This window comes from Paenibacillus sp. AD87 (assembly GCF_001659845.1).
Taxonomy (GTDB): Bacteria; Bacillota; Bacilli; order Paenibacillales; family Paenibacillaceae; genus Paenibacillus; species Paenibacillus marchantiae.
Map to the genome: position 1 here is coordinate 494,363 of NZ_LXQN01000007.1, position 57,671 is coordinate 552,033.

The 57,671-nt window shown below is 46.8% G+C and carries 43 protein-coding genes and 1 pseudogene (1 of these 44 cut by a window edge); 37 read left to right on the plus strand and 7 right to left on the minus strand.

Annotation, left to right across the window (positions count from 1 at the left end; all coding sequences use genetic code 11):
- A protein-coding gene (locus tag gpAD87_RS02370) for an ABC transporter substrate-binding protein (protein ID WP_064635948.1) crosses the window boundary here: on the minus strand, positions 1 to 562 show its 5' portion. Its footprint begins 506 nt before the window's first position; 562 of the gene's 1,068 nt are visible here — the first part of the coding sequence; its start codon is at positions 560 to 562; its stop codon lies off the left edge, out of view.
- Between the two features lie 87 nt (positions 563 to 649).
- Positions 650 to 2,218 carry a helix-turn-helix domain-containing protein gene (locus gpAD87_RS02375; RefSeq protein ID WP_064635949.1) on the minus strand — a complete coding sequence of 523 codons (1,569 nt, stop codon included), beginning with the start codon at positions 2,216 to 2,218 and terminating at the stop codon, positions 650 to 652.
- A gap of 421 nt (positions 2,219 to 2,639) precedes the next feature.
- On the opposite strand from gpAD87_RS02375, the gene gpAD87_RS02380 reads away from it, so the two are divergent.
- Positions 2,640 to 3,764 (plus strand): MFS transporter, encoded by a 1,125-nt coding sequence (locus tag gpAD87_RS02380; RefSeq protein ID WP_082935244.1) that lies wholly within the window; start codon positions 2,640 to 2,642, stop codon positions 3,762 to 3,764.
- A gap of 12 nt (positions 3,765 to 3,776) precedes the next feature.
- Here the strand turns inward: gpAD87_RS02380 and gpAD87_RS02385 are convergent, their stop codons facing one another.
- Positions 3,777 to 4,217, minus strand: a complete 441-nt coding sequence (locus tag gpAD87_RS02385; protein ID WP_064635951.1) for an Lrp/AsnC family transcriptional regulator — start codon at positions 4,215 to 4,217, stop codon at positions 3,777 to 3,779.
- A 185-nt stretch (positions 4,218 to 4,402) separates the two neighbouring features.
- On the opposite strand from gpAD87_RS02385, the gene gpAD87_RS02390 reads away from it, so the two are divergent.
- Positions 4,403 to 5,563, plus strand: coding sequence for a serine hydrolase domain-containing protein (locus gpAD87_RS02390; protein ID WP_231952411.1), 1,161 nt, complete (start codon positions 4,403 to 4,405; stop codon positions 5,561 to 5,563).
- A 91-nt stretch (positions 5,564 to 5,654) separates the two neighbouring features.
- Positions 5,655 to 5,828, plus strand: a complete 174-nt coding sequence (locus tag gpAD87_RS31700) for a hypothetical protein (RefSeq protein WP_157258401.1) — start codon at positions 5,655 to 5,657, stop codon at positions 5,826 to 5,828.
- A 182-nt stretch (positions 5,829 to 6,010) separates the two neighbouring features.
- On the opposite strand, the gene gpAD87_RS02395 is transcribed toward gpAD87_RS31700, so the two are convergent.
- A complete protein-coding gene (locus tag gpAD87_RS02395) occupies positions 6,011 to 6,898 on the minus strand; it encodes a TetR/AcrR family transcriptional regulator (protein ID WP_064635953.1) in 888 nt (295 codons plus the stop codon).
- 148 nt (positions 6,899 to 7,046) lie between these two features.
- Here gpAD87_RS02395 and gpAD87_RS02400 point away from each other — a divergent pair, with 148 nt between their 5' ends.
- From gpAD87_RS02400 to gpAD87_RS02450, 11 genes and pseudogenes are all read left to right on the plus strand, one after another.
- The gene (locus gpAD87_RS02400) at positions 7,047 to 7,775 is read left to right on the plus strand and encodes an MBL fold metallo-hydrolase (protein ID WP_064635954.1); all 729 of its coding nucleotides are present in this window, start codon (positions 7,047 to 7,049) and stop codon (positions 7,773 to 7,775) included.
- Positions 7,775 to 8,899: an AbrB family transcriptional regulator gene (locus gpAD87_RS02405; protein ID WP_064635955.1), complete on the plus strand. Its 1,125-nt coding sequence runs from the start codon at positions 7,775 to 7,777 to the stop codon at positions 8,897 to 8,899. The genes gpAD87_RS02400 and gpAD87_RS02405 overlap by 1 nt, the downstream gene beginning before the upstream one ends.
- Positions 8,900 to 9,193: 294 nt before the next feature.
- A complete protein-coding gene (locus gpAD87_RS02410) occupies positions 9,194 to 9,604 on the plus strand; it encodes a MerR family transcriptional regulator (RefSeq protein WP_231952412.1) in 411 nt (136 codons plus the stop codon).
- A gap of 140 nt (positions 9,605 to 9,744) precedes the next feature.
- Entirely contained in the window at positions 9,745 to 10,845 is a 1,101-nt protein-coding gene (locus gpAD87_RS02415) for an MBL fold metallo-hydrolase (protein WP_064635957.1), read from the plus strand.
- Positions 10,846 to 10,922: 77 nt separating this feature from the next.
- Positions 10,923 to 11,732, plus strand: a complete 810-nt coding sequence (locus tag gpAD87_RS02420) for an SDR family NAD(P)-dependent oxidoreductase (protein WP_064635958.1) — start codon at positions 10,923 to 10,925, stop codon at positions 11,730 to 11,732.
- Between the two features lie 421 nt (positions 11,733 to 12,153).
- Positions 12,154 to 12,972, plus strand: coding sequence for a purine-nucleoside phosphorylase (locus tag gpAD87_RS02425; protein ID WP_063565293.1), 819 nt, complete (start codon positions 12,154 to 12,156; stop codon positions 12,970 to 12,972).
- 275 nt (positions 12,973 to 13,247) lie between these two features.
- Positions 13,248 to 13,487: pseudogene (locus tag gpAD87_RS02430) on the plus strand (GRAM domain-containing protein); the annotation flags it as partial.
- 401 nt (positions 13,488 to 13,888) lie between these two features.
- Positions 13,889 to 14,428 (plus strand): SMI1/KNR4 family protein, encoded by a 540-nt coding sequence (locus gpAD87_RS02435; RefSeq protein WP_064635959.1) that lies wholly within the window; start codon positions 13,889 to 13,891, stop codon positions 14,426 to 14,428.
- Between the two features lie 39 nt (positions 14,429 to 14,467).
- Positions 14,468 to 14,908, plus strand: coding sequence for a GNAT family N-acetyltransferase (locus gpAD87_RS02440; protein WP_064635960.1), 441 nt, complete (start codon positions 14,468 to 14,470; stop codon positions 14,906 to 14,908).
- A gap of 141 nt (positions 14,909 to 15,049) precedes the next feature.
- Positions 15,050 to 16,297: an MFS transporter gene (locus gpAD87_RS02445; RefSeq protein WP_064635961.1), complete on the plus strand. Its 1,248-nt coding sequence runs from the start codon at positions 15,050 to 15,052 to the stop codon at positions 16,295 to 16,297.
- Between the two features lie 76 nt (positions 16,298 to 16,373).
- On the plus strand, positions 16,374 to 17,696 hold the full coding sequence (locus gpAD87_RS02450; protein WP_064635962.1) for an LLM class flavin-dependent oxidoreductase: 1,323 nt from the start codon (positions 16,374 to 16,376) through the stop codon (positions 17,694 to 17,696).
- A 32-nt stretch (positions 17,697 to 17,728) separates the two neighbouring features.
- Here gpAD87_RS02450 and gpAD87_RS02455 read toward each other — a convergent pair whose 3' ends face one another.
- Both gpAD87_RS02455 and gpAD87_RS02460 read right to left on the minus strand, forming a co-directional pair.
- Positions 17,729 to 18,412, minus strand: coding sequence for a hypothetical protein (locus gpAD87_RS02455; protein ID WP_197521354.1), 684 nt, complete (start codon positions 18,410 to 18,412; stop codon positions 17,729 to 17,731).
- A 191-nt stretch (positions 18,413 to 18,603) separates the two neighbouring features.
- Positions 18,604 to 21,753: an alpha-mannosidase gene (locus gpAD87_RS02460; RefSeq protein WP_064635964.1), complete on the minus strand. Its 3,150-nt coding sequence runs from the start codon at positions 21,751 to 21,753 to the stop codon at positions 18,604 to 18,606.
- Positions 21,754 to 21,985: 232 nt separating this feature from the next.
- On the opposite strand from gpAD87_RS02460, the gene gpAD87_RS02465 reads away from it, so the two are divergent.
- The 20 genes from gpAD87_RS02465 (at position 21,986) to pstB (ending at position 50,311) form a co-directional block, all read left to right on the plus strand.
- Entirely contained in the window at positions 21,986 to 23,818 is a 1,833-nt protein-coding gene (locus gpAD87_RS02465) for a cache domain-containing sensor histidine kinase (RefSeq protein WP_064635965.1), read from the plus strand.
- A complete protein-coding gene (locus gpAD87_RS02470; RefSeq protein ID WP_064635966.1) occupies positions 23,815 to 25,374 on the plus strand; it encodes a response regulator transcription factor in 1,560 nt (519 codons plus the stop codon). Before gpAD87_RS02465 ends, gpAD87_RS02470 begins: the two co-directional genes overlap by 4 nt.
- 285 nt (positions 25,375 to 25,659) lie before the next feature.
- On the plus strand, positions 25,660 to 26,565 hold the full coding sequence (locus tag gpAD87_RS02475; RefSeq protein WP_205524889.1) for an ABC transporter permease: 906 nt from the start codon (positions 25,660 to 25,662) through the stop codon (positions 26,563 to 26,565).
- 22 nt (positions 26,566 to 26,587) lie between these two features.
- On the plus strand, positions 26,588 to 27,544 hold the full coding sequence (locus gpAD87_RS02480) for a carbohydrate ABC transporter permease (protein WP_064635967.1): 957 nt from the start codon (positions 26,588 to 26,590) through the stop codon (positions 27,542 to 27,544).
- Between the two features lie 58 nt (positions 27,545 to 27,602).
- Complete coding sequence (locus gpAD87_RS02485) at positions 27,603 to 29,111, plus strand: ABC transporter substrate-binding protein (RefSeq protein ID WP_064635968.1); 1,509 nt, start codon at positions 27,603 to 27,605, stop codon at positions 29,109 to 29,111.
- Between the two features lie 100 nt (positions 29,112 to 29,211).
- Positions 29,212 to 31,869 (plus strand): endo-beta-N-acetylglucosaminidase, encoded by a 2,658-nt coding sequence (locus gpAD87_RS02490; RefSeq protein ID WP_064635969.1) that lies wholly within the window; start codon positions 29,212 to 29,214, stop codon positions 31,867 to 31,869.
- Positions 31,870 to 32,197: 328 nt separating this feature from the next.
- A complete protein-coding gene (locus gpAD87_RS02495) occupies positions 32,198 to 33,205 on the plus strand; it encodes a zinc-dependent alcohol dehydrogenase (protein WP_064635970.1) in 1,008 nt (335 codons plus the stop codon).
- A 12-nt stretch (positions 33,206 to 33,217) separates the two neighbouring features.
- Positions 33,218 to 34,045 carry a sugar phosphate isomerase/epimerase family protein gene (locus gpAD87_RS02500; RefSeq protein ID WP_064635971.1) on the plus strand — a complete coding sequence of 276 codons (828 nt, stop codon included), beginning with the start codon at positions 33,218 to 33,220 and terminating at the stop codon, positions 34,043 to 34,045.
- Between the two features lie 50 nt (positions 34,046 to 34,095).
- Positions 34,096 to 34,965: an AraC family transcriptional regulator gene (locus gpAD87_RS02505; RefSeq protein ID WP_197521355.1), complete on the plus strand. Its 870-nt coding sequence runs from the start codon at positions 34,096 to 34,098 to the stop codon at positions 34,963 to 34,965.
- 70 nt (positions 34,966 to 35,035) lie between these two features.
- On the plus strand, positions 35,036 to 35,467 hold the full coding sequence (locus tag gpAD87_RS02510) for an RrF2 family transcriptional regulator (protein WP_064635973.1): 432 nt from the start codon (positions 35,036 to 35,038) through the stop codon (positions 35,465 to 35,467).
- A gap of 69 nt (positions 35,468 to 35,536) precedes the next feature.
- On the plus strand, positions 35,537 to 36,406 hold the full coding sequence (locus gpAD87_RS02515) for an aldo/keto reductase (RefSeq protein ID WP_064635974.1): 870 nt from the start codon (positions 35,537 to 35,539) through the stop codon (positions 36,404 to 36,406).
- A gap of 219 nt (positions 36,407 to 36,625) precedes the next feature.
- Positions 36,626 to 38,119 (plus strand): dockerin type I domain-containing protein, encoded by a 1,494-nt coding sequence (locus gpAD87_RS02520; protein WP_064635975.1) that lies wholly within the window; start codon positions 36,626 to 36,628, stop codon positions 38,117 to 38,119.
- A gap of 21 nt (positions 38,120 to 38,140) precedes the next feature.
- Positions 38,141 to 40,513 carry a cohesin domain-containing protein gene (locus gpAD87_RS02525; RefSeq protein WP_064635976.1) on the plus strand — a complete coding sequence of 791 codons (2,373 nt, stop codon included), beginning with the start codon at positions 38,141 to 38,143 and terminating at the stop codon, positions 40,511 to 40,513.
- Between the two features lie 237 nt (positions 40,514 to 40,750).
- Positions 40,751 to 43,741, plus strand: coding sequence for a histidine kinase (locus gpAD87_RS02530; protein WP_064635977.1), 2,991 nt, complete (start codon positions 40,751 to 40,753; stop codon positions 43,739 to 43,741).
- A 26-nt stretch (positions 43,742 to 43,767) separates the two neighbouring features.
- Positions 43,768 to 44,895 (plus strand): response regulator, encoded by a 1,128-nt coding sequence (locus gpAD87_RS02535; protein ID WP_064635979.1) that lies wholly within the window; start codon positions 43,768 to 43,770, stop codon positions 44,893 to 44,895.
- A 312-nt stretch (positions 44,896 to 45,207) separates the two neighbouring features.
- Positions 45,208 to 46,602, plus strand: coding sequence for a stalk domain-containing protein (locus tag gpAD87_RS02540; RefSeq protein ID WP_231952413.1), 1,395 nt, complete (start codon positions 45,208 to 45,210; stop codon positions 46,600 to 46,602).
- Between the two features lie 55 nt (positions 46,603 to 46,657).
- Positions 46,658 to 47,521 carry a phosphate ABC transporter substrate-binding protein gene (locus gpAD87_RS02545; protein WP_063565318.1) on the plus strand — a complete coding sequence of 288 codons (864 nt, stop codon included), beginning with the start codon at positions 46,658 to 46,660 and terminating at the stop codon, positions 47,519 to 47,521.
- Positions 47,522 to 47,628: 107 nt separating this feature from the next.
- Positions 47,629 to 48,597: a phosphate ABC transporter permease subunit PstC gene (pstC, locus tag gpAD87_RS02550; RefSeq protein ID WP_064635981.1), complete on the plus strand. Its 969-nt coding sequence runs from the start codon at positions 47,629 to 47,631 to the stop codon at positions 48,595 to 48,597.
- Entirely contained in the window at positions 48,594 to 49,502 is a 909-nt protein-coding gene (pstA, locus tag gpAD87_RS02555) for a phosphate ABC transporter permease PstA (RefSeq protein ID WP_064635983.1), read from the plus strand. The genes pstC and pstA overlap by 4 nt, the downstream gene beginning before the upstream one ends.
- A gap of 53 nt (positions 49,503 to 49,555) precedes the next feature.
- Positions 49,556 to 50,311, plus strand: a complete 756-nt coding sequence (gene pstB, locus gpAD87_RS02560) for a phosphate ABC transporter ATP-binding protein PstB (protein ID WP_197521356.1) — start codon at positions 49,556 to 49,558, stop codon at positions 50,309 to 50,311.
- A 64-nt stretch (positions 50,312 to 50,375) separates the two neighbouring features.
- On the opposite strand, the gene gpAD87_RS02565 is transcribed toward pstB, so the two are convergent.
- Positions 50,376 to 51,254, minus strand: a complete 879-nt coding sequence (locus gpAD87_RS02565; protein ID WP_064635985.1) for an SDR family NAD(P)-dependent oxidoreductase — start codon at positions 51,252 to 51,254, stop codon at positions 50,376 to 50,378.
- Positions 51,255 to 51,389: 135 nt separating this feature from the next.
- On the opposite strand from gpAD87_RS02565, the gene gpAD87_RS02570 reads away from it, so the two are divergent.
- From gpAD87_RS02570 to gpAD87_RS02580, 3 genes are all read left to right on the plus strand, one after another.
- Positions 51,390 to 51,851 (plus strand): MarR family winged helix-turn-helix transcriptional regulator, encoded by a 462-nt coding sequence (locus tag gpAD87_RS02570; RefSeq protein WP_064635987.1) that lies wholly within the window; start codon positions 51,390 to 51,392, stop codon positions 51,849 to 51,851.
- 79 nt (positions 51,852 to 51,930) lie between these two features.
- Positions 51,931 to 53,511, plus strand: coding sequence for a leucine-rich repeat domain-containing protein (locus tag gpAD87_RS02575; protein WP_064635989.1), 1,581 nt, complete (start codon positions 51,931 to 51,933; stop codon positions 53,509 to 53,511).
- Positions 53,512 to 54,099: 588 nt separating this feature from the next.
- Positions 54,100 to 57,621: an S-layer homology domain-containing protein gene (locus gpAD87_RS02580; RefSeq protein ID WP_157258403.1), complete on the plus strand. Its 3,522-nt coding sequence runs from the start codon at positions 54,100 to 54,102 to the stop codon at positions 57,619 to 57,621.
- Positions 57,622 to 57,671: the final 50 nt, after the last annotated feature.

Here is a 57,671-nt window from a genome sequence, read left to right on the forward strand (position 1 = left end):
ATACTTTGGCTGTATCCTTGAACCACTCAAGCGAATTGCTGAAGTAGCTGCTCATATAGACCGGTCCAATCGCACTTATCGCGTCGTATTCATCAACAAGTACTTCATTGGACAGAATGAGATCCGGCTCTGTGTCCAGAAGTGCTTCCTTGTTGAATTCATTGACGGAACCGAGCGGTACGACGCCTTCGAGCTTGTCCTTCAGATAGGCAGGCATCTCCTGGCCGACTTGGGTCACCATGGCGTATGGTTTCATGCCCAATGCCACGAGGTGATCGGCATACGCATAGGTCAAGCCAGCGATACGCTTGGGTTCGGCAGGAATATCAACAGGACCCTTAATACCCTCAACGGTACGTGTCTCCGTACTGGTTGCCTCACTATCCGACGATGAGGTGCCGTTGGTGCTCTCTGTTGACTCACTGGCTGTGGAAGTGGATTCACCCGTAGAAGCCTGTTTGGCCTTGGAGCACCCGGCAACCAGAATAAGCAGCAGCATTAGCATGATGCTTGCCTTCAAACTGGTTTTAAATCCTTCTTTGTTTCTTCTATCTGTATTCATATGTGCATGTTCCCCTTTACTGATTATCATTCTCAATTACTAGTATAGGAGAGAAGATTCCGTGCGTCGAGGCACAAAAGGAACCATTCACATGCACGATAGTGACCGAAGGCGCTCGGGAATTTCCCGTAATAACAGATCATGCGAGAAGGCATTATAGCTGCCGAGTACATAATTCATCTGATCCAAATAAACCCGCCCCCGCTTCACCGCTTCCCGCGCTTTCCACCAGGGTGAGTTCAACCATCTCTGCTGCTCGGCATCACTGACCGAAGGGTGGAACACCAGCATGATGTAATCGGCGTCCAGATCGTCCATTTTCCAATCCTCAGCAATATAATGGCTCTGCTGTTCATGGATCAGGGAAGGGGTGGACAATTGCAGATCCTGATACAGGACCGCACCCATATGGCGGTAGCCGGCAACAAAACAATCCTGACTTCGAACGAGTAATGACACGATTGAAGCAGAGCCGATCTGCTGACGAAGATGGGTTGCAGCCTGATGGGATTTCTCATCATATTCATCCAGCCAGCTGTAAGCTTGTTGATTTCGTCCGGTCGCCTCAGCAATTTCGAGGAACTGACTGCGCCAGTCCTGGGATTGAAAAGCAATCGTCTGTGTGGGTGCAATCTGGTGCAACTGCTGAACATGTGCATCGTCTGTATATTCACTGGTCAGAATCAGATCCGGTTCAGCCCGGAGCAATGTAGTTGAATCGGGCGCTTCCCCTTCATAGGCATTCATGAAAAGCGTATGATCCAGCAAAGAGGTTTCAGCTTTAAAAGAAGGTCCCGTTGCTGCGCAAGGCTCCAGTCCCAGTGCAAGCAGATGACCTGTATATTGATTATTCATGGCGGCCACCCTGATCTGGCGTGGATTCGAATGAATATAGACGGTGGGCGAGAGGCCTACGGTTTTTTTGAATATACGACTGAAGTATAAAGGGTTGTTATAACCCACTTGGGCGGCTACATCCTGTATGGAGCTTTGTTGCCTGGTGAGCAGCCGTTTGGCATGATGCATTCGAATGTCGGTCAGATATTCTTGCGGACTTTTGCCCACGTTTTTCTTGAAAAAACGGGAGTAGTACCCCTCGGAGAAACCTGCCCGTTCGGCAAGCTGTTGGCGTGTAATCGGCGTCTGATAGTTCTGCTCCATGTAACGCAGCGCGTCCAGTACAAGACTGGCCGAGTCATAATCGGAGGTGGCTTCAAGCCGTTCTCCTACATCTGCGACCCATTGCAGAAATTGTCCTTGGATACGAATCTGCTGCCAATGATTATGCTTCTGCCAGAGTATATGCAGTTCTTTGATTAACTCGCGTTCATGGGATTGCAGAATACCAACACGGTTATGCTCAAAAAGGGGAGGGAGAATAAGAGTCTCTTCGGAATCCTCTCTATTCAAGATTTGCCCCTCTATCTCCAACGCGATGATGCGTAATGGATCTGCGGAAGTCTGTCTAATATGCAGCTGCTTGCCATCCTGGAGAAAAATAAAATGCCCTGCCTTAAGATCGCGATGCTGACGATTCACGGTCAGACAGATCTCTCCATCCTCCAGCAGCAATAACAGTTGTCCTTCTGTATGTGTGAACGGGTTGCCGTTAGAGGGCAGCCTGGTGTGGTGCTCAATGGATATAAGATTGTACATTGGGATATCCCTCTCTATGAAGCCGATTTGAGTATGTGTTAAAAGGCATTAAAGTCAAAGCATATGAATTATCTTATCATTCTAGCGAGTAACAGAAATGCTATCAATCATCTTCGTCATCTTCGATGTTCCCTTCGTTGTTCTCCCATCCTCTTAAATGATCTAGTACGCGATGATAATTGCTTTAACAGCGTTTCCATTGAAATTCGAAGTGAAACACCGAAATTAAATGGATTATCCTTATAAAACGCTCGATCTGCCGTTGATTATGTATGCCAAATGTGGGTTCGATTTTATAAGCTTATTCTGTAGGCCAGAGGCTTCTGGATTATACAAAAATAAAGGATAAAGGAGAGTTTTTGTGAACGCGAACACAATCGCAAAAGAACGCCTCCCCTGGTCAGCTCTGCTCGCTTTGGCCATGGCTGGATTTATATGCATTCTTACAGAAAGCCTGCCGGCGGGGCTGCTGCCGCAAATAGCACAAGATCTGGAGATCGGGGAAGGTTTGGCTGGACAGCTCGTCACTTTGTATGCGGTGGGATCTCTTCTGGCGGCAATTCCCCTGACGACAGCAACTCGTGGATGGAGACGCAGGCCGCTGCTGCTATCATGCATCTTCGGTTTTCTGATTTTCAACACGATTACGGCCGTATCCTCGGTATATGGTTTGACCCTTGCTGCACGCTTCATGGCGGGCGTATCTGCTGGAGTGTTGTGGGGGATGACTGCAGGTTACGCACGCCGGATGGTTTCAGACTCGTTAAAGGGAAAAGCGATGGCTGTCTCTATGGTAGGCACACCGCTCGCGCTTGCATTGGGCGTTCCCTTGGGTACCTTTTTGGGCAATTACGTAGGATGGCGTCTTATTTTTGGAACAGTCTCATTATTGACGGTAGTGCTTGTATTGTGGGTGCTCTGGAAAGTACCTGACTATGAGGGGGAGCCTGCACGTCACCAGCTTGCACTTCATCGGATCTTTGTTATACCGGGGGTTCGTCCCATATTGTTTGTTGTTCTGACCTGGGTATTGGCCCATAACATTCTGTACACGTATATCTCACCTTATCTGGGCGAGACGATGCTGTCCGAACGGGTGGACCTCGTTCTGATGATCTTTGGAGTGACTTCGGTAATCGGTATATGGATTATTGGGATGTTGATTGACCGTTACATGAGATTATTGATTCTGGTTAGCCTTCTCCTATTTGCGTTGGCATCGCTGGCGATGGGGATCTTTATCCATCAACCGATGATGATCATTCTGGGAGTAGTGGCGTGGGGGCTTACATTTGGAGGGGCGGCTACGTTATTACAGACTGCAATTGCGCAGGCGGGAGGCCAAAGTGCCGATGTTGCCCAATCCATGCTGGTGACAGCATGGAACTTGGGGATCGGAGGGGGAGGGATCGTCGGAGCCATCCTGCTGGAGCAGACAGGCGCTCGTTTCCTACCTATTTCCCTGATCCTGTTGATCGTTATGGCCTTACTCGTCGCCTGGTTCGCCAGTAAACATGGTTTTCCAAGACAGGTTAAGGACCGATGATCGATTAAACATTTACACCGGATTCGTTCCTTCGATAAGATTTTTGGTTGCAATAGGTGAGGACATCGCGATGAGGGTGGTGTAGGTACCGTATTGATCGCATCGGTCTCCAAATGCTTCAAGACCAGCAATCGAATCCGTCATGATTTTCAACAGGTAATTATGTTCTCCGCTCACGCGATGACATTCTACCACTTCGGGTGACGAACGGCAGAAATCAAGAAAGGCATGACAATCCCGTGTGCGAAAAAGAAGATAGGAAGTACTCGACCTCCCTATTTTCTGCGGGGAAATGATAGTACGGTACTCTTCGATTACACCGCTTTCTTCTAGACGCTTCACGCGTTCCGTTACGGCGGGTTGAGATAAACCGACCAACTTGCCCAATTCCGTCATGGATAGCCTTGCCTGGTTTTGCAAATGAAAGAGGATATTAGTATCGATTTGGTCCATAAGATGGCCTCCTTTTAAATTATAGGAAATGTTTTGTAAATGCCTTTATATTCATCGCAGATTAAAGCAGATAACTTGGTTGTTTTATGTAATATGGATGAGATCATTTATATAATAAGCACACTTACTTTAAATAATCAAGCACGTGGCATATGGAGGGGAAGAGTGAGATGGGAGACAGAAATATGAAGTTTAATCCTGCATTTGTAGAAGAAGTGATTCACCGTACGTTGGCAGAAAAAAGAATTGTGGGTTCCGTTGTTCAGATTGCGTGGAAAGGGGAGATGGTCTATAACAGCGCGGATGGCCTCGCCGATCGGGAACAGAACAGACGCATGCAAGAAAATGCACTGTTCAGGTATGCTTCTGTAACCAAACCGATTGTATCCACCGCCGCCATGGTATTGATATCCCAAGGTAAATTAAAGCTGGATGACCCGGTTATGAAATGGCTGCCTGAATTCCGTCCCAAACAGCCAAATAGGGAAGTTGCCTCCATGACGGTTCATCATCTGATGACACATACGGCGGGTTTAACGTATCGTTTTTTTCAGGAAAACGGAGGAACGTACGAACTTGCCGGAGTATCAGATGGGATGGATATCGCTGATATTACGCTGGAAGAGAATTTGCAGAGGATTGCTTCTGCTCCACTTCTGTATGAGCCCGGGAAGATGTGGAGATATTCGATTGCAACAGATGTACTCGGTGCTGTTATTGAGAAAGTGACAGGGGTGTCACTGCGAGAGGCCGTACAAGTGCTCTTGACTCATCCACTGGGTATGAAGGATACGGATTTTGTCGCTGTGGATTCGAAGAGAATGACAGCTGCCTATGCGGACAGTTCCAACAGTTCGGGGCAGCCTCGTCGCTTGCGCGATAAGGACCATGTACCTTTTATTGAAGGAACGGCAGGCTTCCAACTCGCACCCGAAAGATACCTTGATCCATCGGCCTATCTTTCGGGTGGTGCGGGCATGATAGGAAGTGCAGGAGACTTTCTAGCATTGCTTGAAACACTGCGTCAAGGTGGAGGTTCGCTTCTTCCTAAAGCGCTGGTCGCCGAAATGACGACTAATCAGATTGGCGATCTGGAGATGCCTTATTGGCCAGGCAGAGGATTTGGCCTGGGATTCACAGTGCTGAAAGATCCGGTTGAGGCAGGTACTTTGGAATCTACTGGAACGTGGCGCATGGGTGGAACCTATGGTCACTCGTGGTTTGTTGATCCAACAAAAGAACTGAGCGTTGTCGCGTTTACCAATACAGCTCTGGAGGGCATGTCGGGCAGATTCACAACGGAACTTTGTGAGGCTGTCTATGAGGGGATTGAGCGAAAGAGATAAGTTGTATTATGGATTTATATGGAAAATTATGATAAGGTAGAGCAGCAGATTACAGTAAAATCTAAATTTGATTCCGAAATGAGATGAGAAGATGGATCGCATCCGCAATTACCTGTTTGTTTTCGCAGGAAATTTTCTAGCTGCCTATATGATCTTTCCTGAAAGAACCATTGGTAAATCCGTGATGTTTGCTGCACTGATGCTGTTGCTGAGCATGGGGATGGATTTCATGAAAAGCAAACGGAAAGCAAATCCAGTTCAGTAATTCCGCATCGATCATCGAAAAAGGTAAGCTGTCATCATGGATCGGTTCCGGTGGGGACTTGAAGTGATGCTGTGGTGAATTAATCTCGACAATAGTTAAAGAGGGAGTAAATATATTTATATAAAGAAAAGCAACTGATTAATTTCAGTTGCTTTTCTTTGTAATGAATCTTATTCTACTGACTAACGTTTCAGTACGAGACAAAGCTGTCGTACATAAGGTGCTAACTCGCTAACTGAATCCAAAAAGTTGATATATACCCGTAGAAGAGTACCATTAGGCTTGGGTTGTCCTAACTCTAACTTTAGCCATTCGATAACCTCAAGCAGTTCATTCTGAATGGGCTCTGGCCGTGGTAGCTCGCGGATTTTATCGGCAAAAAACTTCAGAAGATCATCTAGATTGTCCTGCCGGGTCTGGTCATCTGGTGGATTGATTTCGTTGAAAAAGGCACTTGATGCCTTGAGCACAGGTTGGGCTTTGCTTGCGATCAAATCTCCGATAACAACATCCAGCCGATCCACAATAAATCCAGCCAAATTAGCCATGGGAGCAGCAATCACCGCTTGAAAAGTGTGAGACAAATATTCTTTGACCATGCCGCGGAAGATAGCGACAACATCCCCGAGATATGGGAGAATAGGCTCGCCGTATGTTTCATAGAAGCAATCCTGATGTAAGGTTAGCAGAGAGGCACGTTTTTTTCTCCATTCGATTAGAAAGTTCTCATTACTTGTGACCGGCAGCTCTTTAAACTCACTGGTGAAAAAATAATTTTCAAGCATATATTGCAGCTGAAATTCGATCTTTTGGCGCAGTACTTCTTTTGGTGGAAGCCCCTCCAGCCGAAGTCTCCGATCAAGCTCCCTTGCCTCTTCGAACAGGATTCTGTGTACCTCGACAAATACCCCGGTAAATAAATCTTCCTTAGAGGAAAATACTTTATAGATGCTCGCCTTGGCCATGCTACAAGCTTCTGCGATGTCCTGCATGGAGGCTGAGAAATATCCTTTTTCTCTAAAAATGCGCATTGCTGTATCGACGATTAGTTGTCTTTTGAATTGTTCCATTTTAACCACCCCTTCACATTCTGACATGTCTTCTTATTGTGGTCAATAAAGGAAATTGACGAAAAAACTACAAAGTCATATAATGAACCTGTGAGTTTTTTTGATTTATTTCTAGGGAGGTGAGCCAGAGCATTCGCTTTGGCGCAATATGAAAATTAACGAACAGATTGAAATGCTAGTGCTTACTCTTAAGATGGGCGAGCATGATTTTGTTATTAACCCGGTGGCAATCCGTGACGAGCAATCTTATGTATTGGTGGATACCGGAATGCCTGGTTCTTACGGCCAAATCACGGAGCTTTTGATCCAAGCGGGAATTGACCCTGCGGCCTCTCATTCCATTATTTTAACCCATCAGGATATCGATCATGTAGGCAGCCTGCCGCAGTTCAAAGGCGAAGGTATAGAGGTGTATGCCCATGCGGATGACCAGCCTTATATCGATGGCCTAAAGCCGATGATTAAATTCAGCGGGGAACGCAAGGAAGGGCTGATTGCCTCACTTCCGCAGGATCTTGCTACTGCATTTGAAGCTACTTTTTCTGGAAAGGAAAAGAATGTGACCACGTTGCTGGCAGACGGAGAGAAACTGCCTTTCGGCGGCGGACTGACTGTAATCCATACACCAGGGCATACGCCAGGACATATCAGCTTGTATCATGAGCCTAGTAAGACACTCATTGCAGGTGATGCATTAAACGTTGAGGATGGTAAGTTGATCGGTCCTAATCCGACAGTTACGCCAGATATGCCACTCGCGCTGGAATCACTCCGCAAGCTGAAGGCTTATTCAATAGAGACTGTAATTTGCTACCATGGAGGCATTTTTAAAGGCGATGTTCAACAGGCCCTAGATAAAATAACGGAGAACCTGTAATGGATGGTACCGGCGAAGCCCGGGTTGCGTTGTGGAAAAAGAGTAAGTGGGTACGTTTTGTGATAACCTTTGCCATTGCTGTCCTTGGTGGATTTGTTTTTCAGCTGATCCATATGCCAATTCCCTGGCTACTCGGCTCGATGGTGTTCCTCGTGATCGGCTCCAGATTGTTTAAAGGAATCACCTTATACTGGCCTGGACAAGTCCGCGATACCGGAATGATTATCATCGGCTATACCCTAGGACTTTCGTTCACCTTGTCGACCTTAACGCAGATCGGACTTCAGTTGCCGACAATGATTCTGTTCACATCTCTGCTGTTGTTATGTGCCGGGGCCATTGCGTATTTAATTTCGAAATTATCCGGTATTCCTTTCCCAACGGTGCTCATGGGCAGCATTCCCGGAGGACTTAGCCAGATGATTACGTTGGCCGAAGAAGTGAAGGGTATTGATATCACTGTCGTCACCTTTTTGCAGGTATCCCGCCTGATGATGATTATTTTCTGTGTGCCGCTGCTGATCTTCAGCCCATTGTTTCATGTCAGTGGCAGCCATAGCGCCGTAGCTGCTGCTGCGAGCGGATCTGCTGGATATGCTGCGTTATTTCCGCATACTTTGGTCTTTGCCGCGGTATGCGTACTTAGTGCGTTCATCGCCAAGAAGATCAAGATGCCAACGGCCTTTCTGCTTGGACCAATGATTGGTACGATCCTGCTTAATTTGACCGGGTATGAGGGTCATGCGTTGCCACCCGTCGTACTCAGTCTTTCACAACTGATGATCGGGGGCTACATTGGGCTGCTGCTGGATCTGGAGAGTCTAAAGAACAAAGCAAAAATCGTTTTGCTCGCAATATTGAGTGGAGTGCTGCTGATTGGGGTCTCCATGGGACTTAGCTTGCTGCTGACACGAATGCATGACATCACAATCGTCACTGCATTTCTCAGCCTATCGCCAGGCGGTATGGACCAAATGGCCCTCATCGCTAAGGAAGTCAACGGCGACCTGTCGATTGTAACGTGCTATCAGCTCTTCCGAACCTTGTTTATCTTTTTTGCAGTGCCGCCGGTGTTAAAGCTGGCTTTCCGATCGTTGCTGAAAGGGAAAAAAGATACTATATAAAATGGACAAAAGAGAGAAATGGAGAGGTGAGCAGGAGCGAGGTTAAGAGGCGAGAAGGTGTGGGGAGAAAGAGTGGGGCGAGAGGATGAAGGTGTCTTAAGTATGGTTCACGGTGGCTTAAGGGTGTCTCAAAGGTGACTCAATCACCGCCCAACTACCTCCCAAGTGTAAATAGAGGCATTTATGTACCTTTATTATAAGGAATAAAGGGGCTGGCTTCGATTAAGGGCAATTTTTTGCTTATAATAAAGCTAGCTGTAACATCTTATGAACTGGACTTGGGGGAGAGTGAATTTGTTTACAATCAAGGAAGTATCTGAAAAATTAAATTGCCCTGCTCATACGATCCGATTTTACGATAAAGAAGGACTTTTACCCGATATTCGTAGGGATAATCACGGCAACCGCCTTTTTGAAAAACGAGATATAGACTGGATTCGCTTAATAACATGTTTTCGTGCCACAGGAATGAGCGTAGCAGATTTGAAAAAAATCGTTGACCTTGCCTTGCAGGGAGATGAAACGATCGGACAGCGCAGAGCCATACTAGAATCCCATCAAGCGGAGATCAAGAGAAAACAGCAAGTGCTAAATGAGGCTTTTGAAGCGGTTAGCCAGAAGCTTGAAGTGTATAACGATATAGAAAAGGGAAATCCTGAGGAACGTTTTCTCACGTACATTGGGGAATTAGATACAACCATATAAGTCGAGATTGTGACAAGTCACTCTGTGTAAGAATAGGGTGGCTTTTTCTGTAATCAAAAACTTGCCTTAAAGTGCACTTTAAGATATATGCTAACATGGTTAAAAAAATTTCATCGGAATGAGAAAGCAGGAGAGACAGGATGAAATATGTGATAATCTTGGTCGTACTCGTATTAGTGATTTTCTGGGTCGTAAATTATTACCCGCCTCTTGGAGGGAAAAGTTCAGCGGATAGTAAGCGGCGTATTCATGAATCCGCTAACTTTATTGATGGGAAGTTTCACAATCAAATACCGACATCGATGGATTATAGTTTAAAAGATACCGCTGGGGCCTTATACGATACGATAAAAGGAAACCCCAATGGCCGACCAAAGGTAACCCTTCCAATGGAGATTTTTGATGCAAAAGCATTTTCAGACAGTGCCGAGGATCAAGTCATGTGGTTTGGTCATTCGACCCTCTTGATGAAGGTCAGTGGAGTGAAGCTTCTGCTAGATCCAGTATTCAGTAAATACGCCTCTCCCGTTGCTTTCGCGGGGCCAAAGAGATATAGCAATAAGCCGCTAGCACAGATTGAGGATTTGCCTGACATCGATGTCGTCTTGATATCGCATGACCATTATGATCATCTGGACTATGAGTCTATCCGTAAGCTAAAAGGAAAGGTCAAACAATTTATCGTTCCGTTAGGGGTCGCTGGACATTTGACAAAATGGGGTGTAGATCCGAGCCAGATTAAAGAGCTGGACTGGTGGGAAGAAGCATCGTATCAAGGGTTAACTTTCGTTAGCACGCCCGCAAGACATTTCTCTGGCCGCGGTATCCGTTCTGGTTCCTCGTTATGGAGTTCCTGGGTTATTCAAGGTAAACAATCGAATGTATATTTTAGCGGGGATAGTGGTTATGGTCCTCACTTTAAGGAGATTGGCGATAAATACGGTCCGTTCGATCTTGCCCTCATAGAGACAGGTCAATATGATGTGAAATGGGCCAACATTCATATGGTTCCTGAGGAGTCCGTGCAAGCGTATCAGGATGTAAAGGGTAAAGTAATGATTCCTATTCACTGGGGAGCATTCACCCTGGCATTGCACAGTTGGACAGACCCCATTGAGCGCGCGAAAGCAGCTGCGGATAAGCTAGGTGTAGCTTTGGCTACGCCAAAAATTGGAGAAAAGGTGATTATCGGTTCAAGTGTATTTCCTACTTCAAGCTGGTGGGAGTCTATTGAAAAATAATACTTGCCTTAAAGTGAACTTTAAGGGTTACGATAACTCAAGAGCCAAGCTCAATTCGTGATCTGGAGGGAATACACTTGAGTAAAACCATTTTAATCACAGGTACATCAACAGGCTTCGGTAAAGAATTGGTTCTTCAATTTGCGAAGCGTGAATGGAATGTCGTCGCTACCATGCGGGATACATCGAAAGCTGCTGCTGAATTTAGCCAATATAGTAATGTACAAGTGCTGGCCCTGGATATTACTAATCAGGAAATGACACACGAGGTTGTGGATGCGGTAACGCGCCAATATGGACGAATTGATGTGCTGCTCAATAATGCCGGATATGCTCAAGCAGGTATTTTTGAAGAAGTATCCGTTGACCAAGCACGTCAGCAATATGAAACGAATGTGTTTGGTGTAATGACCACCATTCAAGCCGTTCTTCCACAGATGCGGGAACATCGCTCGGGTCACATTATCAATATCTCATCTATGGGCGGCGTACAAAGCTTGCCAACGCTGTCTATCTACTGTAGCTCTAAAGCAGCGCTTGAAAACCTGAGTGAAGGTCTGGCCGCTGAGGTTAAGGGCTTGGGTGTAAACCTTACCCTTGTAGAGCCTGCAGGATTCAAGACAGGTTTCCAAGGAAATACTCAAGAAATTACAAGCGATATCCCGGACTATCAACCGCTGTATGATTGGTATAATGATCTTGCTGAGACCGCGCCTTATGGCGATGTTGAAAAAGCCATGTCAGCGGTTGCTGATATTGCCGGCACAGACAATCCTCCAAGAAGACTGGCTCTCGGAAGCATGGGGCTTGTGATGGCGCGTACGCAGCTGAATGGCATGCTTGAGGAATATGACAAGTGGGAACACATTACGGCAAGCGCAGATTAAATAGAAAGAAAGAGGAGTGGATAATACATCCGCTCCTCTTTTGCATAATAAAGAATCCATCATCTATTTAATGTTGTACAAGGGCGGGGGCGGAAGGTTGGAGATAGAGTTAAATATTCGCTACCCTATTCATCAGTCATCCAGATGTTATTGCAGCATATGTGAACATCTGGATGGAAGAACTGCTTTTATGGGAGTTGGGAGTATGTGGAAAAAGCAGAAGGCGACGAACCTGATTTTGATGAGATTTTGAAACCATATTTCGAGGTGTTACAGTCAGGGCTTAAACTTTAACCTGCTTTCGGGAGGAGAGGCATAGTCCACTTTATCCGGCTCCCATTTACTTGATCACTAATGTTCATTACACTTGGTTTATAGTACTTACTTAATCCAAACTCAGATGTTCAGGGGGAATATATTTATGCATCAATCCGCACATATTCAGGAAGCCAGAGATTACATATTAAACCGTATTAATAACAAGCCTGTCGTGGGTATGATTCTGGGATCAGGGCTGGGAGCGCTCGCGGACGAGATCGAGAATGCTACCGTCATTCCATATACGGACATTCCTTATTTTGCTCAATCCGAGGCGATTGGTCATGCTAACGAATTGGTCATCGGAGAATTGATGGGCAAGACTGTCGTAGCTATGAAAGGACGCCTTCATTATTATGAAGGATTTTCGCTGGATGAAGTAACGTTCCCGGTTCGGATTATGAAAGCACTGGGTGTCGAGCAGTTGATTATCACCAATGCTTGTGGAGCGATCAATACCAGCTTCGAACCTGGACAGCTTATGTTGATTACCGATCATATCAATCTGGTAGGCAACAATCCGCTGATGGGGCCGAATAATGCAGAGCTGGGCGTGCGTTTCCCGGACGTATCACAGGTATATAATCGCGAACTCCGCAGTATCGCCCTGAAGGTAGCGGAGGAGCAGAATGTTGGTTTGCAGCAAGGGGTGTACGCATGGTGGAGTGGTCCGGCGTATGAGACTCCAGCAGAGATTCGCATGATTCGTACGATGGGTGCGGATGCTGTGGGTATGTCGACGGTACCTGAAGCGATTGTAGCCATTCATGGCGGCATGAAGGTGCTTGGTATTTCCTGTCTGACCAATATGGCTTGCGGCATTCTAGACCAGCCGTTAAGTCATGATGAAGTAATTGAAGTCGCGGCAAAAGTGAAAACAACCTTTATTGGACTGGTTAAAGGTATTTTGAAAGAGATGTAATCCGGAATCGAGAGGAAGCTTTCCTTTCAAAGCAAAAAAATTTATGAAGCATTGTCCAAGACGGAGTGATTCCGTTGGGCAATGCTTTTTTACAAATGAACATGCGCAAAATATTCCTATATCGGTCAAAACGACCTATAATAATAGTGATTCAAGCTATAGGCTGAAAAAGAAGACTGATAGAAATGGAAGAATTCGGCCCCCATGAACACGTCATTTTTGAGAGGATTCATGCAAACTGATTAAGAGGTTTTGAAGGAGTAGGAGGAAAGCTTTTTCTAACTAATGAACGATTAATTTTTATTCCTCATGGTCTGAATTTTCAGACGGAATGGGTTCAAATCGAGATCTGGGCTATGACTAAGATTGAGAAAAGTGCGACATGGGGACTAATCCCTAACGGAATTACCATTACATTAGACAGTGGACATGTCTTCAAGTTTGTTGTCTGGAATCGTTCTAAGATCATCAAGGAGATTGTACAAGCCAAGAGAATGAATAACGAAATCATTTAAGTTTCAGATGAAGTACATAACCCAAAAAATGTGGGATAATAAACTGAACGGATTCTGCTCTGGCCAGATGAATTTATCAAATCCTCATAGATCAATGATGCATTGAAATCTATATAGACAATAGTAACAACATGATATGCATTAAAAAGGCTATAAAATGGGCACTGTCTATACGGAATTAATCCGTTGGGCGGTGCTTTTTGATTTGGCAAAATGATGGGATTAACTAGATCGTCATGCACTCCCTTGTATTTCCTATCTCTGATATCGTACAGTTGAAAGATAAACAAGGATATGGATTATCAATGAATTAACTATACTCCTGAGGAGAAACGTGAAGTATAGATTTTCTATATCATTAGACTAGACAATCTATATAGCACACAAAAAGGAGGATGAGAATGATCGAGCAAGCAGAGCTGCTATGGCAACGTATTATTGCAAAAGGAACAGGAGCAAATGCAGATTTTGAGGTAGCGCTCAATCTTCAACCTGGTGCGAGCGATGAAGATTTTCAATCTGTGGAAAATCAACTTGGGGTGACATTGCCTGAAGAGATGAAGGCTCTGTATCGTGTACATAACGGACAAGTCTGGAATGTTGGCGTAGATTGCTTTGTGCGGAACCTGACATTGTCGCCTCTGGATCAGGTTAAGGAGAATTGGGCGTTTTTGCAGGAAGAATTCGACCCAGATGATATGGAACCGGAGATTGAAGATGATGCCATTAAGCCAGTACTGTGGAACTGCAAATGGATTCCGATCGCAGAAAATGGTGGTGGGGATTATCTATGTCTGGACACAGACCCATCAGGTTCTGGAACGGTAGGACAGGTGTTGTATTTTTGGCATGATTGGGGACATCGATCAATTGAAGCTGCGGGGTTATTTGAATTCATTCAGAAGTGTCTGGAAGAAAAGGATGAGGACAATGCAACGTAGGCAGCATGAATTCGAATAAACGTAAAAGGAGTCCTTTCAATGATCCAAATAACCATGCGTCAATCCAAGCAGGCAGATGAGGAGCACCTTGCTGAGTTGCGAGCTTTGGTTCTATATGATGATCTAAACCGGTTGGGAAGATACGATGATGTGAAGGTTCGTGAACGTTTCCGTAATACATTTGATCCTGAGTATACATGGATTATCGAGTTCGAGGGTGAAATGGTGGGGTGTGTAGCATTGAAGCCCAAGTCAGTGGAGATGCTGCTGGAACATTTCTATATCCATCCCGATTATCAGGGTCGGCAAATAGGGACCCAAGTGCTGAATATGCTACTGAAACGGGATGACGTTAAGGGCAAACGTGTTACTTTAAATGTATTGCAGGGCAGTCCAGCTCGGCGTTTGTATGAGCGCTTTGGGTTTGTTTTGGACAGTGAAGATGAGGTGGATGTATTCATGTCCGTTCAAGTGAAGTAATTTTTACGGTCAAAATAGCAGCATAAAACAGATCCATTCATTTAATTCTTGAATGGGTCTATTGAACTTTTCTATTATACTTTCCAGTGACGGTATCCTAATATGGATAATAACCTACTTTTTATATAGGAATTATATAGTATGGAGAATGCCAAGATGCCGCATTGGAAGCGAAATCTGTATATTTTGTGGTTTGGTCTATTTTTCAATCATATGTCTTACACCTTGTCTGTTCCGTTCTTTCCGCTATTTCTGCAAAATGATCTCGGTATCCAGAGCGGATTGGAAGTCTGGTCCGGCATTTCGATCTCGATCAGCTTTCTGATCAGCGGCCTATGCGCTCCCTTCTGGGGATCGCTGGCTGACAGATACGGAAGCAAACTGATGCTGATTCGTTCGGGCGTTGGTCTCGCCATTGCTCACCTGGCTAACTATTTCGTTTATGATCCTTACACATTTATTGCTGTGCGGATATTTCAGGGACTGATGGCAGGCTTCAATCCTGCATCCATTACATTGGTCGGTACCAATACACCGGAGAAGCATGTGGGTTATGCGCTTGGCGTCATCTCCACATCGACAGCTGCCGGGGGAATTCTGGGACCACTTGTGGGCGGAGTACTAAGCCATTGGATTGGGCTGCGCGGATGCTTTATCGCCTCGGGAATTATTACGCTGCTCTCGGCTGTTATGGTGATATGGGTAAAAGAAGCCCGTGGTCCCCGCACTGTGGTTCGCACGAGTATTCTGGGTGATCTGAAAAAAGCTGCCTCCACTCCTGGATTAATGCGGATTTATGGTTTGATTTTGCTCGTTTCAACTTCCGTGCTCATTATCGAACCTGTACTGATGCTTTATGTGGTCCAGATTGGTGGAGACGTCAGTAGTGCAACACTTAGTGCAGGAATCGTCTTCTCGGCCATCGGTGTGGCAACGGTAATTATGGGGCCGCGCTGGGGACGGATTGGTGGAAAAATCGGATACGAGAAAACGCTGTTTATCGGCCTGCTGGGCGGCGGCATTGGCAGTTTACTGCAACTGACGGCGTATAACCTCATTTATTTTGGAAGTCTGCGATTTGTCTACGGTCTGTTCTTTGCTGCCGTGTATCCGGCCTTGAATGCGTTAATCATCAAATATGCTGACCGTGATTTCCGGGGAAGGGCTGTCAGTCTGAGTCAGACTGCAAATCAATTCGGTATTGTACTCGGCCCGTTACTCGGCGGTTTTCTGGGCGGATGGACGGGGATTCCTTTTATTTTTCTCCTAACGGGCATTGTCCTTCTGGGAGCAGCCTGGACAGTCCGGGTAAGCGAAAGGAACGAGGCGAATAAACCGGGATTGGGCATGGCAGCAGCAGAAGCAGGCGGAAACAGCATAAAGAAATGATGAAATGATCCTCAGAGAAAAAAAGGTACTTGGACTGAATTAAATGGTCATCACTACAACATAGGGAGGAATTAATATGTCACAACGACGATTGAGATTGGGAGCAAACTTGAATGGAGTGGGAAATAGCATCTCTTTTTGGCGACACCCGGATATTCCGATCAATGCCAGCGTAAATCTGGATTTCTACAAGAAGCAGGCGATTAAGGCGGAGGAAGGGAAATTCGATCTTCTCTTTATTGCCGACGGCCTCTTTATTAACGAGAAATCCAACCCGCATTTTCTGAATCGTTTTGAACCTTTAACCCTGCTCTCCGTTCTCGCGGAAGCAACCTCACACATCGGGCTGGTTGCGACGTTGTCCACCTCATATAGTGAACCATTCACAGTGGCAAGACAATTTGCCTCCCTGGACCATATTAGTGGAGGACGAGCCGGATGGAATGTAGTCACTTCGCCACTGGAAGGCTCGGCGCTGAATTTTGGCAAAGGCGTACATCCAAACCACGCGCTGCGTTACGAAATTGCAGAAGAACATCTGAATGTGGTCAAAGGCCTATGGGATTCCTGGGAGGATGATGCGTTTATCGGGGATAAAGAGAACGGTGTTTTCTTCGACCCATCCAAGCTGCATACGCTGAACCACAAGGGAGATCACTTCTCCGTTCAGGGTCCACTCAATGTGGCGCGCTCGGAGCAGGGACATCCGGTCGTTTTCCAGGCAGGTTCTTCCGAATCCGGCAAGGATCTGGCGGCCCGATCGGCCGATGCTGTATACACGGGGCATGAGACGTTGGAGGAAGCTCAGGAGTTCTATTCGGATGTGAAAGCAAGAGCGGTGGCTTATGGTCGTAAGGCAGAAGATATTCTGATCTTCCCTGGCATCGGTCCCATTGTGGGCAGAACGGAGGAAGAAGCGGAGCGCAAGTATCAGGAAATCGCGGAGTTGGTCGATATTGACCATGCACTGAATTATTTGGGACGTTACTTCGATCATTATGACTTTGCCCAATTCCCATTGGATGAACCTTTCCCGGAGATTGGTGATTTGGGAAGTAATAGCTTCCGCAGTACAACAGACAAGATCAAGCAGCAGGCACGAGAACAGGGACTGACCCTCCGCCAAGTGGCATTGCTTGCATCGACGCCTCGCACTTCTTTTATCGGTACACCGGATCAGATCGCTGATCAGATTCAGGAGTGGTTCGAAGGCGAAGCTGCGGACGGTTTCAATATTCGCACAGTTGTGCCGAACGGACTCGCAGACTTCGTGGATCTGGTCGTACCTGTCTTACAAGAGCGCGGCCTGTTTCGTACCGAGTATGAGCATGAGACACTGCGTGGTAATCTGGGTCTTGAGATTCCGCGCAATCGTTATACGCTCGAAACGGTAAAATAAATCAATCATGACACATCGAACTTACTTCCAGTTCAGAATGCTTTAAAAGCGATCCAGATAGCCCCTATCATAACGACAATCCCGCATACCTTGCTCAAAAAGTAATCAAAGTCGCTAGGCTCGACATCGTTCGCCCAGAACGAACGAAGCGAGAGGTAGAAAAGGAAGTCTTGAAATTTTTGATAACGGAAGCTGCACCATCCGAAAATCACTGCGGCTAATGCGAGAAACAGAAAACCTGGAGCACCACGAGTGTAATGATATTCTGGGTAAGCGGCTGTTACAAGCGTTGCAGGAGAGATTTGTTCTTCCCCATCCTGAAGTACTCTTTGACTGCCAACGTACAAGAAGACCTCAGAAACGCTATTGCCTTTTGCATCAAAACTTATTAATTGTCCGGAATGATCTTGGACTTCATATTTGTTTCCGTTAGGATATATCAACTTATACGTTGTACTGAACGCAGAATCAATTTTCGTGATGAGATATTGCTGATGATTGATGTAAACAGTCCGTTCCTGATGATCAAGGCGTACTTGAATAGGATCTGCCGTTCCGCTGCGATAAGTCATTAGATTACCTTGTTCAATATCCAATGTGTACTTGTTGTTCTCAACATGGAAAATCGGCTCTGTGAAATAAGGTCTGGACAGGATCGCGACGATAACGGACAGGACCAGAACGCATGAAAAGAAAATGAAGGTGGGGGACTTCATTTTTTTGATTGACTCTCCCATATAAACGCCATCCTTTCCATTTTGTTCTATAATACGTTATTGAGAAGCATTGGTTGCGGACCGTTACTGTCTGAATAATGATCAAATAACCACAACACGAAGAAACCAGCAAGTCGCCCATCATCTGGGGATTTGCTGGTTTCTTTGGTTAAGCTGCTACAGTTATAGGATTATACTCTCAGATCAATCTCAAACGTCTTGATTTCATAAGGTTCAAGAGCAAAAGTTATCGGTGTATTATACAGGAGTTCGCCCTCCGGTACTTCCATAAGATTGCATTCTCTCCACGTGTGAATCCGTAGATCGCTTGTCAGTTCAAGCATATTCATGCTGCCGGAATAATCATGAACGCGTACGATGACACGATCGGAATCCTCTGCCTTCTTAACTGCCGAGATCATGGCTGTGCTGCCGGACAAGGTGAGCATGGATCGACTTGGCTGCTCTGATTGTCCCTGTGTATATCGAGCTGGAGCATTCAGGAGCCAGGCTTGCTGCACGGTTCCGCCAACGAGCCAATCTCCCTGATGCGGAAGAAGAGCATAGGTGAAGCTGTGCAGCCCCTGATCCGCATGTGGATCAGGGTGCGTAGCGCTCTTGATCAGGGTCAGCCGCATGACGTTATCTTTAATGTCATACCCGTATTTGGAATCATTCAGCAAACTGACGCCATAACCTCTGTCGGATAGATCAGCCCATTGATGGCCAACGGATTCGAATCGCGCCCAGTCCCAGCTTGTGTTCCAGTGCGTGGGCCGTTTAACGTTACCGAACTGAATATCATAGGTGGCTTCCGTAGAGCGGATACCGACAGGAAAGGCAACCTTCAGCAGTTGCTGCTGTTCATGCCAATCCACCTCAGTGGCGTAATCGATTCGTCGATGCCCGGTATATACAGTCATGTTCTGCGTAATCGTGGAGCCAAGGTATTCCCAAGCAAAGCGAATCACGGTCTGAAGTGGCCCGGTCTCTACGACTTCAATGCTGGTGCATTTCGTAATCTCTCGCATATCTTCCTGATAGAAGATATCGATATCCCAGGCCTCGTGGGCAAGTGGTTTGTCCTCGAACACCTGAAGCACATTGCCTCTTGCGCCTTTGGCAAGCACCTCACGGTGTGGCTCTTTATCGTAAAGGCGTGTCAACTGCCCATTCTCATTCCACTCGAGCAGATAGAATGGTGTCTCGATTCCATTAGCTGTGTGGATGAATGGAGATTGCTCAGGGATATCGTTTACCGTATTACTCTGGAAGTGAATTGTGGTATACCCCAGCGAAGGAATATCCTTTACCTCGACGGACCAACGTGCATCCTGGTATTGAGCGTTCAGAATCTCACCGGAATCGCTCAGCCAAGTTCCCATTTCCAATTCGCCTGATGCCGCAGGAATGCTCACGATTTCTGTAACGACCCATGGGGAGGAGTTCCAAATGGTGTACGTACACGGAGATTCTCCGCTGCCAGCAATAGCCATCCGCGCCTGCGTGTCCACGTGATTGCCAATCAGCTCAGCTTCTGCATATTCAATTCGGCTATCCTCATACACCTCTGTGATGGAGGAACCGGGAATGATGTCATGGAACTGGTTGCGCAAAATGATTTTCCAACCCGCAGTCAGGGACTTCGCTTGATACAGAGTCCAGTCATTGTGCACAATACTTTGCAATGCATTCAGCCACTCCGCTTCGCGGTAAGCCAGCTCAAGCTTGCGGTTCATCCGTTTGTTGTACGCCTGACTGGTATACGTTCCGCGATGATACTCCAGATACAGTTCGCCATCCCATGTATGGATGTACGAATCGGTTTTCTCGACCGTCTCCTGCAGCTTTTCAAAATAATCATCTGCGCGTCCTGTCTTGACCTTGGGCAATCCGGGTAGTTGATCCAGCCGTCGTCTCATCTCCAGCATTTCGCGGTTAACTCCGCCTCCGCCGTCTCCGTATCCGTACGACAGCAGCAGATCCTGGTTCATCTCCTTATCACGGTAGGCATCCCAGATGCCCTTGACCGTCTTCGGAATGATTTTCCCGTTATAGGTATAGAACCATGACCCCGGCTCGGACCAAGGCTCGGGTGTAGTAATGAAGTGGGTCAGCACCTCTGAGCCGTCAATTCCGCGCCAGTGGAATGTATCGAATGGCATGCGGTTGTATTGGTTCCAGCTGATTTTGGTCGTCATGAATGTATGAATGCCGGATTTTTTCAGAATTTGCGGCAGAGACCAACTGTAGCCGAATACATCGGGCAACCATAGATATCGGCAATCCGTCCCGAATTCTTCTTTGAGAAAACGAGTGCCAATCAGCAATTGTCGGACCAGGGATTCGCCCGAGGTCAGGTTACAGTCAGCCTCCAGCCACATGCCGCCGCCCGCTTCCCAGCGTCCTTCAGCGACACGCTCCTTGATGGATTCGTACAGTTCCGGGTAGTCCTCTTTCACATATTCGTACAATTGGGGCTGTGTCTGAAGGAAAACATACTCCGGGAACATCTCCATCAGGCGCATGACCGTAGAGAAGGAGCGGGCGCATTTCTCGCGCGTATGCTTCAACCGCCACAGCCAAGCAACGTCAATATGAGTGTGACCGATACAAGTAACGGTTACATCAGAGGCCTTGTCCATCGAACTCAATCGGGAGCTTAGGTCATCCCTTGCGTCATGCACAGAGGTATAGAAGACATCGGACTTAGGCTGCGACCAGTCAATCAGGCGGAAGGACTGCTGGAGCGCATGAAGCAGCTTTGTACGTTCAGGTGCATGGGCATCCAGAATGTTGACCGTTTCCAGAATCGCCGATCCTGTAAATACAAGATCATCAACAGCTTCATCCAGCCAACACAGTTCTGCTTGTCTGAACGTATGCGTCTGGTTGCGGGGCTGACCGCCACCTTCCAAACCGGACCATAGACGGAAGATTAACTCGTTGGTGCTGCCTGCGGCAGAGGCTGGAAAGAACACTTCCTTGTGGTTGGAATCCACGCCTTGAAATGGCTTGCCATCCCAGTAGAACAGTGATTCAAAGCCGGAATTGTTTCCACCCCCGGTATCGCCAAAATCAAACAGTCCGACAATCCGTTTATCTTCCCAGGAGGAAGGGAACTCGGCTTTTGTACGCAGCCACAAATAGAGATCTCGACCGGACCAACTTTCTCCTGTATGCATAGGCTTCCAATGGCTATCGTCTCCCGGCAGGACCGGGTTGATCTCTTCCCTGCGGTCTTCGCAGGCAAGAAAATGATTTAAAGGCAAACGATCCCGGTAACGGAGCTCGGATAATTCATGAATACGTGCTTGTAGTTTGTTTTCAGTAAGAAACATCGTTAAAAACCCCCAGTTCATTTTATCGGGGAGTGATTCATATATAGAGAGCATCCAAAGCGATTATGTATTACATAACTATTATAGGGGAATGCGCCCATTATAGCGCTTCCATTCGCTTTTGACAAATTAAAATATGGATTACTGCTTCTGAGCGCTGGTGATTGTCGAATTTAACCAAACGGTGATACACTGAGTTGGAAATTGGTCTGGAGGAGGTGTTCAGGCGCGAATGTCCAGGATACGAACCATCTATAAGAACTACTTGAAGAAAAAAATGTTCAACAAAATTCTGCTGTTTTATTCCATGGTGATGGTCCTGTTGTTCATCAGCATATCGGTGTTGGCCTACCGCTATTATGAACAGCGAGTGGTACAGGAACAAATGGATGCCAGTTTGCAGGAGCTGGATATTGTCAGTATCAACCTGAATCAGCAATACGAACGGCTGTATAATGCCGTGCAGCAGATTTATACCGACGCCATGATCGGCGATGATCTGAAGTATTTTTTGACTCATGAATACGAGGATTTTCTCAATTGGCGTCTGAATCAATATGCTTACAGCTACCGTACAGAGCGAGGGAACTTCGATTATCAATTACGTCTGTTGTTAAAGGATGAGGCTTCGATTGCAAATGTCGTGTTATACAGCACGGATCAGGATTTCTTCTATGTGCTTAATCGGGAGACTCAGCACTTTTACTATCATCCCAAGCTGTCTGCAGGGCATCAGGACTGGTTCCAGCGGCTGAGGAGTGCACCTTGGCAATACATGGGCAGCGAACCGCTGTTCGAAGGGAAAATGGCTGATGAGCCTACCCCTTACAGCTACGCGAATGTGCTCAAAGACTCCGTGACATTGAAGCAGTACGGAGCAATTATGTTTGAGCTGAATACAGACCGTATCAAAGGGCTTCTTCGAGATAGACTCGACGGCAAGGACAGTCGGATCATGCTGATGACAGGGGAAGGTCAGGTGATTTTCGATTCGCAAGGCAAGTATGACAACACCGTCTACCCGTACTGGGGGAAGATGAATTTGCCGGAGGATTGGGTGGATCTGGAGGAGCGCTCCAAGGTGCAGCTGCTGAATATCGGGAATACGGGAATGGTCGTGGCTTCTATTATTCCGGAGTCGCAAATCAAACAGAGCCTTCAGGCGATTCGTTTCAGCCTCATTGGGATTGTGATTCTGTGCATCATGGTTAGCATCGCGGTGACGTTCACCATCATCCTTCGTTATTCCAAAAAAATTCACAGACTCGTGCTTTACATGCGTCGCTGGCAGGAGGGTGATCTAAGTAAACGTATCGAGATGGAGGGGGAAGATGAGCTGCAGCAGATTTCGCAGAGATTTAATCATATGTGTGATCGGCTGGAGTCTTACATAGAAACGGTATATGTGTCGGAGATCAAGCAAAAGAACGCGCAGCTTGTCGCTTTGCAAGCCCAGATCAATCCCCATTTTTTGTACAATACGCTGGAAAGCATCCGCATGAAAGCCATCAGTTTGGGAGCCAGGGATGTTGGGCAGATGATTTATATTCTCGCCACGATGTTCCGTCATTTGATCAAAAAGCAGACACATGTAACCTTGGCGGAGGAAATAGAGCTGTGCGGCATGTACCTGGCTTTGGTCCAGTATCGGTATGAGGACAAGCTGCACGTGGAGACCCATATCGAGAATGCAGCGGCGGGAAGCATGGTCGTCAAGTTGCTGGTCCAGCCGATTATTGAGAATTACATTGTGCATGGTTTTCGTACAAATGATGAGGATAACCGAATCTCCATCACAGCCGAAGAAGAGAACGGCGTGATTCGTATCCGTGTAAAGGATAACGGAAAGGGGATTTCCGCGGATAGGTTGCTTGAACTGCAGCATGGGTTGCATAAGGGCGATGAAGCTACTGAGACATCTGACCGATCTTTGGGTCTTAAGAACGTACACGACCGCATACGTCTGAATTATGGCAGTGATTATGGTCTGCACCTGAACAGTGTGGAGGGCGAAGGATGTGAGGTGACCATCAGCATTCCAGTTACAAGGGAGGAAACGGGATGAGAAGTGTAATGTTGGTCGATGATGAGCCGCTTATTGTGAAAGGAATGCAAGCCATCATTGATTGGGATCAGAATAATATGCAAATTGCCGGAACGGCTTGCAATGGGTTGGAAGCGCTAGCAATGATGGACGAGGTTCCTGTCGATCTGATTATTACGGATATCATGATGCCGCAAATGACCGGACTTGAACTGATCCGGGAGACTAAAGCGCGCAATCCATATACCAAATTCATTATTTTAAGTGGTTACGAAGAATTCAAATATGTGCGGGAGGGCATCTCACTGGGGGTTGAGAACTACCTGCTCAAGCCAGTCAATATGGATGAACTGGAAGCGACCATCAAGCATATGCAGCGGGATTGGGAGCACGAAGAGATGCGCCAGATTCAAATGGATCAGAGCTGGAGGATTCTGCGCAACAATATTTTGCAGCGGTGGGCGAACGAGACCATTGACGCCAAAGAATTCCGTGAGCGTGCACAGATGCTTGAGATTCCCATGAACAAGTCCACATATTGTGCGGCTTCTCTGCGGATTGTAGGAGATGACAAGGGGGATGATCCCCAGATGTATCTGCCGGGAATTGCTGAGCAGTGTGAGCAGATCGGGAACAAAGGCCTCCCGGATGGCTGCGGAATCATCTGTTTTCCTGATCAGGACGGAGACATCATGCTGCTCTTTGTTTCAGCCGATACGGAAGGTAGTGATGAATGGCAGCTTCAGGCACTCACCAAAATGAAGCAAGCGGTTGCTGAGGACACAGGTGCACGTGTATGGGGGGTCATCGGTCAATCCGAGTCGACCTATCTGGGTTTTCCAAAGAGTTGCAAGTCCGTAAAGCTGTGGCTTCAGAATCATTTGTTTATGGATTGTAATACCTTCATCATGCAAGTGGAGAACGAAGAAGCTACCAATCAGCATCAAGAGAAGCCTGGGCCAGCGATGGAGCAGTTCCACAAGCTGCTACGGGATGGTGAAGGTACAGAGGTGGATCGGTTCATCGATGAATTCTTCATTGTTGAGGGTAAGGAACCCTGCCTCCCGAGAACACCGTTCTTCAATTCTGCGATTCAGCTTATGCTGGCCGCCAAGGAACTAGAGAAAACGCCTGACTACGGGGACATCTTCGGACCCCTGTCCAGAATTCATACGCTCAACAAACTGAAACAATTAGTCAGAAAGGTTGTTCATCGCACGCTGGATACATATCATACCGCCGAGAAAACGTACAGTCCGCATATCATGGCTGTGCTGGAGGTGGTGAAAAATCACTATCAGGATGAGCTTTCACTTAAGACGCTCAGTCAGAGGCTGGAGCTTCATCCGAACTACCTCGGCCAATTGTTCCAGCAAGAGGTCGGTACCACCTTTTCTGATTATGTGAACCAGTACCGAATCGAGCGTGCCACTCATTTGCTGTTATATTCGGACAAAAAAACGGCAGAAATAGCGGGCGAGGTGGGCTATTGGGACTCCACATACTTTTACAGACAGTTTAAGAAATATGCTGGCGTTTCTCCTACGGAGCTGCGCTCGATCTACATGAAAAAATAAGCCGGGAGCTCCGGCTGAATGAAGACACTCTCCATGTGGGGGTGTCTTTTTTGTTATGCAATGAATGCACGATCTTTAATTAATCCATCAATTTATTGGGTTTTTCAACTATCTCAAAATTGGTAGCGCTTGCATAATGGAGGTAGGAGTGAACGAGGAAATCCAAAGCAACAAAATAGCTTAGGTCCAGTGTTGATTATAGGGGATTAATGCTGGATGCAGCTAAAGCGATAATGAACGAGATTATAAGGAGGGACAGCCGTGCAGGGCATCTTCAAAAGTCTGATGAAGAACAAGGCGTTTCTTCTGCTGGTACTGCCGGGAGCAGCTTGGTTTATCATTTTTGCCTATTTGCCAATGTTCGGAACGATTATTGCTTTTAAGGACTTCCGGATTCATCCGGGCGGATTTCTTGAAAGCGTTCTAAAAAGCGAATGGGTCGGGTTCAAGAACTTTGAGTTTCTGTTCTCCACCAGTGACGCCTATATCATCACACGTAATACGATTCTGTATAACCTGGGGCTGATCTTTCTCGGGTTGGTGCTCGCGGTGACGCTTGCGATCATCATGAACGAGCTGCTGAACAAACGGCTGGCGAAGATCTACCAGACCGCAATGTTTATGCCTTATTTCCTGTCCTGGGTTATTATCAGTTATTTCGTCTTCTCGTTTCTAAGTGTGGAAAAGGGTGTGTTCAACCAGATCATTACCTATTTTGGTGGAGATCCGGTTAGTTGGTACAGTGAGACAGGGTATTGGCCGTATTTTCTCATTCTGCTCGGCCTGTGGAAAGGTGCAGGTTATGGCAGTGTAGTATATTTGGCAGCAATCGCAGGTATCGACCGTTCTTATTATGAGGCAGCGATGATCGACGGCGCCACCAAGTGGAAACAGATCCGGTACATTACGCTGCCACTGCTCAGACCACTAATGATCATCCTCACCATTTTGGCGATCGGCGGGATCTTCCGTTCCGACTTTGGACTGTTCTATCAGGTTCCGCGGGACTCTGGTGCGCTGTACCCGGTCACCAATGTCATCGACACGTTTGTATACCGCGGCTTGACCATTATGGGTGATACAGGAATGAGTACAGCTACAGGATTGTATCAATCGGTTGTTGGTTTGATTCTTGTCCTGCTGGCAAACTATGCTGTGCGTAAAATTGAAAAGGATTATGCCGTATTCTAGGCTGCGGCAAGGGGGTGCTTCCATGAGTAATTTAAGCGAACCGGTAAAGCGGGCATCTGCCCATACGAGGAGGACCGGAAAGAAATCGAGAGATCTGAATGCCATTTCGCCGTTATCCAATGTGATTTTTAATATAGCTATTGGCCTGTTTGCCTTATCTTGTATCTTTCCGTTTCTGTTCATCGTTATCATCTCATTTACCGATGAGAAGACGCTGGCGATCAATGGGTTTAAGTTGTTCCCTGAAGTCTGGACGCTGGATGCCTACCGATTCCTTATGGAATCCGGGCAGCAGATGGCCCAATCGTTTGGGGTTACCTTAACGGTGACGGTTGTCGGAACCGCGCTAACACTGTATTTGGTCACCACGTATGCGTATGCCATCTCACGCAAAAATTTTGCGCAGCGTCGATTTTTCAGCTTTTTGGCCTTCTTCACCATGCTATTTTCCGGCGGTCTCGTTCCCAGTTACATCGTGGTTACGCAGGTGCTGCACTTGCGGGATTCGATCTGGGCACTGATCCTGCCGTCAATCATGAACGCTTTTTACATTATCGTCATGCGTACATTTTTCACGACCACCGTGCCGGATGCGGTTATTGAGTCGGCCAAAATCGACGGAGCTACTGAGTTCGGTATTTATACGCGCATCGTACTGCCGATTTCGTTGCCGGGCATCGCGACTATTGGATTGTTCAGTACGTTAGGATTCTGGAATGACTGGTTCAATGCGCTACTCTACATCGACAATGCGAATTTGATTCCACTCCAGACATTGCTGATTCGAATACAGAACAATATGGATTTTGTTGTGCAAAACAGCAGCCGGGTCGTGTCCTATGACATTGCCTCGACACTGCCAACGGAGACCGTCCGCATGGCGATGGTTGTCTTGGCTACACTGCCGGTTGCGCTGGCGTATCCGTTTTTCCAAAAGTATTTTATACAAGGCCTGACCATCGGTTCGGTCAAAGAATAAGTCTGGTTGTGCCTGCCCTCAAAGGGCAGTAACAATAACATTGATAAGGGGGATACACATGAAGAACAAAAAGACCAAAAAAATGGTTCTGCTCATGGTTACTTTACTGCTTGCATTTTCTACTGTTCTAGCAGGCTGCGGTGGCAGTAATACCAATGATACAAGCGGGAATGCGGCATCCGGGGGAGAATCCGGCGATAAGGACACGGTGAAGCTCAAGGTATATCTGATTGGTGGTCCACAACGCGATCTGCCAATGGTACAGGAAGAAATGAACAAATACTTAATGGAGAAAATAAATACAACCGTCGACATCACGATGATTGACTGGGGTGATTATTCCAAACGTATGCCAGTCATTACCGCTTCGGGCGAAAATTATGATATCGCTTTCACCTCTTCCTGGGCTTATGACTATCTGCCAAATGCCACCAGAGGAGCATTCCTGCCCATCAATGATCTGTTGGATAAGTATGGTCAGGGCATTAAGGAGCAGCTTGATCCACGATTCCTATCAGGATCGCAGATCGATGGCCAAAACTATGCCGTGCCAGTGAACAAAGAGTTGGCTTCGCAATGGGTATGGCGCTTCAACAAGCAGTACGTTGATAAATACAACATGGACATCACCAAGATTCGCACATTAGAGGATCTGGAGCCTTACCTGCAGCAAATTAAGGATAATGAACCAGCCGACATTACTCCGCTGGCTGTTCCGAAGGGCTTTAAGCCTTATCTGGCGTTCGACTTCCTGTTGGGTGACGAATTCCCGGTTGGTATCAACATGAATGGTGACACCGGTAAATACGTTAATGTGTTGGAATCTGAAGAGCTGAAAAGCTCGTTGAAAACCATCCGTAAATACTATCAGGCTGGTTATCTGCGAAAGGATGTAGCAACACTGGAAGGCATCGACAACATCAAAACAGGCAAATGGTTTGTTGACCGTGAACAGACACAGCCGTACGCCGAACTGGGATGGTCCAGAAGTGCGGGCTATGATATCGTGACTACACCGATGCAGGATCCAGTTATTTTCACTGGCTCGGCAACAGGCGCTATGCATGCAATCTCGGCGAACTCCAAGAACCCTGAACGGGCTATGATGTTCCTGAACTTGCTCAATACCGATCCATATCTGCGTAACCTGATCAACTACGGCATTGAAGGAACACATTACAATAAGATTTCGGATAATGTCATTGAGGATCTGCCAGCGATGAAGGACGGATTCCAGATGCCTGGCTTTGCCCTGGGTAACTTGTTCCTGACCTACATGCACAAGGAAGATCCAGCAGATAAGTGGGAAGCGTTCAAGGAATTCAACAATTCCGCGAAAGTTGCTCCGAGCTTTGGCTTCAACTTCAATCCTGACCCGGTGAAGACGGAAGTGGCTTCCATCTCAGCCATCGTGAAGGAATTCTACCCATCCATCATGACGGGAGCTGTTGACCCGGATGAGCATCTGCCGAAAGCGATCGAGAAGTTGAAAGCGGCAGGTCTGGATAAAGTGATTGCAGAAGCACAAAAGCAATACGACGAATGGAAAGCTGCAAATCCAAAATAAGCCTGAATGATAAAGTAGACATGGAAACGTCTGTCCGGTTTGACGGGCGTTTCTTTTTTTACCCTGAGTGGATTGCCAAAATTGGATTGGAGGATATGGCATGAAAAAGCTTGGTGCGAGTCTCCTATTTGTAATATTGGTATGCGCTGTTCTTTCCTCAGCGGCCTTGGCGAAGCAACCTTATTCATCCTATTGGCTGCCTAAACAATTGCTTAACTGGAGTCCAGCTTCCGACCCGGATGCGGCCTTCAACCGGAGCACCACTCCGCTCCAGAGCCGATTCACAGGAGAGGCAATTAACCCGAACGCAACGAAAGATCCCAAAGTCATGGCATTGTCTGCGCTGAATCAGGGAACCAGCGGTGTTCCATCACAGGGATCGGATACATTCTCTGCAAATACGTTCTCTTACTGGCAGTATGTCGACAAGCTCGTATATTGGGGTGGCTCGGCGGGAGAAGGTATTATTGTGCCACCAAGCGCCGACACGATTGATGCGGCACACCGGAACGGAGTGCCAATCATGGGCACAGTGTTCTTCCCGCCATCCGTATACGGTGGCAAATATGAGTGGGTGAAGCAAATGCTTCAGCAGAACAGCGATGGTTCCTTCCCGGCCGCGGATAAATTAATTGAGGTAGCGGAGTATTACGGTTTTGACGGCTGGTTTATCAATCAGGAGACTGAAGGTGGAACAGCCACTGACGCACAGTTAATGAAGACATTCCTCCGTTATCTTCAGGATCATAAGCCCGCGGGTATGGAGATCATCTGGTATGATTCCATGACGAAGGAAGGCAATATTTCATGGCAAAATGCGCTGACGGACCGGAATGCAATGTTCCTTCAGGATAACGGGAACAAGGTATCAGACAGCATGTTCCTGAATTTCTGGTGGAATGATCTTGGCAGTTCTGCGGCCAAAGCCAAAAGCCTGGGCAGATCACCATTTGAACTGTTCGCAGGTATTGATGTGGAAGCTAAAGGATACGATACCAGTCTGAAATGGAATTTTCTGTTTCCTGAGGGGAAACCGGCTGTGACTTCCCTCGGCATTTATCGGCCGGATTGGTCGTACAACAGCGCGGATAGCATGGCCGATTTCTTTGCCCATGAAAATAAATTCTGGGTAGGGCAGAACGGCAACCCGGCCAATACGGTGACAAGCCAGGCCTGGAAAGGGATTGCGAACAATGTGATTGAATCATCGCCGGTGGACCAACTGCCATTCACGACCAACTTCAACACGGGCAGTGGCGAGAGATTCTATGTTGATGGCACGCAAGTGCGGGAGACTGGATGGAATAATCGCAGTTTGCAGGACGTACTTCCGACATGGCGCTGGCTGACAGAGAGTAAGGGTAACGCACTTACGCCGTCCCTGGATTGGTCGGATGCCTACTATGGGGGCAGTTCCCTCAAGGTAGCGGGTACGCTAAGTTCGGCAAATGCCACCCATCTGAAGCTGTATCAAACCGATCTGAAGATTGAGCCAGCTACCAAGCTGTCGATCACGTACAAAACGCAGAACAAGCCGAGCATGAAGGTTGGCCTGGCTTTTGCAGACCGTCCTGACCAGTTCGTCTTTATGGAGGTAAAAGACAAAAAGGCATCGGGTTGGACGACGGACATCTTGAATCTGACGCCTTACAAAGGAAAGCGGATTGTGGCATTGTCTCTGCATTTTGACAGCAAGGAAATCATATCGGATTATGACATCCATATTGGTCAGATATCCATTCAGAACAATTCTAATCCAGTGAAGCCACTTGAAGCAGTTCAAGCATTGAATGTCACCCAATCCGATTTCCGCGGCGGTATTTACGGTGATGCAAGGTTGCAATGGAACGCGTTGAACGAGGAAGTTCAACAATATGAGATTTACCGTGTACTGCCCGACGGCAAAGAGACTTGGGTGGGTGCGACCGCCAATAACGTGTTCTATGTGCCTGAGATGAAGAGAATCAACGCGGAACAGGCGACTATACTGAAAGTCGTGGCAGTGAATGCAAAATATGAGCGCGGCCAGGCTGCCAGCGTGACCATTCAGTGGCCAGCGTATCCGAAGCCGGAAGCAAAGTTCAAGGCGGATACAACGCTGATCACACCGGGTCAGCAGGTGCATTTCACTGATCTCTCTTCCGAGGTGACGGAAGGCTGGTTGTGGACTTTCAAGAATGGCAGTCCGTCTGTCAGCACGGAGCAAAATCCAGTGGTAACGTATGACAAGGAAGGCACGTACAATGTGACGCTTACAGCTACCAACAGCTCGGGGCAGGATACGGTAACAAAGCAAGCTTTGATCACCGTAAGTAAGGCTGCTTCCGGGATCAAAAATGTCGCACTTGGCAAAACGGCCACTGCCGACCATGCTTGCGGACCTGCTGAAGGTGCGGGAAAGGCAATTGACGGCAAGGTGACGGGCAATAGCAAGTGGTGCGCACTGGGGAATCAGGCGCATTGGCTGCAAGTTGATCTTGGCAAAGAACATCAGATCAGTGGTTTTGTCATCAAACATGCGGAGAGTGGTGGGGAGTGGTCTGGTTTTAATACGAGCGACTATTCGATCCAGGTCAGTGCTGATGGCGTGAATTGGTCAGATGTAGTTCATGTATTGGGGAATACCGCAGCCGAAACCTCGGATGCAATTGCACTGGTCAAGGCTCGTTATGTGAAGCTGAATGTGCTGAAACCAACGCAGGGCGGCGATACGGCAGCCCGAATCTATGAGTTTGAGGTTCGTGGGTTGCAGCCGTAGTTTGCGGTTGAGAAGAAGTGACAAGCGCAGCTGTGAAATTAGCAAAAAAGGAACCATGCGGCCAATCCGGTTTCAATGACGGCTGGATATCCCTGAAATATCCCGTCTTCTAATGGGTGTACCGCATTGTATCAGACTACGACTGAATAGGATTGAATTTGAGGCTCACAGATCATTGGATCATGTGAGTCTTTTTACGTTTATGCTGTATTCGCTTACAAAGGTTTTAAAATCGTTGTTTTAGATAAAAAATCGGTTTTGCAATCAAAGACAATGTTAATGAAAAGTCTTATATTGTAGTTAAAAAGATAAGAAAGGAGTGAAGGTGATGAAGAATAGAAAGATCATGTTTGCTCGTCCGCTGCAAGTGGAAACCGTAGAAGAGGATTTTATTTTGCCAGCTCTAGGGGAGAAGGAAGTATTGGTAAAATTGATCTATTCCCTCATCAGTCCGGGAACGGAGCTGGCCATGTTATCAGGAAAAGAAGAGTGGGCCAAGCTTCCCGTATGTCCGGGGTATGCAAGTGTAAGTGAAGTGATCGAGGTGGGACAGGGGGTACACCATGTTCAGCCTGGGGACGCTCTGTTCCATTATGGTCAACATGCTGAATATCAAGTGGTATCCACAGATCATGTTTTCATCAAGGTACCTGAGCACTTGGATTTGAAGTGGGTTCCCTTCACCCGTATGGCAACCGTGGCATTCACCTCCGTTCGTGTATCCAATATTGAACTTGGGGACGTTGTTGGCGTGACGGGGCTTGGATTGGTAGGGAATTTGGCTGCTCAATTGGCACGCCTTCAAGGTGCAAATGTGATTGGCGTGGACCTGTCACCGGAACGAATTCGAACTGCCCAGACATGTGGGGTTGACTATACGCTCCATGGCGGAGAAGATAAAGTAAAAGAAAAGATACATGCCATAACGAGTGGAGCAGGTGTATCCACTCATATTGAGGCGACGGGTGTACCCAGTGTTGGTGTTCAAAGTCTGGAGTGGATCGGGAAGCTGGGAGAGATTATTTTCCTGGGCAGTCCACGAGGCGAATATAACACGGATGTCACCGATATATTGAACTACTGCCACCTGTATGGACGAGGCTGTATTACGTTTAAGGGGGCACATGAATGGCGCTTCCCGGTTGAGCCGAACGAATTCGTGAAGCATTCCCTGGTGAGAAATTCGAACATTGTATTTGAACTGATGTTAAAGAACAAGCTGCATATCGAACCATTGATCAGTCATGTGATGAAGCCGGATCAAGCGCAAGAAGCATATGAGGGACTGAGATTGAATAAAGACCAGTATAACGGTGTACTGTTTGACTGGTCCTAGGAGGAGATTGGGATGATTAGAGGGTTAACAAGAGCAGGCTTAGGGAACATCGAGTCCAATGAACAATATATTACGAATGCTGCAAAATACGGATTTCAGTCTGTAGATTTGAATCCGCTCTCATTGATTGAAGATGTTGGCAAAGAACAGGCCAAACACCTGTTGGAAAGCAATCAGGTGATCATCGCTTCATCCGATCTGACCGTGGACTGGAGAACCACAGATGAACAGTTTCGTGAAGGACTTCAATCGCTGGTTCAATTGGCAGAAGCCTCCGCTTCGTTGAACTGTTACAGCTGTTGCACCTATATTTTACCTTCCACAGATCAGCCAGCAGCATCATTTATGGCGGCAGCTACCAAACGATTGAGATTGTGTGCAGATATTCTGGACGCATATGGAATTCGACTGGGCCTGGAGTTTGTGGGTTGCCATCATCTGCGTACTCAATGGAAGAATCCATTTATTTGGAGTGTGGAGGATACGCTTGACTGGATCGAAACAATTCATGCTCCCAATGTAGGTTTATTGGTGGATTCCTATCATTGGCATACGAATGGATTAAAGATTGAAGAGGTGTTGGATCTTAAGAAGGAACAGATTGTCCATGTTCATATCAATGATGCTTATGATCTGCCCATTGAAGAATTGCTGGATCATGAGCGTTTATACCCTGGTGAAGGAGTAATTGATCTGCAGGGATTCTTGAAGAATCTAAAAGCGATTGGATACACTGGCGTCGTATCTCAAGAGGTACTGGCACCAACGCCAACCGTCGATTCAAGTGAATTGTTTGCCAAGTCCAAAGCAGGCTTCGATAAAGTGTTTGCGAAAATATAACCGGATCAGTGAGAAGGCAGTTGGGAGGAATACATGTGTATGAGCCATGGATGAATAGCATTTCGCCATTCGTAAGAGCGGCAAGAATGACGGAATCATTTTCTTTGGCAGGGGAATGGATAGACCACGATCATGTGTATACATACATCGAACAAGGGGAAGCGGAGTTCTTCTTGAGTGGTGTGAAATACCTGGTCAAAGAAGGCGACATTGTGCTGATGCATCCATTCATGTCTCATATCATTCGGTCCACCTCCACGCAGCCATTGATTCAGTATATTTTTCATTTTGATCTGTACTATGAGGAAGAGCGTAGTTTATTGAAGAATACGAGTGCAGCTCATAGTGAAAGACCCGATCTGGAAGATAGGGAAATGAAGCTGGCTTCCATACGCCCAATCTCTCATTTGCAATTAGCCGATCGAATTGAATGGAAAAAGAGATTTGCGCTCATGCATAAGGAGTTTCAGGAGCAGCGGGGAGGATCTTCGTTAATCACGAAATCCATATGTTTGGAGTTGCTGCATCTGTTTTTCAAAAATCAATCCGAAGATCAGGACCAAGAGGGGAACATGACCAAGGGGTGGGCATTCATTGAAAAGTCGATTCGTTATATTCATGAATGCTACGCCGACCCTCAATTAAATAATGTTGCTATCAGTAGACATGTCGGTGTATCGACGAACCATTTATCGCATTTGTTCAAAAGCAAGCTGGGGATTACCCTTCACAAATATGTGACACATATCCGAATAGAGCAGTCCCAGAAAAGAATTATTGAAGGCACACATAATTTAACCCGGATTGCCGAGGAAGTTGGCTTTTCGAGTATTCATCTGTTCAGTCGGTCTTTCAAGGCTGCTGTAGGTATCACTCCCAGTAAATATGCAGCGATGAAATCGAGGGTGGAGTGGGAATAGGCTGATAGTTGCTAACTAAACATAAAAGATATATAGTATATTTAGAAAAGAAATAGTTAGGATGAATGCAATGGCATACTCTACAGCCTTATCACAGGGAATCTCCATTCTGCTCTACGTTCACGCTTACACCGAGAAGAACTGTCTTAATTATCTATCGACCAAAGTGATATCGGAGCAGCTAAATATTCCGGTTCCTACGACGGTAAAAGTCATTCGCAACCTGAATAACGCTAAACTGACAATGGCTAAAGAAGGGGCCAAGGGCGGCATATTGCTTGCTCAGCCTTTATCGGAAATCACGATGTTGGACGTATTCCTGGCGGTTGAACCCGGCAAAGATTTGTTTAAAATTCATACGGATGTAACACTCCAGGGACAAGACGTGGATGACGTGAAACAAAAGGTCATTCATCATCTTGAGGGCGCAGAGATCGCAATGCAGAATTATTTAAAAGACATACGGTTAACCGATCTGTTTCATGAAGAAAAAAAGGGTTAACCTCTTTTTTTGGCTTTAACTAGATATAATATATATCAAGTATATTCCGTTTTGAGAGGAGCAGTTAAAATGAATTTGCATACAAAAGTGGTTGAAGCCAGAAACGGGGTTCCTATTCCCCAACTAGGCTTTGGGGTTTACAAAATAACGAAAGAAGCAGAATTTACAACAGCGACTCGCGAGGCCATTCAGGTCGGGTACCGACATTTTGATACTGCCCGGATCTATGGGAATGAGAAAGCGCTGGGAGCAGAGATGAAGCATAGTCAGATTCCGCGAGAGCAATTCTTCATCACGTCGAAAGTCTGGAATACAGATCATGGCTATGGAGCGACCAAGAAAGCTTTCCAGGAAACGATAAACAAGCTGGGTGTCGATTACCTCGACATGTATTTAATCCATTTTGCCTCGCCAAAGTATATAGAAACGTGGAAAGCCATGGAGGAATTATACGAGGAGGGCAAGATCAGAGTCATTGGGGTCGCGAACTTTGAGATTCAGCATCTGGAAGAATTAAGAAAGCACGCAAAAATCTTGCCGATGATCAACCAGATCGAGACGCACCCGGAATTTCCGCAGAACGAACTACGTGCCTATATGGACAAATATCAAATTTTACATGAGGCGTGGGGTCCACTGGGGCAGGGGAATAAAGTGTTATTGCAGCATCCGGTATTGAAGGAAATCGCTGATCATCAAGATAAGACGGTGGCTCAAGTGATTTTGCGTTGGCATCTGGAACGGGGCGTCATACTGATTCCTAAATCGTCTAATCCAAAGCGGATCAGGGAGAATAGTGAAATCTTTGATTTTGAGCTGTCCGCTGAGGAGATGGAGAAGATCAGCCGTCTGAACTCGGGTAAGAGGTATTCTATCCATCCGACAGGTTATATTGTGAATCCGATTTTTAATACATTGATGAAACTATTTATTCGGTAGAACGAAGCGATCAATCAGTTGCATTAGCATATCTAATTTTATATGAATAAAACATTAGCGATAGGATTAATGGGTGTATCCGTTAATTCCTTCGTTTTTTTTTTGAGGAAAAAGGACTTCCCCTCCTTATTCTATTGGTTCTGAGGTTTTCAGTGATTGTTAAGAGCTGTTATTTATATTGAAACAGTACGTCATCAGAAAGGTTAAGGAGGAGAACATTTGAGTCTATACATTGGAAGGGGTACAAGAGTGAAGTTTATACGGTGGACTGTGCTTGCTCTTGTCATTACATTACTCACAAGCGTGGGTTTACCATCTTCATCGGCATTGGCCGCAACAACACCCATTTCGTTAAGCCAACCTACAGATATCGAGTTCTATAAGACGGCTGATGGGAAAAGCGAGATGCTGATCGCAGACAGCGGCAACAATCGGGTTATTCGGGCTACACCGGAAGGCGAAGTGCTGGCGACCATGGAGGTCAACCTTGTGACGGCGGCCACGATGGGAAGCGATGGACTAATTTATGCAGCCGAATCGGGTGCATCATTACAGGTACATATTTTTAATCCGGACGGTACAGTGAACGCACCGCCTATAGATGTTATGCGTAAATTTTCGTTGTATGCGGGTCAAGACGAGGATAAGCAACCCTATATCAGGAATGTAATTCGATACAAACAGGACAACAATGAAACCTTGCTTCTGTTCTACAACCAATACAAAGTGCTGAATAATGTTCCACAGAGGTACGCAACATTAGCCAACATGAACTTGGACGATTCAGGATGGGGGAGTTCGAGCGGAGGGTTTACAGAATACTCCAGTGTAATTCTTGGAGATGACAATCAGCGATGGTATACACATATGAGCGGAGTTGTGCTCTACCCGTTGGTCAGTATATCGAATTCAACAGACAAGCTTGGAGATCTGACATTGGATTCAGTGAACAAACGTTTATACGTTGTGAGTGAGAATCAGATCATGCAGACCGGCTACGAAGGCTTCGTTTATCCCGATCGGCCTGTCCTGAGTACGTGGGTGAGTGGAACGGACACATATCCCATCGACATGGGCAATCAGATCGCCGTTGGTCCAGAAGGGCAAGTATACATGGCAGATACGGCAAGAGATCGGATCGTTATTTTTAATGCGGATGGAACCTTTAATCGTGTCTTGGGTCTTAGCAAGAATAATGCCCCTAAGCCGGTTGCAGGTGCATTTTCCAAAACGGTTAAACAAGGGCTTCCAGTAGCCTTTACGTCTTTGGATTTTACCAGTAATTACGCCGATTCAGAAGACAAATTGATGACGGACATTCGCATTTCATCTCTGCCTGACAGTGGCAAAGTACAGCTGAATGGTGTTGACGTTGTGAAGAATCAGGTGATTCCTGTTGCAGAGTTGAATACATTGACCTTCGTTCCTGCTTCAGCTTTTACAGGGATAAAGACAACGTTTGGCTGGCAGGCCAAAAACGGAGTTGTGTTCTCGGATAACGTGGATGTAACCATTATGTTGCGAATTAAAGGTGATGCGAATGGAGACGGTGTGATTACACCTGCAGATGCCTTATTAGTGAATAAATATATCAAAGGTTTAATCACGTTAACACCGAGTCAGATTGAAGCGTTGGACATGAATGATGATGGTGTACTGGATGCCAGAGATTCAGCCCTGATTATGGGCGTTTACTTGGGGATTAATTCATAAAATTAGAAGGGAGTGACTATCTTGCCAAACAATAAGGGACATTTAATTTCTGTAAAATCCAAACGATTCATGAAGGCGCTTCTGGCTATGCTGCTCATGGTTTCCATGAGCTTTTCGTGGCTTCCTCAGGCACAGGCCAGTGTAGATCCTGTAATTCATATCGGAGAAGTATCCGGTAAACCAGGAGACATCGTCGAAGTACCTGTATCCTATGATTCAAAAGGCTCAGAATTTTCTTTTTATCACTCTGAACTATCCTTTGCCTATGACCCGGCAGTGCTTCAACTGGTGGATGGTGATGAGGTCGTGAACCAGCAGGCCTATGAAAACTATCAGGGAGTTAGCCTGACCAAAGATACGTCTGCTCCAGGCTTCATTCAAATTGTGATGACGACTCAACAATTCATCGATCAATCTACAGTGCTGTATTCCCTTCATTTCAAAATCAAGGATAGTGCGACTGCGGGTGCAAGTTCAGTAAACCTTCATTCAGGGGCATTGATTACGGAATTTGATCCCTTTCAGGTGACTGGGGAAAGTGGACAAGTTACTGTGCTGTCAGAAGTTAAGCCAATTGGTAATGTACTTGTTTCGATCGGATCAGCGCAAGGAAAAGCAGGTGACAAGGTCACGCTCCCGGTGGATACCGTGTCGCTCGATCAACCGATTGGCTCTTACGGGGTACGCTTGAAGTATAATCCCGCAGCCCTTCAGGTGGCTGATGTTACAGGTAACCATCCAGGACTACAGTATAATGCGAATAATGAGACAGGATCGGTCATCGTGGGATGGAGTGATGAGGATGGAGGGCTAAGTCCTATACCGCCATCCGAGAATCGTCAGACGTTGTTCCAGGTTGAATTCAAGATTGCCTCCGGTGCAGCCAAGGGCGAGTATCCGGTACAAATAGTCGACGAAACGCTGCCTGAATATTTTACCGTGACAGATACAGATGCGATTGAAATGATTAAACAGGCATCGTCAGGCAAAGTTACTGTCATTGGTCAGTCGGTTACACCACCATTAACGCCATCCAATCCAGGCTCATCCGGTGGTGGTTCGACGACAACCTCACCTTCTGCAAGCACTTCCGAGAAGATTACAGTAAATGTGACCAATGAACGGAACACAAATGCCGTTGTTTCGGAAACGATTATAGAGAGAACAACAGGGGCAGATGGACACAAAAAAGACGAGGTGAATCTGACGGTTGAGCAGACTTCTCGTGCAATTGAAAGCCTGAAGAAGGTCGGTTCGAACATTGCCCGGATCATGATTCCGGATGAGAAGGACGAGGTATCCGAACTGAACGTGAAACTGCCTGCCAAGTCTACTTCACTAATGGCAGACGAGAAGATGAATCTGTATATTGAAACGGATAACGCTTCCCTGCAGCTTTCGCCGAATTCTTTACAGGGAGTGGGCTCGGATATATTCTTCCATCTTGTGCCGATCAAGGATGCCGCAGGACGTAAAGTGGTGGAGCAGCGTATCCAGAAAGATCCATTAATCGTCAAACAGTCAACCAATACCGCCGATTTCCGCTTGGTAGGTCGTCCAATGACGATTGAGACGAATATGAGCAGTCGTCCAGTGACGGTTGTGCTGCCGATCAGAGATACGAACCTGACGCAGAAGGAACTGGACAAGCTGCAAGTATTTATTGAACATAGCGATGGGACAAAGGAACTCGTTAAGGGTAAAATCGTTAAATTTAATGGAACAGACCAACCGGGGATTGAGTTTGAAGTCACCAAGTTCAGCACATTTTCCATTATTTTGATGAACGGAGGCCAGTCATCAGCCTACATTCAAGGTTATGCGGATGGCACGTTCAGACCGAATCAAGCGGTTCAGCGTGCTGAAATGGCTGCCTTATTGTCTCGGATACTGCCGTCTGGCAGCGACGTGGCTGCGCTCAATACATCATATCGGGACATGCCGGTTGCTGAATGGGCACGCGAAGCCATTACAAAGGCTACTGCAGCAGGTTACATGCGTGGCAATGCTGCCGGGGATTTCATGCCAGGGCGTTCCATTACACGAGCCGAGATGGCTGTCATTATTGAACGAATTTTGAAAACTCAGGAATCATCTGCGGATGTAAACGCAGAAGCAACTGCAGCAACAACGGCTGTGCCCAACGAAGCTGCTGATCTTACACAGCACTGGGCACGCGAATCGGTTCAGCGTGTATTGGCAGTAGGCATCATGAGTATGTCGCAAGACGGAGCATTCCGTCCGAACGATGCTGTGACACGAGCAGAGGCCGTTACATTGCTGAATCGTCTGGTTCATATCGAACCTGATCATCTGTCCGGTACATCCAGATGGAAGGATGTATCTGTTGCTCACTGGGCTTACGGCGCAATCCAGGCTGCATCCCAAAATTAGAATGTTTTAGTGCTGATGCTGCTTGTTTCTATCCTGAGCTAGGGATGAGCGTGATCAGATGAAATCCAGGAGGCATCTACGGATGCCTTTTTTTCATCGTTATATCGTAGCCTTGAAAAAGGATGGACAGCGTCAAGCGTGAGTGCGAAAATAACGCTATATTGAGAGGTAGCTGCTACGGAAGAAGGAGAGATGACTGTCATCAGAAAGGATCGGTTTTTGTTAGGGGTTGGACTAATGACAATACTGCTCGCACTCGTGGTGGTGTTGCAGATCGGGGGTGGACGAGAGACGCCTGTTGCCAAGCAGGGGACTCTGGAGCTGACAGATTTCTCATGGACAAGCCATACCATTATTCCACTGGATGGAGAATGGGAATTCTATCCTGAGCAGTTGCTCTCACCACAGCAGATTCATCTAATGCGTATCAAGCCCATTATGATGCAAGTGCCTGGTGACTGGGATGAGGATGTGATCAATCAAGGCTATCCAATGAGCGGCAAGGGGTATGGGACCTATCGCCTGATCGTGCGGAATGTCCCTCAGGGGGAGCAGCTGGCAATTGCCAAACGGTATGTTCGATTCGCGGATGCGATGTATCTGGATGGGCAGCTTATGAGTCGATCAGGGCTTCCCGGCACGTCTGCGGCATCCTATAAACCACGCAATGAGCCATATACGATTTATTTTCATACGGAACAAGCAGAGCTTGAAATTGTGTTACAGGTAGCTAATTTTGATTTTCGCAGCGGTGGCATCTACAACTCGATTGAACTGGGGTATGCCAGTCAGATTGAAAGAAGAACGATGATTCAGTCTGGACTGGAGCTGTTCATCATGGGGATTGTAGTCATCTTTGGTTTGCTGTTTTTCTATCTCTATCTTCGTCTGCATCGTGATCGCATTCAGTTGCTTTACGCGCTATTTTTCTTGGGTTTTGCCGTCATTGTGGTGACGAATGGGGAGCGTCTGTTATTACAGCTTGCGCCGGGAATTCCGTTCGAGTTCGCCTTTAAAATGAAATATGCAGCGGTATATGGTGTAGCCGTCGTTGTTAGTATGATCACATGGAAACTTGCCCCTGGACTGGGGCAAACGATCAGAAGATGGCTTCAGCTGCCAAGTGTTCTGCTTGCTCTATACGTCGTCCTGATCATGATATCCCCATTTCGAGTGTATTCCTCCATTCAGGAAGGCATGTATATCGTTAACCTGTTGTCTTATGCCGTAGCCTTTGCTGTCATTCTGCATTACTATGTTCTGAAAAAATATGAGAGCAAGAGTCGTTCCCAGTTACAGCTGCTCATCACATGTATCTGGCTTATGCTTGTAAACTACGTTCTTGGCATCCTTGTAACGTGGTATCCGGTGAGTCAGATTCTTCTGAATTGCACAACATTAGTTATTTTGAGTGTCTTCGCCGTGCTCCTGATCTATCAATATGTTGGAGCTTATGGTGCGATGCAGCAGCTTATGCAACAGCTCCAATTATCGGACAAAGTAAAGGATGAGTTTTTGCTGCTGACATCGCATGAGCTGAACTCGCCGCTTCACAGCATCATTCATTTGTCCCGTTCTCTTCTAGGAACGTCGTTGAGACGCACGAATGAGACCGAAATTCGAAGTAAGCTTCAACTCATACGCAATACATCATACCGGATGTCCAATCTTGTGAATGATCTGATCGATATGTCTCGATTTAGAGACGGTAATATGAAGGTTTTGGTGGGCACTGTTGATCTGGTTTCCTGCCTTTCGTTGGTCACGGAGGTGCTCGGGTTTTTGGCTACGGGCAAAGGAATCGTTATGGTACGCAGGCTGGAGCCTGAGGCCCGATATGTTGTGGCAGACGAGAGCCGTCTGCTGCAAGTGCTGTACAACCTTGTCTATCATATGATTGGTCAGCATAGTCACAGGGAGCTGGTATTCGAGTGCGAACGGCATCAAGAGCGAGTGCGGATTATCCTTCGTTTCGAGGCACATACGGAACAGATTCCCCGATTTGGGACAGAAGAACGCCCTGATTTAGAGAGTATGCATAACGGTTCAGCAGGCTTGTCTGTTGCAGCAGAGCTTGTCAGCATTATGGGGGGCAGGCTTAGCGTCAACGATGAATCAGAATCAATTCAGATCGAGCTTCCATCCGCAGAAGATGCTGGCATGGAGAACGTCATAGAGACTGCAGTATCTCAGGAGAAGCACGGAGAGGATTTGTCGGGATTGCCGTCCGACAACGCTCCAGCAGCCATATTGATTGCAACAACCGATCTTGTGGACATGGAGCACCTGAATACATTACTTTCTACGGAAGGTTTTCAGTTGATCTTTGCGGACTCCGATATGAAGGTACAATCGCTACTTGCAAGCGGTAAGCTGCCCGATCTCGTCATTGTGGATGCGATGCTGCCTGCGGTTACCGGTTATGAGGTGTGTAAACAGATTCGGCTGGAATTCAGCCAGGTGGATCTGCCGGTTCTGTTTATCAACATGCGAAGTACACCAGCGGATATTGAGGCATGCATTAAGGCAGGAGGCAACGATTTTATTACACGCCCGCTGGATGCGGGTGAGATTCTGGTCCGAGTACATACCTTGCTCGGCATGAAACGGCTGGTGAAGGAAGCGGCGAACAACGAAATGGCGTTTCTTCGTTCACAGATCAAACCGCATTTTCTGTATAATGCCTTGGGAACGATTATGTCGTTATGCTTCACAGACGGGCCTAGAGCGGGAGAGCTGTTAGGCAGCTTCAGTCGTTATTTGCGAATTCTTTTTCATCTGGATAACTCGGAGGAGTTGATTCCGCTCAGCAAGGAAATGGAGTTGATTCAGGCCTATGTGGAGATCGAGCAGGAGCGCTTTGGTTCACGTCTTCAGGTTGAATTAGATGTGGACAGATCACTGTATTCCTGTAAAGTGATGCCACTCCTCATCGAACCGCTGGTGGAGAATGCTATCCGGCATGGGGTGTCGAAGAAGATTGATGGAGGAACGGTTCGGCTATTCATTCGAAAATGTGAAAATCGGGTTCAAGTGGTGGTTGAGGATGATGGAGTTGGCATGTCTCCTGAGCAAGCGGCAAGTATTCTGGACAGAAGCCATGCCGAACATGGAATTGGCTTGCAAAATGTACAGAGGCGACTGAAACACATGAACGGACAAGCACCTGTGATCCAGAGTGAACAAGGTCACGGGACGAAGATAACGATTGAATTTCCATACCAATAAATGAAGGGAAGGGGGAACCTGTAGTGATGCAAGCGTATTTGGTGGACGACGAGCCGCATGCTTTGAATATGCTGGAAATGTTCCTTGCTCGAACAGGTAAAGTACACGTCGCAGGGCGTGCGGCTAATGGCTTCGATGCGCTTGCTGCATTTCGGAACATTCACCCGGACATCTGGTTTCTGGATATTGAGATGCCAGGAATGAGCGGATTGGAGTTGGCGGCGAACATACACGAGGTAGAACCGGATGCCTTGATCGTGTTCACGACTGCTTATGATCAGTATGCTGTGGCCGCTTTCGAACATGAAGCACTGGATTACCTGCTTAAACCGATCGAGATGGAGCGCTTGTCACGGACCATTGAGCGATTGACAAAGGAGAAGAACAGACCCACGGAGCCCGTTGTCGTCAAGACTGATAATACGGACAAGTTGTTTGTCCAATTGCTTGGAACATTCCGTGTTGCAATCACCAATGGAAAGACGATGATGTGGCGAACAGCCAAAGAGAAGGAGCTTTTTGCGTATTTGCTGCTGACTAACCCTGCGACAAGTGCAGTTCACCGGGATCGCATTATCGAAAAGTTATGGCCCGATGAACCTTATGAGAAAGCCAAAATTTATTTGCACACCTGTGTGAGCCTGTTACGAAAAAACTTACGCAACATGGGTATTGAACATTTGTTGAGATATAAAAGTGAACACTATATCCTGGATAAGGAACGGATCAGAGCAGACGTATATGATTTTCTGGACATTTCGTTCAGGATGGAGCAAGAAGTAGATATGCCGATATCTCTAATCGAGCAAACTTTACATTTGTATCAGGACGAACTGTTACCTCAGGAGGATTACCCATGGATAGTGGAGCTAAGTCATCGGCTGGAGCAATTTTCACTTGAGCTTAAACTGAAGCTTTCCGAGAAATATCTGGATTCCTATAACGGCAGAAAAGCAGCAGAGGCAGCAGAACGTGCAATCAGTCAATCGCCCTATGAAGAAGAAGCCTATCGTCGTGCCATGCAGGCGTACTTGTACATGGGTAAACACGATCATGTGCTGCGGATCTATCGCAATCTCAAAGAAAGATTGACCGAGCTTAACATTCAGCCCTCCTTTCTCACGAGACAGTTATATGAACAGATTGAGGTCTGAAGAATCGACATGTTCTGATACTGGAGCCGCATCTTAACTCACAAAAAAACGAGTCATGGATCATATTCCATCGACTCTTTTTTTGTATTTATGAAAACATTGACAATTCGTTAACAATTCCAGGATTTCCCGTTTACAAATCTCTCCTATAATTACAATCGTGATAGGTCATTTTTACTATGAACGTGGAAGTTGGGGGGATGAGCCGGACAAGCTCTCATAAAGACGATACATGCAGAATACCAGACTGCAGGGCATGACAAAACGAGGCAAATTAAATGGAATAGAGAAGGGTGACAAGAGCCAATGTCAATGAAAAAGGTGTTAGTGGTGTCCATGGTAGCAACAGTGTTAGGTACTTCTGTGGTTAGTGCAGTATCGGCTGCTCCTGCAGTGAAACCTGTGGCTAATGCAGCTCAGGTGCAAAATTCCACGCTTACAATAAACGGTAACAGCGTCGTCGTTCGTTCCATCGTTAAAAATGGGGAGACACTTGTGTCACTTCGTGATGTGATCAAAGCCATTGGCGCACAAGCCGAAGTACATAGCGGAACGACGGTGATCAAGCTGAATGATCACAGCGTGACGCTCCAAAACAATAGTAAACAAATCGTGGTAGATGACGTCAAAGTGAATCTGAATCAACCAGTTACTATCATTGGTGGTACAAGTTACATCGCTCTTCGTCCACTGGTGTCGGGCGTTGGCGGTACGATTGTCAAACGAAACGGACTGCTTGAGATCAGTACGGTATCCTTGATCGATGAAGTCGAGAATCCTCGTTTTGCCGGAGCGGATAAGCTGATTGTTTCCAAGAGCGATAACAATGGCAGAAACGATTATCTCGTGAATACGACAAGCGGCAAATATGAGTTGTTGTTAACGACAGACGGTGGATCAGATCTCGTTATTTCGCCAAGTGGTGATCAAGCGGCGTATACGAATGCCGAAGGAGCCGTTTATGTTATTGATCTGAAGACTAAGGCTTCGAAACTGATTACGAGCGACAACAGCATCAAGCCTGAATTAGTATGGTCTGCTGACGGGAGTGCAATCTACTTCCTGCAAGGAGATAAAGGGTCCGTGATTGCCAAGCTGAATCTGGCGGATGGCGCGATTACGAAAGTGGTCGAAGACAAGGTGGACTATAAGGAAAACCTGAATGTTTCTGCTGACGGTAAGAAATTCATCTATACCGTAACAACACTTGGTACCGTAACTTCGGATACAACCAATGTGGATGAAGACAATGTCTCCATTGATTTCTCATCCAATCAACAGCAAATATTTTCGTATAACACAGGAAATCCAAAACCAGAGGCTGTGAAGCTCACAACATCAACCGACGACAAGGTATTTGTATGGTCTGCTGACGGACAGAAAGCCTACTACGTGAGTGTACCTTCCGAAGACGGTAAAGCATCATTGCTGTCTGTGGATTCATCTCAAAAGTCTACGCCGGTGTATGCCGAGTACGATGTAGAACAAGCTATTCTGTCGGGTGGCATCTTGTATGTACTTGCGGGCCAGGATGACAGCAACAGCGTGATCCTTTCGATCGATCCGGTAACTGGAAAACAAACCAAGCTGTACACCGTATCTTCCGATGTATCATCCATCGCGGTTGCCGGAACACAAATCTCTGTGGTTGAGAACGGCCGAGTCCTGGTACAAGCTGGCGGAAGCTGGAGAGCCGTTACGAAGTAATGTTTTATATCAAATATGACCACAAGCTTTTTAATTCGAGAGGAGTTTAATTAACATGAAAAAATGGATCAAACCCTTCACAGCAATGCTTATGGCTGTATCTCTGATTGGTGGACTGGGTGGCGCAACTACAGCATCAGCTGCCAAGAGCACAGAGAAAGGTAAAATTGTCATTAACGGTTCCTCCGCATTGCTTCCGCTGACACTTCAAGCTGCCAGCGAATTCAAAAAAGATAATCCAAAAGTTAAAATCTCGGCTTCCGCAGCAGGTTCCATCACAGGTCCTCAATCCGTTCGTAAAGGGATAGCGGACATTGGCGCTGTAGACTGGGATGCATCCAAAGATGTACCTGGCTTCAAGAAATTTGATGGCTTGGTAGCCAATCCAGTAGCTGTAACAGTGTTCACGGCTGTCGTTAATACCAATGTGGGTGTAAGCAATCTGACAACAAAACAACTGCAGGACATCTTCTCCGGAAAAGTGACAAACTGGAAGGAAGTTGGCGGATCGGATGCCAACATCGTTGTAGTTAACCGTAAATTTGGTTCCGGTACACGGGTTAACTTCCAACAAAAAGCTTTGGATGGCAAGGACTTCATGAGCAAAGGGGACAACTACAAAGAGGTTGGCTCCAGCGGCGATATGAAAACAACGATTGAAACGACACCAAATGCAATCGGTTATATTGACCTTCCGTATGTAACTAGCAAAATGAAGGCTGTATCAATCAATGGCGTGGCACCAACAGAGAAAAACGTCCTGAACAAAACATACAAAGTATGGGGGATTGGATATTACATGACCAAAGGTCAACCTACGGGAGCAACCAAAGCGTTCATCGAGTATATCCAAAGCAGCAAGTTCCAGAACGGTTCCCTGAAAAAACTGAAATTCATTCCGCTTGCTGCCGTTAAATAACGAAAGCTGCGAACGTCCATCATTCTCGCATTTCATAAGGAAAGGGATAGCCAGCTTCTGCGCACGGTCGCCAAGCTGGCTTCTCTATGTGAAAGGAAGAGCCCTTCATGATCGATTTAAATCCATCCACGAACAGCCCTGCTCCGAGTGAGCTTGGTTCAAGCATTGGCAAGGCTCCCGGATCGGGAACCCGGTTTGACCGTAAGGCGCGTTTAAGATGGTCCAATAAACTGTTTCGCATGATTTGTATTGGCAGTACATTGTTCGTTTGTCTCGTTCTGTTATGCATTCTGGTCCTTATGCTTCGTACGGGCGTTCTGACCTTTGCGGATGTTTCGCTCAGCGAATTCTTTTTCTCTACCAACTGGGACCCGGAAAATGAGCATTACGGTGCGTTGACCTTTATTCTGGGAACGCTGGCACTGACGGGGTTCACGATGCTGTTTGCCATTCCAATCTCCGTCATCATTGCCGTGTTTCTGGCCGAAATGACGCCAAAATGGCTTCGACATATTCTGCGACCCGTATTGGATCTGTTGGTGGGTATTCCTTCTGTGGTATACGGTTTCTTGGGACTGACGATTCTCATCCCCTGGCTTAGGGATATCAGTGGACATGATCTGGCGGACGGTTTGCTCGCAGCGTCCATCGTTCTGACGATTATGGTGCTGCCTACCATTAGCCGGATCAGTGATGATGCCATATCTGCTGTACCGAACAAATACCGGGATGCAGCTTATGCGCTTGGTACGAACCGATTCCAAACCATAACTCGTGTGGTCTTGCCTGCTGCAAGAGGCGGAATCATGTACGCCGTCATTCTCGGGATGACTCGTGCCATTGGAGAAACGATGGCGGTGGTGATGGTCATCGGCAATACGGCGCAACTCGCTAACAGTCTGTTTACACCAACAGCAGTGCTGACAAGTAATATCGTCATGCAAATCTCAAGCGTAGAATTCGATTCTACCTGGAATCATGGGTTGTATATGATGGGCTTTATCCTGCTTGCCATTTCCATCTTGATGATTGTAGCCGTAAGAATGCTTCAGAAGAAAGGGGGGCGCTACTCATGAGTATGAAGAAACAGGCGAATGCTGTCCCCGCCTATTCGTTCGGCAAACGTAGGGGTGCATCCACGCTGATGGACCGGATTTTTACGGGCATGGTATGGGGTGTAGGGATTGTCGTCATTTTATTCATTGTTGGACTGTTATTTCTTCTTTTGGAAAAAGGGCTGCCTTTGCTGAGCTGGGACTTTCTATATGGTGTTCCAAGCGAGATTGAAGAAGGAGGAGGGATTGGGCCGGCGCTGTTCAACTCGTTCTATGTGCTGATTCTATCCCTCCTGATCTCGATTCCCATCGGCATGGCGGCCGGGATTTACCTGGCGGAATTTGCTCCAAACAACAAACTCATGGAGATCGTGCGGATTTGCGTGGAGGGACTGTCTTCTGTTCCATCCATCATCTTTGGTTTGTTTGGTATTGCCCTGTTTGTGGAGTTCTTCGAAATTGGTCTTACGATTCTGGGCGCCGCCGTCAGCCTTGCCTTTCTAAATCTGCCTGTGCTTACCAGGGTAACCGAGGAATCGGTTCGGGCGGTTCCGGTTGAACTTCGTAATGCGTCCTTTGCACTTGGCTCTACCCATTTGCAGACGATCCGTAATGTATTGCTGCCGGTGGCTATAAACGGGATCATGACAGGCATTTGCCTTACGGCAGGTCGGGCATTCGGAGAGAGTGCCGTCATTATTCTGACCGCAGGGGTGTCTACATCCGGGGAAATGTGGGATTTCAATTTGCTATCGCCAGGAGGAACCCTTGCTGTACATCTGTGGTACATTCAATCCGAAGCTATTGTGCCCGATGCCGAGGAAATTGCGCAAAAGACAACGGCTGTGTTGATCTTTGTGGCCTTGCTCATTAATATTCTGTTCCGTGTGCCAATTTGGCTGAATGCACGCAAAAATCAAGCCTGATGTGTCAGGCTGATCCAGTAACAAGATCAATTTCAACACCGGGAGGAACTATTGTGCGGTCAATCATTGAGATCAACAAATTGAATTTATATTACGGTCAGTTTCAGGCGCTAAAGGATGTTTCCATTGAAATTCCGGAACGGGCCATTACCGCTTTCATCGGACCGTCCGGTTGTGGTAAATCGACGCTGCTGCGGACCCTCAACCGCATGAATGACCGGATACCGGGAACACGTATCGAAGGTAAAGTGGCCGTAGGCGGGACGGACATCTACAGCGGCGAGGTGCATGTGGAAACCATTCGCAAGAAGATCGGTATGGTTTTCCAGCAGCCAAATCCCTTTCCAAAATCCATCTACGATAATGTGGCCTTCGGCCCACGACAACACGGCATTCATGGCAAAAAGAAGCTGGATGAAATCGTGGAACAGAGCCTGCGTTCTGCTGTCCTGTGGGATGAAGTAAAGGATAACTTGAAGCGTTCCGCGTTAAGTTTATCCGGAGGACAACAGCAGCGCCTCTGCATCGCACGTGCACTGGCAGTGGAGCCGGACATTCTGCTTATGGATGAGGCTACGGCGTCGCTTGATCCCGTCTCGACCTTCAAGATCGAGGAGTTGGCTCATGAGTTGAAGGAACGTTATACCATCGTGATGGTCACACACAATATGCAGCAAGCAGCTCGGGTCTCCCAGCAGACGGTGTTCTTCCTGAATGGGGAGGTCGTGGAATACTCCGCCACCCAAGACATGTTCGCCGAGCCCGTTGATTCGCGTACACAGGACTATATTAGTGGTCGATTTGGTTGATTGTGGATCGGCAAGAGGTGGAAGTCTTTCAGATAGTTATCTGGAAGGCTTTTTTCTGTTTTGATTATTTCAACAGACCACGTTGCTCCAGTAATTGTGTCGTAACCTTCCACAGCTTGTTTTGCATTCCAGCATCTCCGCCCGGATACACAGGAGTAATGGATGCCCCGCTTCCAACATTGAAATATCCTCCCGAAACCTCACTATATTCCGATTCCACTGCCAAACGAGTCATGATGTTCGCACCCCGCCGTGGGTCCCCGATATGCAAAAACGTTAGAATGTGCTCAAGCACACTCGCAAACCACAACTCTCGTCCGAGACCCGTAACATTAAAACCTGGATTCAAAGCATTCACTCGGATTCCGGTTCCGTCCCATTGACAGGCAAGTTCGCCATTAAACATAATATTGAGCAGTTTGGTTTTGCCATAGATTGAGGAGGATCCGCGTGCAGTAAAGGGGGCGGTATCCGTTAAGTCATTGGGCAGCACCAGTTTGCCGTGATTCCTGGAGGCTTCCGATGCAACATTGACGACTCGAGCGTGGCCTGCCCGAATCAGGGAAGAATGCAATGTGTGAGTTAGCAGCCAAGGTGCCAAATAGTTCACGGCGATCATCTCGGCAAACCCTTCGGAAGTGACTCTTTGTTCAAAAGCATGAAGACCCGCATTATTCAAAAGTACATCGATACGCGGATAAGCGGCTGCGATTTCAAGCCCTATACGTTTTACATCGCACAGTAAGGACAAATCTCCAAAGAAAAAGTTGATCTTGGCGGATGGCGCAATTTCCCTGATTTTGTTTCTGGTCGTCTCGGCGCGTTCTTCGCTTCTGGCTGTGAGCACAAGATGTGCACCGCGTTTGGCAAGTTCAATGGCGGCAAGCTGCCCCAGTCCACTTGTTGCTCCGGTAATTACAATAATGGGTTGTGTTGTTCTCATAATGAGGTCTCCTTTTGACACGAATAGGATCGAATTATATAATGGACATAAATCAACTATATAATTTAATTGATATTTGTCAACTATATATTCATAAGCCTACTTTGATGTATCGAGGAGAGGGAAACAACAATAATGAGTGAAAACCCGGTTAAAACCAAAGATAGAGAAACTCTGGAACTGGCACTAGGTGAGCAGATCCATGCGCTAATTAGTGCTTCGCATGCGCTTAATGTGCGATCTGCCGAGCGTTTTGATGCGACTATGCAGCCTGCCGCTTTTCATTTGGTGCGGTGGTTGTATTCTTACGGTCCTACAAGCGCCGCAGCTTTGGCAGAAGCGACGGCTATGGACCGCAGTTCGGTAAGTCGTTTGATTAAACAACTTGAGAAGGCAGGGTATGTAAGCAAGGAGCCGGACCCCGAAGATCGGCGCGGCGTTTTGTTGTCTTTGACGGAGCTTGGTCAACAATCGACGGTGGGTGCGCTCAAGGAGAAGGAGTCAACTTTTTATGAACGCATATCGGGATGGAATGAAGAGGAACTGGAACGTTTCACCACTATGCTTCGTCAGTTCAATGGACTTGAGTTAGTGTAAGTAAAGTGATCGAGCTATGGATTAAACGAGGAGGGACCGATATAGAAGATGGGAATACTACAATTTACTTTCGGAGTGGATGATTATTAAAATTTGGATGCTTGTTCCAGCAGAAAAATCTATGCGTATTGAACTGGAGTCGTTTGAGCAAGATGATGAACGAATGGATGCTTATTTTGAGGGAAATAGCAAACATTGGGAGCCACCGGTATTCGTGACTAAACGAAAAGGTAACAAGAGTGATTGTATTAAATATTCTATTACTTTTTTAGTGTTTTCGAAAAAAGCAAAAGAAGTGTTGACTCCTTTGATCGGCAAGGACGTCGAGTTCCTGCCTCTGATTCATGAGGAGCACGACATGTTCGCCGTAAAGGTGAATCGGATACAGGATTTCATCGATATGACCAATCCAGTTGAACGAATGATGGGTTATGGTTTTTTCTCGGAATACATACACATCCTACCAGAGAGAATTGAAGTGGATGCGCATTTGTTCTGTTTACCTCAACACCACCATCTAAGATTTTTTGCGACAGACACATTTAAAAAAGTGGTGGAAGAGCATAAGTTGAAGACCTTTCAATTCATTGAGGTATGGGATACGGAAAACACAGAGGAGATGAGAAAAGAACGTCTGAAAGCATATGATCAATACTATGCTGCCATTGCGGACCGACAGCAGGTTCCATATGAAAGCGCAAGAAGCATGGTCGAATTAGGAAATATTTTTCGTCATGATGATCACATATTACTTCAGGAAGATGACCAATTTCTGATTGGGAAAATACTTGATAACGAGACTATTCAATGGATAAGGCCCACTTATATCCCACCCATATATTTTGAATGGCAATGGTACATGTATGAGTATTCCGAACGTGAGAGTGCTAGACAAGAGTATTTCGCAGAGGTATCCCACAAAGTAAACGGGCTAAAAGGAACGAAAGTTCTCTTCGAGGATGAAATTCTGGAACGCAGTATTCGGGCAGAGCTTCAAGTTTTCAAGGAGGATCTGACGGATATTAATCTTCTTCAATTAAGGAATATATTTCGTTATCATGAAAAAGGAAACGTTTACTATCTGGACGGAATCCAGTATGCCAAAAATCTGAAAAGCTTTAGCATTCGTGATACTCCGGATTTTGATCTAGACGAGCTGAAGTACCTTCCAGAGAATGTAGAAACATTATGTATCAACGATAATGGATTGACTAGCATTTCTAAATTGAATGAACTTAAGCATCTATCAAAATTGGATTCCATTCACATAGAAAATAACAAACTGGTTGATTTATCTCCGTTAAAAATCTTCCAACATTTACAGTGGATCAGGGCAGATCATAACCAGATCGAAGACATTCTTCCCCTCAATCAAATCAGGGAGTTGAGGAAGCTTATATTGGACCATAACCCAATTAGGAATATTCACTTATTGGAGTTGCCGGAGCTTCGAAGTTTAATAATCGAAGGGGTACATACAGAGGATTGGAGCTTTTTGCTGACTCAGTTCCCAAAACTGGAGGACGTAAAAATCTCTGAGAGGGGAATGTCGGAGGCTTCACGCAAGAGTATGAGAGCAGTTATCAAAAGCAAGCGATTCGAGGTGGATTGGACTCTGGCCGACGGAGGCAGCAGGACATATAACAAGTTAAGACGATAAGAATTAGATAGCAAGTGCTCGTTATGCAATTGTGGGTACGAAAAAAATGTAAAATGATCTAATAGAGTAAGGGCCAGCCGACTCGTGCCCACATTTCACAACCCGTTAACTTACCCTTCACAAAAGTAAACATGTAAAAGCTAAATCAAAACCCAGTCAAACCCAGAGTACCTACGGATTCAGGGCGCATTGCGTCTGTGCATTCGTGGGTTCTTTTTTCTATATTCGGCAAATGTTCCGTTCTCAGATGTTTACAAAGTCCTTCATTTATACCTCTTCATCACCCCTGTTATGTTAATTCTCTTCCTAATGCTCCACTAACTGTGGTGGAACTTTCCTGAATGGTGAACAAAATCTGAATTTTTCTTCACCCTCTTGCAACCTCTCTCTAGTCCATTCCAGCACCTCAATATGGAGGATGATAGAGCATAATCTTCGTAGATACAGCAAAAGAAATCGTTAACGAAATGTAAAGCAATGCAGGAATATGTCAAATTTTTAATAGGCGCTTTCATTGCGTTGACCCTGCCCTCAAAGTTTCTTATATTTACTCCCGACACAACAACTCAGAACGGTGGTGGGATGATTTTGTTCAACAATAAAGGAAAGAAAATGCTCGCTATGCTTACGCTTATACCACTGGCTACGGGCCTTGTCATGGGAGCTTTCCCTGCTGCGGTAACCTATGCGGATGCGGGAGATAACACACCAACCAACAGCTCGGCAACAGGTTCATGGCAAACGGGAGATTTGCACGTACATACGTTTGAGTCCGATGATGCGCAGAATTCGTTGGAAAATGTACTCGACGTGGGACTGACGAAGTATGGTCTGGACTGGATCGCGCTTACGGATCATTTGCGGTTATCCAAGCGGGATCAGAACGGAGTAGACATTCCAGGTGGATCGATTCCGATGTCCAAAGGGATGAATGAATACCAGGTGCCACAGATCAAAGCACTTCAGGAAGCAGGCAAATACGCAGGTAAAACGATCTTCTCCGGTTTCGAATGGGACATGCCGACACATGAACACGTTGGTGTAGGTATTCTCACAGATGAGCCGAATTCGACCGAAGCGCTGGAAGCTGCAAACGAATTTGAGTATCGTTTTACCAATCGGGATGCGAATCTGTTCGATGCGGCTGACGTAGCGAATTGGGATCAAACGGGAGGACGTGCCTATACAACTCATCAGGATGCACTAGCTGCTATCAATTGGCTGGCAACCAAGTATCCAACGACGAGTTATGCGATGATCAATCACCCTTCACGGGGCAAAAACAAATATACCATCGCGGACTTCCGTGAGTTCAACGATCTGGCTCCACAAATTGTTTTTGGTATCGAAGGTATGCTGGGCAACCAGATGGAACCGGATCGCGGCGGGTATAACACAAGCTACAACGTAGCCAATCCGACCGCAGATGATGGATACAAATACCGTACATACGGTGGTGTGGACTATATGGTCGCCAAAGTGGGCGGTCTGTGGGACGCATTGTTGGGAGAAGGGCGTCACTTCTGGAACTATGGTAATTCGGATTACCATTTCAAGACGATTGGCACCAATTCCAGCGGTTATTTTCCGGGCGAATATGCCAAGACCTATTCTTGGGTTGATGGTACAGGGATGCAAGCCGTGCTGGAAGGACTGCGTTCAGGGAAATCATTTTCCGTATTCGGTGATCTGATCAACGCACTGGACTTCACGGCTTCCGGCGCGGGCACTCAGGCTGATATGGGCGGAGACTTGGGTGTGACCCAAGGTGACGAAGTGGAACTGAAAATCCGTTTCAAGAGCCCAACCACGAGCAACAACTATGAAAAACCAATCAACAGCGGCACGTCCGCTGGACAAGTACCGGTGGTCGATCATGTCGATCTCATAGCAGGAGATGTGACGGGCAAGGCCGAGAAGGGCACAGCCGCCTATTCCAAAGATACTAACGACTCTACCAAAGTGCTGGCAACCTTTACGTCCAACGATTGGACAACAGATTCGGAAGGTTACAATGTCATCACGTACAAGATCAAAGCAACGGACCAGGATAAATATTATCGCCTGCGCGGTACAAATCTGGGCATGAACGTTGCAGGAGAGACCGTAAATGGTGAACCGCAACTTGACCCGAAGATCACAACAGCGGATGCAGAGACTCGGTTCAACGAGATCAATGATCAGAACTATCGCGACCTGTGGTTCTACTCTAACCCGATCTTCGTGAATGCCACACCTTACAGTGATGCACAGGCGGTAACGGATACGCTTCAAGCGATTGATCTGGGCGATCTGAACGCGGTCACTTCCGACCTTACCCTTCCTGTTGAAGGAAAACATGGAGCCACGATTAGCTGGTCCAGCTCCAACGCGGAATTGATGGATGCACAGGGGAAACTTCTTACACAGCCTGAGAACAATGAGCGACTGGAATTGACGGCAACGGTACAACGTGGCAGCGAAATGGATACCAGAACGTTCACTGTCATTGTGGAGGGAACAAATAATCAGGCATTGGTGTTAAAAGGTAACATGACCACCGCTGACGGCCAGCCGTATCATACGGATACATGGACAAACCAGTCCGTAACGGTGAGTGTAACCAGCGCAGTATACGCGCCAGCTACTTCGGCGACTACTGAGTTATCCCGTGATGGAGGACAGACGTACGAACCATATACGGAGAATACACCTTTGGAGATAACGGAGTCGGGAGAGAATAAGCTGTTATTCAGAGCGACAGACGATTTGAACGAAACCTATACTTTACCATTGGTGGTCAAAATAGATCGCGAAATTCCTGTCATCACCCTGCAAGGCAACAGCCAAATGTCATTAACCGTGGGAGATACGTATAACGAGCCTGGAGCACAGGCTACCGATAATGTGGGCATCAATGGTTCCGTGCAGATTGACGGCACAGTGAACACACAAGCGGCGGGGATCTATACCCTTCGTTATAACGTGAAAGATATTGCCGGCAATGCTGCACAGGAAGTCACACGTACGGTTATCGTACAAGCCCGTTCGGGTAATGGCGGCGAGGGTTCAGGTAGTGATGGAGGCAATTCCGGTGGAAGCACACCTAGCGTGCCAACAACGCCTACCGTTCCAACCACACCAACCAACCCGGATACGGGATCAGATTCAACTACTGAAGTGAAGGTAGAGGTTGAAGCGAATCAGCCAGTACAAACGGGTCTGAAAGACATCGTGCAATTCAACGCTCCGGCTGGAGCCATTGGGAAAAAAGATACGTTGCAGCTGTCCGTTGTATCCAAGGACCAATTACAGAATACAGCTTCGCTGAATGTTCTGGGCCAAGCAGTACAGATTACTCGCAGTGGAGGACGGACATTGAACGATCAGGCAGCCCTGAGTCTGCAATATGATGCTTCCAAGCTGACTCAAGGAACACAGCCAGCGATCTACTATTATAATGAAGCCCGTCAGAGCTGGGTATTCATTGGTGGCAAGACGAATGCAGCAGGAACAGTATCGGCAAATGTGAATCATCTGGGTACCTTTGTTGTGTCCAGTTACACAGCTGCTAGTCTGTCCGATCTGAACGGACACTGGGCATCCGACTATGCAGATCGTTTGATTGGCATGGACGTTATCCAGGGTTACACAGATGGTACATTCCAACCATCCAAAAAGATTACACGGGCAGAGTTTGTTACGTTAATCAGTAAGGCACTGGCCTTGAAGTCCGTGCAGTCGGATACGTCGTTTGCAGATCAAGGCAGTCTGCCAGACTGGGCGAAGAGAGATATAGCCGCAGCCGTGCAAGCCGGAATCGTGAAAGGCTATGGAGACAACACGTTCAAACCTAATCAGACGATTACTCGTGCGGAGATTGCTGTGATGATGGCGAATGCATTGAAGTTGAGTACAGATGCACAGTCGGGAACGAGCAATGATGCTGTAAAACCAAGCTTCACTGACGAGTTGCAAACTCCGGCTTGGGCACAAGATGCACTGAATACAGCCGTTCGGGCCAAAATTGTGAACGGATATACGGACAATACGGTTCGTGCGGGAAATATGACGACCCGTGCGGAAGCCGCGGCAATGATCTATAAGCTGCTGTTGGCGCTTCACGTGTAAAAACACAATATTTAATGAAATAAAGCAAAGGTCATCCTGAAAGGGATGGC

What these genes read in the sequence shown, in the direction of transcription:
- gpAD87_RS02375 (WP_064635949.1), bottom strand. Translation starts at nt 2,218, where the DNA reads ATGTACAATCTTATATCCATTGAGCACCACACCAGGCTGCCCTCTAAC.
- gpAD87_RS02380 (WP_082935244.1), top strand. Translation starts at nt 2,640, where the DNA reads ATGGCTGGATTTATATGCATTCTTACAGAAAGCCTGCCGGCGGGGCTG.
- gpAD87_RS02385 (WP_064635951.1), bottom strand. Translation starts at nt 4,217, where the DNA reads ATGGACCAAATCGATACTAATATCCTCTTTCATTTGCAAAACCAGGCA.
- gpAD87_RS02390 (WP_231952411.1), top strand. Translation starts at nt 4,403, where the DNA reads ATGAAGTTTAATCCTGCATTTGTAGAAGAAGTGATTCACCGTACGTTG.
- gpAD87_RS31700 (WP_157258401.1), top strand. Translation starts at nt 5,655, where the DNA reads ATGGATCGCATCCGCAATTACCTGTTTGTTTTCGCAGGAAATTTTCTA.
- gpAD87_RS02395 (WP_064635953.1), bottom strand. Translation starts at nt 6,898, where the DNA reads ATGGAACAATTCAAAAGACAACTAATCGTCGATACAGCAATGCGCATT.
- gpAD87_RS02400 (WP_064635954.1), top strand. Translation starts at nt 7,047, where the DNA reads ATGAAAATTAACGAACAGATTGAAATGCTAGTGCTTACTCTTAAGATG.
- gpAD87_RS02405 (WP_064635955.1), top strand. Translation starts at nt 7,775, where the DNA reads ATGGATGGTACCGGCGAAGCCCGGGTTGCGTTGTGGAAAAAGAGTAAG.
- gpAD87_RS02415 (WP_064635957.1), top strand. Translation starts at nt 9,745, where the DNA reads ATGAAATATGTGATAATCTTGGTCGTACTCGTATTAGTGATTTTCTGG.
- gpAD87_RS02425 (WP_063565293.1), top strand. Translation starts at nt 12,154, where the DNA reads ATGCATCAATCCGCACATATTCAGGAAGCCAGAGATTACATATTAAAC.
- gpAD87_RS02435 (WP_064635959.1), top strand. Translation starts at nt 13,889, where the DNA reads ATGATCGAGCAAGCAGAGCTGCTATGGCAACGTATTATTGCAAAAGGA.
- gpAD87_RS02440 (WP_064635960.1), top strand. Translation starts at nt 14,468, where the DNA reads ATGATCCAAATAACCATGCGTCAATCCAAGCAGGCAGATGAGGAGCAC.
- gpAD87_RS02445 (WP_064635961.1), top strand. Translation starts at nt 15,050, where the DNA reads ATGGAGAATGCCAAGATGCCGCATTGGAAGCGAAATCTGTATATTTTG.
- gpAD87_RS02450 (WP_064635962.1), top strand. Translation starts at nt 16,374, where the DNA reads ATGTCACAACGACGATTGAGATTGGGAGCAAACTTGAATGGAGTGGGA.
- gpAD87_RS02455 (WP_197521354.1), bottom strand. Translation starts at nt 18,412, where the DNA reads ATGAAGTCCCCCACCTTCATTTTCTTTTCATGCGTTCTGGTCCTGTCC.
- gpAD87_RS02460 (WP_064635964.1), bottom strand. Translation starts at nt 21,753, where the DNA reads ATGTTTCTTACTGAAAACAAACTACAAGCACGTATTCATGAATTATCC.
- gpAD87_RS02465 (WP_064635965.1), top strand. Translation starts at nt 21,986, where the DNA reads ATGTCCAGGATACGAACCATCTATAAGAACTACTTGAAGAAAAAAATG.
- gpAD87_RS02470 (WP_064635966.1), top strand. Translation starts at nt 23,815, where the DNA reads ATGAGAAGTGTAATGTTGGTCGATGATGAGCCGCTTATTGTGAAAGGA.
- gpAD87_RS02475 (WP_205524889.1), top strand. Translation starts at nt 25,660, where the DNA reads ATGAAGAACAAGGCGTTTCTTCTGCTGGTACTGCCGGGAGCAGCTTGG.
- gpAD87_RS02480 (WP_064635967.1), top strand. Translation starts at nt 26,588, where the DNA reads ATGAGTAATTTAAGCGAACCGGTAAAGCGGGCATCTGCCCATACGAGG.
- gpAD87_RS02485 (WP_064635968.1), top strand. Translation starts at nt 27,603, where the DNA reads ATGAAGAACAAAAAGACCAAAAAAATGGTTCTGCTCATGGTTACTTTA.
- gpAD87_RS02490 (WP_064635969.1), top strand. Translation starts at nt 29,212, where the DNA reads ATGAAAAAGCTTGGTGCGAGTCTCCTATTTGTAATATTGGTATGCGCT.
- gpAD87_RS02495 (WP_064635970.1), top strand. Translation starts at nt 32,198, where the DNA reads ATGAAGAATAGAAAGATCATGTTTGCTCGTCCGCTGCAAGTGGAAACC.
- gpAD87_RS02500 (WP_064635971.1), top strand. Translation starts at nt 33,218, where the DNA reads ATGATTAGAGGGTTAACAAGAGCAGGCTTAGGGAACATCGAGTCCAAT.
- gpAD87_RS02505 (WP_197521355.1), top strand. Translation starts at nt 34,096, where the DNA reads ATGAATAGCATTTCGCCATTCGTAAGAGCGGCAAGAATGACGGAATCA.
- gpAD87_RS02510 (WP_064635973.1), top strand. Translation starts at nt 35,036, where the DNA reads ATGGCATACTCTACAGCCTTATCACAGGGAATCTCCATTCTGCTCTAC.
- gpAD87_RS02515 (WP_064635974.1), top strand. Translation starts at nt 35,537, where the DNA reads ATGAATTTGCATACAAAAGTGGTTGAAGCCAGAAACGGGGTTCCTATT.
- gpAD87_RS02530 (WP_064635977.1), top strand. Translation starts at nt 40,751, where the DNA reads ATGACAATACTGCTCGCACTCGTGGTGGTGTTGCAGATCGGGGGTGGA.
- gpAD87_RS02535 (WP_064635979.1), top strand. Translation starts at nt 43,768, where the DNA reads ATGCAAGCGTATTTGGTGGACGACGAGCCGCATGCTTTGAATATGCTG.
- gpAD87_RS02540 (WP_231952413.1), top strand. Translation starts at nt 45,208, where the DNA reads ATGAAAAAGGTGTTAGTGGTGTCCATGGTAGCAACAGTGTTAGGTACT.
- gpAD87_RS02545 (WP_063565318.1), top strand. Translation starts at nt 46,658, where the DNA reads ATGAAAAAATGGATCAAACCCTTCACAGCAATGCTTATGGCTGTATCT.
- pstC (WP_064635981.1), top strand. Translation starts at nt 47,629, where the DNA reads ATGATCGATTTAAATCCATCCACGAACAGCCCTGCTCCGAGTGAGCTT.
- pstA (WP_064635983.1), top strand. Translation starts at nt 48,594, where the DNA reads ATGAGTATGAAGAAACAGGCGAATGCTGTCCCCGCCTATTCGTTCGGC.
- gpAD87_RS02565 (WP_064635985.1), bottom strand. Translation starts at nt 51,254, where the DNA reads ATGAGAACAACACAACCCATTATTGTAATTACCGGAGCAACAAGTGGA.
- gpAD87_RS02570 (WP_064635987.1), top strand. Translation starts at nt 51,390, where the DNA reads ATGAGTGAAAACCCGGTTAAAACCAAAGATAGAGAAACTCTGGAACTG.
- gpAD87_RS02575 (WP_064635989.1), top strand. Translation starts at nt 51,931, where the DNA reads ATGATTATTAAAATTTGGATGCTTGTTCCAGCAGAAAAATCTATGCGT.